This window comes from Paraburkholderia sp. 35.1, from assembly GCF_050436525.1.
GTDB classification, from domain to species: Bacteria; Pseudomonadota; Gammaproteobacteria; order Burkholderiales; family Burkholderiaceae; genus Paraburkholderia; species Paraburkholderia tuberum.
In genome coordinates this window covers 225,922-283,040 of sequence record NZ_JBNDMJ010000001.1, presented here as the reverse complement: position 1 = coordinate 283,040, position 57,119 = coordinate 225,922, and the positions used below count along the sequence as shown (strand labels likewise).

The 57,119-nt window shown below is 56.7% G+C and carries 54 protein-coding genes and 5 pseudogenes (1 of these 59 running past the window's edge); 43 read left to right on the top strand and 16 right to left on the bottom strand.

Annotated features, from left to right (window positions below):
* Window positions 1–179 precede the first annotated feature (179 nt).
* From OKW27_RS01530 to tnpB (OKW27_RS01470), 13 genes and pseudogenes are all read left to right on the top strand, one after another.
* Entirely contained in the window at window positions 180–1,580 is a 1,401-nt protein-coding gene (locus OKW27_RS01530; RefSeq protein WP_429332318.1) for an MmgE/PrpD family protein, read from the top strand.
* Between the two features lie 1,109 nt (window positions 1,581–2,689).
* A complete protein-coding gene (locus OKW27_RS01525) occupies window positions 2,690–3,466 on the top strand; it encodes an ABC transporter ATP-binding protein (RefSeq protein ID WP_429332824.1) in 777 nt (258 codons plus the stop codon).
* 74 nt (window positions 3,467–3,540) lie between these two features.
* Window positions 3,541–4,392: a transporter substrate-binding domain-containing protein gene (locus tag OKW27_RS01520; protein WP_184010321.1), complete on the top strand. Its 852-nt coding sequence runs from the start codon at window positions 3,541–3,543 to the stop codon at window positions 4,390–4,392.
* 49 nt (window positions 4,393–4,441) lie between these two features.
* Entirely contained in the window at window positions 4,442–5,158 is a 717-nt protein-coding gene (locus OKW27_RS01515) for an ABC transporter permease (RefSeq protein ID WP_429332317.1), read from the top strand.
* Window positions 5,158–5,883 (top strand): ABC transporter permease, encoded by a 726-nt coding sequence (locus OKW27_RS01510; protein WP_429332316.1) that lies wholly within the window; start codon window positions 5,158–5,160, stop codon window positions 5,881–5,883. The genes OKW27_RS01515 and OKW27_RS01510 overlap by 1 nt, the downstream gene beginning before the upstream one ends.
* Before the next feature lie 312 nt (window positions 5,884–6,195).
* Window positions 6,196–7,566, top strand: a complete 1,371-nt coding sequence (locus OKW27_RS01505; RefSeq protein ID WP_429332315.1) for an MmgE/PrpD family protein — start codon at window positions 6,196–6,198, stop codon at window positions 7,564–7,566.
* A gap of 463 nt (window positions 7,567–8,029) precedes the next feature.
* The gene (locus tag OKW27_RS01500) at window positions 8,030–8,962 is read left to right on the top strand and encodes a LysR substrate-binding domain-containing protein (RefSeq protein WP_090811254.1); all 933 of its coding nucleotides are present in this window, start codon (window positions 8,030–8,032) and stop codon (window positions 8,960–8,962) included.
* A 1,006-nt stretch (window positions 8,963–9,968) separates the two neighbouring features.
* Window positions 9,969–11,111, top strand: a complete 1,143-nt coding sequence (locus tag OKW27_RS01495) for an NAD(P)/FAD-dependent oxidoreductase (RefSeq protein WP_429332314.1) — start codon at window positions 9,969–9,971, stop codon at window positions 11,109–11,111.
* Window positions 11,092–11,448 carry a (2Fe-2S)-binding protein gene (locus tag OKW27_RS01490; RefSeq protein WP_429332313.1) on the top strand — a complete coding sequence of 119 codons (357 nt, stop codon included), beginning with the start codon at window positions 11,092–11,094 and terminating at the stop codon, window positions 11,446–11,448. The genes OKW27_RS01495 and OKW27_RS01490 overlap by 20 nt, the downstream gene beginning before the upstream one ends.
* Complete coding sequence (locus OKW27_RS01485; RefSeq protein ID WP_429332312.1) at window positions 11,448–12,869, top strand: FAD-dependent oxidoreductase; 1,422 nt, start codon at window positions 11,448–11,450, stop codon at window positions 12,867–12,869. Before OKW27_RS01490 ends, OKW27_RS01485 begins: the two co-directional genes overlap by 1 nt.
* A gap of 128 nt (window positions 12,870–12,997) precedes the next feature.
* Window positions 12,998–13,242 (top strand): annotated as a pseudogene (locus OKW27_RS01480) (dihydrolipoyl dehydrogenase); the annotation flags it as partial.
* Window positions 13,243–13,633: 391 nt separating this feature from the next.
* Window positions 13,634–14,044, top strand: coding sequence for an IS66-like element accessory protein TnpA (gene tnpA / locus OKW27_RS01475; protein ID WP_429332311.1), 411 nt, complete (start codon window positions 13,634–13,636; stop codon window positions 14,042–14,044).
* Window positions 14,041–14,208, top strand: coding sequence for an IS66 family insertion sequence element accessory protein TnpB (gene tnpB / locus OKW27_RS01470; protein ID WP_429332310.1), 168 nt, complete (start codon window positions 14,041–14,043; stop codon window positions 14,206–14,208). Before tnpA ends, tnpB (OKW27_RS01470) begins: the two co-directional genes overlap by 4 nt.
* 12 nt (window positions 14,209–14,220) lie before the next feature.
* Here tnpB (OKW27_RS01470) and OKW27_RS01465 read toward each other — a convergent pair whose 3' ends face one another.
* On the bottom strand, window positions 14,221–16,314 hold the full coding sequence (locus tag OKW27_RS01465; RefSeq protein WP_429332309.1) for a recombinase family protein: 2,094 nt from the start codon (window positions 16,312–16,314) through the stop codon (window positions 14,221–14,223).
* Window positions 16,292–16,489, bottom strand: a complete 198-nt coding sequence (locus tag OKW27_RS01460; protein WP_429332308.1) for a hypothetical protein — start codon at window positions 16,487–16,489, stop codon at window positions 16,292–16,294. Before OKW27_RS01460 ends, OKW27_RS01465 begins: the two co-directional genes overlap by 23 nt.
* Before the next feature lie 300 nt (window positions 16,490–16,789).
* Here OKW27_RS01460 and tnpB (OKW27_RS01455) point away from each other — a divergent pair, with 300 nt between their 5' ends.
* The 3 genes and pseudogenes from tnpB (OKW27_RS01455) to OKW27_RS01445 all read left to right on the top strand — a co-directional run bounded on the left by tnpB (OKW27_RS01455) (window position 16,790) and on the right by OKW27_RS01445 (window position 19,186).
* Window positions 16,790–17,008: an IS66 family insertion sequence element accessory protein TnpB gene (gene tnpB, locus OKW27_RS01455; protein WP_429332307.1), complete on the top strand. Its 219-nt coding sequence runs from the start codon at window positions 16,790–16,792 to the stop codon at window positions 17,006–17,008.
* A gap of 41 nt (window positions 17,009–17,049) precedes the next feature.
* Window positions 17,050–18,590 (top strand): annotated as a pseudogene (tnpC, locus tag OKW27_RS01450) (IS66 family transposase).
* 2 nt (window positions 18,591–18,592) lie between these two features.
* Complete coding sequence (locus OKW27_RS01445; protein ID WP_429332306.1) at window positions 18,593–19,186, top strand: plasmid pRiA4b ORF-3 family protein; 594 nt, start codon at window positions 18,593–18,595, stop codon at window positions 19,184–19,186.
* Window positions 19,187–19,262: 76 nt separating this feature from the next.
* Here the strand turns inward: OKW27_RS01445 and OKW27_RS01440 are convergent, their stop codons facing one another.
* The gene (locus OKW27_RS01440; RefSeq protein WP_429332823.1) at window positions 19,263–19,979 is read right to left on the bottom strand and encodes an IS6 family transposase; all 717 of its coding nucleotides are present in this window, start codon (window positions 19,977–19,979) and stop codon (window positions 19,263–19,265) included.
* Window positions 19,980–20,388: 409 nt separating this feature from the next.
* Here OKW27_RS01440 and OKW27_RS01435 point away from each other — a divergent pair, with 409 nt between their 5' ends.
* The 3 genes from OKW27_RS01435 to OKW27_RS01425 all read left to right on the top strand — a co-directional run bounded on the left by OKW27_RS01435 (window position 20,389) and on the right by OKW27_RS01425 (window position 21,600).
* A complete protein-coding gene (locus tag OKW27_RS01435; RefSeq protein ID WP_429332305.1) occupies window positions 20,389–20,856 on the top strand; it encodes a hypothetical protein in 468 nt (155 codons plus the stop codon).
* Window positions 20,857–20,870: 14 nt separating this feature from the next.
* The gene (locus tag OKW27_RS01430; RefSeq protein WP_429332304.1) at window positions 20,871–21,059 is read left to right on the top strand and encodes a hypothetical protein; all 189 of its coding nucleotides are present in this window, start codon (window positions 20,871–20,873) and stop codon (window positions 21,057–21,059) included.
* A gap of 292 nt (window positions 21,060–21,351) precedes the next feature.
* Window positions 21,352–21,600, top strand: coding sequence for a hypothetical protein (locus tag OKW27_RS01425; protein ID WP_429332303.1), 249 nt, complete (start codon window positions 21,352–21,354; stop codon window positions 21,598–21,600).
* Between the two features lie 196 nt (window positions 21,601–21,796).
* Here the strand turns inward: OKW27_RS01425 and OKW27_RS01420 are convergent, their stop codons facing one another.
* Both OKW27_RS01420 and OKW27_RS01415 read right to left on the bottom strand, forming a co-directional pair.
* On the bottom strand, window positions 21,797–22,162 hold the full coding sequence (locus tag OKW27_RS01420; RefSeq protein ID WP_429332302.1) for a bacteriohemerythrin: 366 nt from the start codon (window positions 22,160–22,162) through the stop codon (window positions 21,797–21,799).
* 35 nt (window positions 22,163–22,197) lie between these two features.
* A pseudogene (locus tag OKW27_RS01415) lies at window positions 22,198–22,928 on the bottom strand (IS6 family transposase).
* A gap of 43 nt (window positions 22,929–22,971) precedes the next feature.
* On the opposite strand from OKW27_RS01415, the pseudogene OKW27_RS01410 reads away from it, so the two are divergent.
* The 3 genes and pseudogenes from OKW27_RS01410 to OKW27_RS01400 form a co-directional block, all read left to right on the top strand.
* Window positions 22,972–23,133, top strand: a pseudogene (locus OKW27_RS01410) (ABC transporter substrate-binding protein); the annotation flags it as partial.
* Between the two features lie 676 nt (window positions 23,134–23,809).
* The gene (locus tag OKW27_RS01405; protein WP_429332301.1) at window positions 23,810–24,016 is read left to right on the top strand and encodes a hypothetical protein; all 207 of its coding nucleotides are present in this window, start codon (window positions 23,810–23,812) and stop codon (window positions 24,014–24,016) included.
* Between the two features lie 37 nt (window positions 24,017–24,053).
* On the top strand, window positions 24,054–24,584 hold the full coding sequence (locus OKW27_RS01400) for a hypothetical protein (RefSeq protein WP_429332300.1): 531 nt from the start codon (window positions 24,054–24,056) through the stop codon (window positions 24,582–24,584).
* Window positions 24,585–24,994: 410 nt separating this feature from the next.
* Here the strand turns inward: OKW27_RS01400 and OKW27_RS01395 are convergent.
* A pseudogene (locus OKW27_RS01395) lies at window positions 24,995–25,216 on the bottom strand (DDE-type integrase/transposase/recombinase); the annotation flags it as partial.
* Between the two features lie 1,177 nt (window positions 25,217–26,393).
* Here OKW27_RS01395 and OKW27_RS01390 point away from each other — a divergent pair.
* From OKW27_RS01390 to OKW27_RS01375, 4 genes are all read left to right on the top strand, one after another.
* A complete protein-coding gene (locus OKW27_RS01390) occupies window positions 26,394–27,581 on the top strand; it encodes a porin (RefSeq protein ID WP_429332299.1) in 1,188 nt (395 codons plus the stop codon).
* A 454-nt stretch (window positions 27,582–28,035) separates the two neighbouring features.
* Window positions 28,036–28,575 (top strand): MarR family winged helix-turn-helix transcriptional regulator, encoded by a 540-nt coding sequence (locus OKW27_RS01385; protein WP_429332298.1) that lies wholly within the window; start codon window positions 28,036–28,038, stop codon window positions 28,573–28,575.
* Window positions 28,576–28,963: 388 nt separating this feature from the next.
* Window positions 28,964–30,529 carry a methyl-accepting chemotaxis protein gene (locus tag OKW27_RS01380; protein WP_429332297.1) on the top strand — a complete coding sequence of 522 codons (1,566 nt, stop codon included), beginning with the start codon at window positions 28,964–28,966 and terminating at the stop codon, window positions 30,527–30,529.
* Between the two features lie 525 nt (window positions 30,530–31,054).
* Window positions 31,055–31,270, top strand: a complete 216-nt coding sequence (locus OKW27_RS01375) for a hypothetical protein (protein WP_429332296.1) — start codon at window positions 31,055–31,057, stop codon at window positions 31,268–31,270.
* 184 nt (window positions 31,271–31,454) lie between these two features.
* Here the strand turns inward: OKW27_RS01375 and OKW27_RS01370 are convergent, their stop codons facing one another.
* The 10 genes from OKW27_RS01370 to OKW27_RS01325 form a co-directional block, all read right to left on the bottom strand.
* Window positions 31,455–32,126 (bottom strand): GntR family transcriptional regulator, encoded by a 672-nt coding sequence (locus OKW27_RS01370; RefSeq protein WP_429332295.1) that lies wholly within the window; start codon window positions 32,124–32,126, stop codon window positions 31,455–31,457.
* 143 nt (window positions 32,127–32,269) lie between these two features.
* Window positions 32,270–32,968 carry a GntR family transcriptional regulator gene (locus OKW27_RS01365; RefSeq protein ID WP_184062844.1) on the bottom strand — a complete coding sequence of 233 codons (699 nt, stop codon included), beginning with the start codon at window positions 32,966–32,968 and terminating at the stop codon, window positions 32,270–32,272.
* 1,057 nt (window positions 32,969–34,025) lie between these two features.
* Window positions 34,026–34,571: a tripartite tricarboxylate transporter substrate-binding protein gene (locus tag OKW27_RS01360; RefSeq protein WP_429332294.1), complete on the bottom strand. Its 546-nt coding sequence runs from the start codon at window positions 34,569–34,571 to the stop codon at window positions 34,026–34,028.
* Window positions 34,572–34,704: 133 nt separating this feature from the next.
* Window positions 34,705–35,250 (bottom strand): flavin reductase family protein, encoded by a 546-nt coding sequence (locus OKW27_RS01355; protein WP_429332293.1) that lies wholly within the window; start codon window positions 35,248–35,250, stop codon window positions 34,705–34,707.
* Between the two features lie 94 nt (window positions 35,251–35,344).
* Entirely contained in the window at window positions 35,345–36,016 is a 672-nt protein-coding gene (locus tag OKW27_RS01350) for a 4-carboxy-4-hydroxy-2-oxoadipate aldolase/oxaloacetate decarboxylase (RefSeq protein ID WP_429332292.1), read from the bottom strand.
* The gene (locus OKW27_RS01345; RefSeq protein WP_429332291.1) at window positions 36,013–36,690 is read right to left on the bottom strand and encodes an RraA family protein; all 678 of its coding nucleotides are present in this window, start codon (window positions 36,688–36,690) and stop codon (window positions 36,013–36,015) included. The genes OKW27_RS01350 and OKW27_RS01345 overlap by 4 nt, the downstream gene beginning before the upstream one ends.
* A gap of 2 nt (window positions 36,691–36,692) precedes the next feature.
* The gene (locus tag OKW27_RS01340; RefSeq protein ID WP_429332290.1) at window positions 36,693–37,355 is read right to left on the bottom strand and encodes an RraA family protein; all 663 of its coding nucleotides are present in this window, start codon (window positions 37,353–37,355) and stop codon (window positions 36,693–36,695) included.
* 15 nt (window positions 37,356–37,370) lie between these two features.
* A complete protein-coding gene (locus tag OKW27_RS01335; protein WP_429332289.1) occupies window positions 37,371–38,372 on the bottom strand; it encodes a protocatechuate 3,4-dioxygenase in 1,002 nt (333 codons plus the stop codon).
* A 26-nt stretch (window positions 38,373–38,398) separates the two neighbouring features.
* Window positions 38,399–39,412, bottom strand: a complete 1,014-nt coding sequence (locus OKW27_RS01330; protein ID WP_429332288.1) for an amidohydrolase family protein — start codon at window positions 39,410–39,412, stop codon at window positions 38,399–38,401.
* 56 nt (window positions 39,413–39,468) lie between these two features.
* Window positions 39,469–40,425 carry a PDR/VanB family oxidoreductase gene (locus tag OKW27_RS01325; RefSeq protein WP_429332287.1) on the bottom strand — a complete coding sequence of 319 codons (957 nt, stop codon included), beginning with the start codon at window positions 40,423–40,425 and terminating at the stop codon, window positions 39,469–39,471.
* Window positions 40,426–40,773: 348 nt separating this feature from the next.
* Between OKW27_RS01325 and OKW27_RS01320 the strand changes: the two genes are divergently transcribed.
* The 17 genes from OKW27_RS01320 to OKW27_RS01240 all read left to right on the top strand — a co-directional run.
* Window positions 40,774–41,784, top strand: coding sequence for a glycosyl hydrolase (locus OKW27_RS01320; RefSeq protein ID WP_429332286.1), 1,011 nt, complete (start codon window positions 40,774–40,776; stop codon window positions 41,782–41,784).
* Between the two features lie 71 nt (window positions 41,785–41,855).
* Window positions 41,856–43,040: an acyl-CoA dehydrogenase family protein gene (locus OKW27_RS01315; RefSeq protein ID WP_429332285.1), complete on the top strand. Its 1,185-nt coding sequence runs from the start codon at window positions 41,856–41,858 to the stop codon at window positions 43,038–43,040.
* A gap of 9 nt (window positions 43,041–43,049) precedes the next feature.
* Window positions 43,050–43,355, top strand: a complete 306-nt coding sequence (locus tag OKW27_RS01310) for a hypothetical protein (protein WP_429332284.1) — start codon at window positions 43,050–43,052, stop codon at window positions 43,353–43,355.
* 65 nt (window positions 43,356–43,420) lie between these two features.
* Window positions 43,421–44,674, top strand: coding sequence for a Rieske 2Fe-2S domain-containing protein (locus tag OKW27_RS01305; protein ID WP_429332283.1), 1,254 nt, complete (start codon window positions 43,421–43,423; stop codon window positions 44,672–44,674).
* 7 nt (window positions 44,675–44,681) lie between these two features.
* Window positions 44,682–45,476, top strand: a complete 795-nt coding sequence (locus OKW27_RS01300; protein WP_429332282.1) for an amidohydrolase family protein — start codon at window positions 44,682–44,684, stop codon at window positions 45,474–45,476.
* Between the two features lie 27 nt (window positions 45,477–45,503).
* Complete coding sequence (locus OKW27_RS01295; protein ID WP_429332281.1) at window positions 45,504–46,607, top strand: zinc-dependent alcohol dehydrogenase; 1,104 nt, start codon at window positions 45,504–45,506, stop codon at window positions 46,605–46,607.
* A gap of 44 nt (window positions 46,608–46,651) precedes the next feature.
* Window positions 46,652–47,497, top strand: coding sequence for an amidohydrolase family protein (locus OKW27_RS01290; RefSeq protein WP_429332280.1), 846 nt, complete (start codon window positions 46,652–46,654; stop codon window positions 47,495–47,497).
* Window positions 47,498–47,734: 237 nt separating this feature from the next.
* Window positions 47,735–48,799, top strand: coding sequence for an aromatic ring-hydroxylating dioxygenase subunit alpha (locus OKW27_RS01285; protein WP_260321311.1), 1,065 nt, complete (start codon window positions 47,735–47,737; stop codon window positions 48,797–48,799).
* Window positions 48,800–48,849: 50 nt separating this feature from the next.
* On the top strand, window positions 48,850–50,415 hold the full coding sequence (locus tag OKW27_RS01280) for an FAD-dependent oxidoreductase (protein WP_429332822.1): 1,566 nt from the start codon (window positions 48,850–48,852) through the stop codon (window positions 50,413–50,415).
* Window positions 50,416–50,446: 31 nt separating this feature from the next.
* On the top strand, window positions 50,447–51,784 hold the full coding sequence (locus OKW27_RS01275; RefSeq protein ID WP_184062809.1) for an MFS transporter: 1,338 nt from the start codon (window positions 50,447–50,449) through the stop codon (window positions 51,782–51,784).
* A 66-nt stretch (window positions 51,785–51,850) separates the two neighbouring features.
* Window positions 51,851–53,023, top strand: a complete 1,173-nt coding sequence (locus OKW27_RS01270) for a mandelate racemase/muconate lactonizing enzyme family protein (protein WP_429332279.1) — start codon at window positions 51,851–51,853, stop codon at window positions 53,021–53,023.
* Window positions 53,024–53,094: 71 nt separating this feature from the next.
* Complete coding sequence (locus OKW27_RS01265; RefSeq protein WP_429332278.1) at window positions 53,095–53,607, top strand: hypothetical protein; 513 nt, start codon at window positions 53,095–53,097, stop codon at window positions 53,605–53,607.
* A 307-nt stretch (window positions 53,608–53,914) separates the two neighbouring features.
* Window positions 53,915–54,433: a hypothetical protein gene (locus OKW27_RS01260; protein WP_429332277.1), complete on the top strand. Its 519-nt coding sequence runs from the start codon at window positions 53,915–53,917 to the stop codon at window positions 54,431–54,433.
* Window positions 54,434–54,444: 11 nt separating this feature from the next.
* Window positions 54,445–54,636, top strand: a complete 192-nt coding sequence (locus OKW27_RS01255) for a hypothetical protein (protein ID WP_429332276.1) — start codon at window positions 54,445–54,447, stop codon at window positions 54,634–54,636.
* Window positions 54,637–54,850: 214 nt separating this feature from the next.
* Window positions 54,851–55,321 carry a hypothetical protein gene (locus tag OKW27_RS01250; protein WP_429332275.1) on the top strand — a complete coding sequence of 157 codons (471 nt, stop codon included), beginning with the start codon at window positions 54,851–54,853 and terminating at the stop codon, window positions 55,319–55,321.
* Between the two features lie 240 nt (window positions 55,322–55,561).
* On the top strand, window positions 55,562–56,623 hold the full coding sequence (gene dctP / locus OKW27_RS01245) for a TRAP transporter substrate-binding protein DctP (RefSeq protein WP_429332274.1): 1,062 nt from the start codon (window positions 55,562–55,564) through the stop codon (window positions 56,621–56,623).
* Between the two features lie 89 nt (window positions 56,624–56,712).
* Window positions 56,713–57,119 carry the beginning of an MFS transporter gene (locus tag OKW27_RS01240; protein ID WP_429332273.1) on the top strand. 949 nt of this gene lie beyond the right edge of the window, so the window shows 407 of its 1,356 coding nt (coding positions 1–407); its start codon is at window positions 56,713–56,715; the stop codon falls past the right edge of the window.

Genomic DNA, 57,119 nt, shown 5'->3' with positions numbered 1-57,119 from the left:
GCATGCTCATTGACAAAGCTTCGAGTCCCCTTGGAGACGTTACGACCCGTCCGTCGTATCCGTGGCGACGACCAAGGGCTTCCATCGGATCCCTGGGCGGTCGCACGCCGGTGCAATCATTTTGAACATAGATTTGTGCGTTACGCACATTTGGTCGGGTCACATAATTCTGGAACGTCATGAACAATCCTCCGCCTGATGACGAGCTTTCTCTGCAGCAAAGCACGATTCATCGTATTGCATCTTATGTCGTCGAAGCTCGCGGTAGGCGGGTGTCCGGGGTTGCCAGGGAATCTGCGCTAAAACGCATCCTCGACCTCTTATGCGCGGTGGGGGCAGGGGCTAGCGAACCAGGTGCTGTCGCGATTCGCGCGACAGCATGTAAATATCTGGGATCGGGCGATATACCGATGTGGTTCACGGGAACGGGCAGTTCGGTCGTCGGTGCTGCGTGGGCGAATAGCGCGGCTGCGTCGATGCTGGATCTCGACGACGGGCATCGACGCGCGCGCGGGCACCCAGGCGCGGCGGTCATTCCGGTGGCCTTTGCGGTTGCGGCTGAAATGGGAGCCGGGCTGGAAGATTTGATTGCGTCAATCGTCATCGGTTATGAAGTCGGCGTATCGATCGCTGCGGCCCGTACAACATACGGTACGACAGGTACGTGGTCATCCTACGCAGTTGTCGCAACAGCCGCGGCATTGAGGTGTGCCTCGTGTAGTGTAGTCGAGCATGCGTTGGCTATCGCAGGCGAAAGCGCGCCCAATTCGTTGTTCATGAGCGCGCCACCGCTCTCCTTTCCAACACCGGAGAGCAGCGACATTAAGGAGGGCATACCATGGTCCGTAGTGACCGGGATGCTCGCGCTCGATCTCGCAGAAGGCGGGTTCACCGGTCCCCGGAACATACTTGACAGCGGTCTGCTCTATAGGTTTGCCGACGTATCGCCCCTCGGGGAGTCTCTGCATATCTGCAATGCCTACTACAAGCTCTATTGCTGCTGTCGGCACGTTCACCCGCCCTTGGAAGCCACCCTGAAGCTGATCGAGCAATATCAACTCGATGCGAAGGCGATTGAGGCGATCGACATCGAGACGTACGGCGGGGCGCTGCGCATCGCGAATCAGACCTGCCCAGCTACCCTTGTTGACGTTCAGTACAGCATCCCTTATTGCGTGGCCCTCGCCGCCCTCGCGGGTCGAGAGTCGCTTTTGCCCCTCACGATAGACTGCTTAACTTACGAGGGAGTGAGCGCACTCGCCAACAAGGTCTCGCTAACGGTCGACGCCGAAATTGATAAACAATTCCCTGCCAGAACACTCGCGCGAGTCACAATCGTGTGTGGGGGACGTCGGTATGTATCGGAGGTTACCGAGCCACGCGGCGAAGCCGGTGACTCCCTCTCTTGGGAAGAACTCAAGGCAAAATACGTTGCGGCGACGCGGTTTCACGCCACTGGTGCGCAGCAAAAGCAACTGCTCGCCGCGGTTGAAGAACTGCGCTCAAAAGCTGACCTGGAGCCGTTAAAGGCCTGTATGAGTACTTCGTTCGAAAAGAGTATTGCGCGTCCGAATGCCTAAGAAGCTCTAATAATACGATTTTTGGGGGGATAACTTCAAGGATTGAGGTTAGCCTCATCACCGTTTCGGTGATGAAATGCGTGCGAATCGGCGAGGACATCCAGGAGAAGCTCGACTACGCACCGGGTGTATTTACGTTAGAGGGACATATCGGGGACAAGTGGTATGCCGCCTCGGCTACAGCCGTGTGAGCTTCGTGCGCTTTGCCGCCGGCGAAGACGCGCGTATCGGCCGGTGGCTTACTACGCTTCGCGCAACTCAATAGGCAAGACCCGCACGCAATCTCAAGGACATCCTCACCCGCCTGCCCACGAGGGCCAAGCCCATCGTCGCATTATTGCCGCATCGCTGGCAGCCCGAGGCAAGCCAGCGCCTACCTCGCCCTTCAAGAGATCATTGGTCGCTGATGACATTGGTAGTCAAATTGCGGGCGCTCTGCCGATCGGCCGAAGGCAAACGAAAACCTTGGAACAATTTCGACCCTCAAACGAGCGTTAAATTGGATCGAAGAGTAAAAGGGGCTCAATCACGGGAGGTTCTGTGATGGGTTGGCTCCTGGAGATGGCCATTTTCCGAGGCGTGCGGCGGTCTCCTTGACATCAGAATGCTCGCATTGCGTACGTGGTGCAAATCGTACCAAATCCAGAACGGGCACGCGACCGAAGTCTTGGGACGCAACCTCAACATGCGCTCGTGCGACCCGCAAACGTGCCCGATGTAACGCAAGGTAGGTATAACCCGCAGGAATACCATCGTGTCTCAACTCGACTTTGACACCCAATTTGGGCATACGTATTCTGAGCTTATCCGCAATCGCTCGGCGCTGAGACGGGCGTAAATCGAGCGAACGACCGGCGGCCGCCTTTTTTCGTCCGTCGAGTGTGCTTGGCGCTTCCACCGCGTTCATTGCAGGTCCGACAGCGCAAGGCAGTACAACGTTTAATTAATATCTATAACGATAATCCTTCTCAGGTTGACGTAAATGTCAAACCTGAGATGTTCAGTCATGAGGAGATGAGATGAAGGTGGTTAATGCACTTCGATCGGCGTACCAATCTGCGAGTTACGCCTTGTCAATGACCCCAGAGGCGGGCGGGACCACGATCGGCATGGTGGGCCATAAAACACCGGCTCTCGTAGCCGATGGCATATACAAAAGTTACGGCGTTCACGAAGTGCTCAAAGGGGTCTCGCTTCAGGCTGAGCGGGGCGACGTGATCTCGTTAATTGGTAGTTCTGGGTCGGGAAAAAGTACGTTTTTGCGATGCATGAATCTCCTTGAGGTCCCTACCAAAGGCCGCATCGCGGTGGGGCAGCGCGAGATCAGCGTGGAAACCGACGCAACCGGTCGCGTCGTCGGGATGGATCGCAAGAAAGTTGACCAGATGCGCACGCAACTCGGTATGGTCTTCCAGGGCTTCAATTTGTGGTCCCATATGACCGTGCTGCAAAATGTGATGGAAGGGCCAGTCCATGTGCTGAAGCTGCCAAAGAACGAAGCGCGCGATAGGGCAATGGATTTCCTTGGGAAAGTTGGCGTTGCGGACAAGCACGCGTGTTACCCATCCGAGTTGTCTGGTGGGCAGCAGCAACGGGTAAGCATCGCGCGTGCGCTCGCGATGCAACCGGCTGCGCTCCTTTTCGACGAGCCGACCTCCGCACTCGATCCCGAATTAGTGGGAGAAGTGCTGAAAGTCATCAGGAAGTTGGCGGAAGAGGGGCGCACTATGATAGTCGTTACTCATGAGATGGGTTTTGCTCGTGATGTCTCCAACAAGATGATCTTTCTTGAAAGGGGACGCATTGAGGAAGAAGGGACGCCAGAAGAGGTTTTCAAAAATCCAGCATCGCCGAGATGTCGTGAATTTCTCTCGCGTGTACTTTGACTGACTTAAAACGCGATATTGAAATTCCGAGAATCGTAAAACGAAGAAGATAGGACATAGTCCAGGAGATGCTCATGAAGTTCCTGAAAATCGGTGCGCTTATTGGAATGCTGTCTGCTGCATTGATGCTCTGCGACCCTGTTATGGCCAAGGAGTACAAGAGAATCACGATTGGTACCGAAGCTTCGTATGCTCCGTATGCCTTCAAGGACAAGAGCGGCAAGATGGTTGGCTTTGAGATCGATGTAGCTAGCGACTTGTGCCGACGGATGGGATTGCAGTGCGAAATCGTCGATCAGGCCTATGACAGCCTAATTCCCTCTCTCTTGTCCGGTCGGTTTGATTCAATTATGGCTGCAATAGGGATCACACCCGCCCGAGAAAAAGTTATCTCATTTTCCAGGCCGTACGTAACCACTCCGATGGTTTTCGTCACCACATCGGCGAGCGATCTAACCGCTCTCAAAATATCGCCATCAAATCTGAATTTGGACAAATTTGATGCTGATGAGGAGTCAGCGATAAAAAAAATCACCTCCGCTCTCAAGGGAAAAACCGTTGGGGTACAGGTGGGCAGCAACTTCGAGACATTCATGAAGAAGTTCATGCCGACCGTGAGAGTTTCGACATATGACACCACGGATAACATGATGCTCGACTTGACGGCTGGGAGAATTGATGCGGGAATGGTTTCGTTCAATTTCCTCAAGCCGTTGATGGACAAGCCCGACGGCAAAAACCTGCGGACATTTGGCCCCAGTATGACGAACGGGCCGTTCGGCAGCCGAGTGGCCGCTGGATTTCGCAAAAATGACGATCAGCTACGTGCGATGTTCGACAAGGCGATCGGGGAAGCAATTTCGGATGGCAGCCTGCGCAGACTTGCCATCAAGTGGTTCGGCTTCGACAATTCGCCGAAGGAATAGGTAAGTGAATACGGTCGTTTATGCATAGCCGAACTCAATTTGATGGGGAATGAATGTGAATATTTCAGTGCTCGCATGGGGAAGCACAGCGTGGGTTGATGAATTTGCGCGTGGCACCCTTATGACCGTTGCCGTCGCGGTATGTTCATTTCCCGTCGGCATTTTGCTCGGCTCGGTTTTTGCCGCGGCAAAACTCTCTCGCTTCAGTTTGCTGCGTTTTCTAGCTGACGTCTATACGACGGTCATACGCGGAATTCCCGAGCTGCTGATAATTTTTCTGGTGTTCTTTGGTGGGGATACGTTGCTCCGCTATGTCGCGAACGCTGTTTTCGGCTTCGAAGGTTATATAGAACTGCCCGTCTTCGCAGTCGGTGTGCTCTGCATCGGCATCAGTGCCGGCGCCTATGCGACAGAGGTCATACGGGCGGCGGTCATAGCCATTCCAACAGGACAAATTGAAGCGGCAGTGGCAATGGGATTGGAGCGGACAGTGCTACTTCGTCGGATTCTTATTCCACAGGCCGCGAGATTCGCCTTGCCCGGTCTGGGGAATGTCTGGCAACTGGCGTTAAAGGATACCTCGCTCATTTCCGTTGTTGGGTTGGTTGAAATCATGCGCACAGCTGCCATCGGAGCTGGATCTTTCAAAGAACCGTTTACGTTTTATCTGGTCGCCTTCGTGATTTTCCTTTTGCTTTCTTCGATTTCTAACCAGGGATTTCTGAGAGCAGAGAAGTGGGCTAACCGCGGCGTAAGGAGTCGGTGATGGATTTTCAGCTGATATATGAGTCGTTTCCCAAGCTTCTTGCGGCGGTTCCCGCGACCGTCGCATTGGCTTCCGTGTCGCTTTTTGTTGGTTTCCTGCTTGCGGTCCCAGTTGCATTGGCTCGGCTTTCACACAGTAGACTTTTGGCTTCTCTCGGTTATGGTTACGTATATGTAGTGCGGTCCACGCCGCTTCTGGTGCAAATGTTCCTGATTTATTACGGATCGGGGCAGTTTAGAATTGTCTTGGAACACCTCGGCCTGTGGGCGCTATTTCGCGATGCGTGGTTTTGTGCGATTTTAGCTCTGTCGCTGAACACTGCGGCATACACCAGCGAAATCATTCGTGGTGGTGTTCAGTCAGTACCATGGGAACAAATTGAGGCGGCGCGGTCAATTGGCATGTCGAGCGTCCTTTTATTTCGCAGAATTGTCTTCCCGATCGCAATGCGGCAAGCACTCCCAGCTTATGGAAGCGAACTTATGATTATGATCAAGTCAACGTCACTTGCGTCGACAATCACCATAGTCGAAGTGACAGGAGTGGCTAAGCAAATCATCTCTGAGAGCTACCGCCCCCTAGAGGTATTTCTGATAGCTGGCTGCATATATCTCAGCATGAACTTTCTTATCAGCAGAGTTATATTCATGATCGAAAGGCGGATTAGTCCGAAGAGACGCGATCGCGGCACGTTCGGATCTTCTGCTGCAGCGGCCATGCATTAAGCACTTCGGTACGGTGTCCGTCGCCCATGAACGCATCAACAGTTCGACGACGTAGAAGTGGCCTGACGGCACGAACCAACATTGTCCCGTTACGGGCGGCTCCGTCCGGGTACACGAGGGTAGTTGGCCCTTGTGTACAGCTTTTTTCTCATGGCCGACGGCTTGATGTTTGAAGAGTGCCCCGGCTGCGTCGATTATGGCAGGCCGACAGCAAAACGGGATCGTGGGTGGACATCGCGGTGTTGCGCATTAAAGTGTCACTTGCAGCCAACTATCAAGTTCGAAATGTTCAATTGATGTTATCGAGGCACCATGACGACTAATGTAATCGAGGACGAGCGTTATCCCCAAGGCGGGATCGTCCAAAAATTTTCCGCTTATATCGTGGAGGCGCGGGAAAATCGAGCTCCAGAAGAGTCGCTGGAATTTGCGCTCAAATGTATCCTGGATCTGCTCAGTGCTGTTGGCGCTGGAGTTGGGCAGGCGGGGGCCCTTGCGATCCGAAAGACGGCTCACGAAACGCGACCTCCTGGCGACATTCCTATTTGGTTTACGGGAGAGACCAGTTCCGTCATTGGAGCTGCTTGGGCAAACAGTGCCGCCGGCTCTGCGCTAGACCTCGACGATGACACGCCGGCATCTCGGGGCCATCCTGGAGCCGCCGTTATTCCAACAGCCATTGCCGTTGCGAAAGAGACGAAAGCCACCTTGGGAGAGCTATTAAATGCGATTGTCATCGGTTATGAAGTTGGTACGGCGATTAGCGCTGCGCGCGCCTACGGAAGTAGTGGTACTTGGGCTCCTTATGCAGTCGTCGCTACGGCTGCGGCGCTTCGCCGGTCCTCCCGCGAGGTGATTGAACACGCTTTGGCGATTGCTGGGGAAAGTGCACCCAATCAGTCGTTGGCGAGCGCTCCCGCTCCCCGAAAACCGCATCCCGAGCCAAACCATGTCAAGGAAGGCGTCACGTGGGCTGTCGTGACCGGCTTGGAGTCGCTTGCATCAGCGCAGAACGGATTTCACGGCGCCCGCAATATCTTGGACGCAATGCGTTACTACAATTTTCCGAACGATCTAGACCTCGGTTCTTACCAGTACATTCGCACGACGGGCTTTAAGCCGTATTGCTGTTGCAGGCATCTACACGGTGCGCTTGATGCATTAATCGAGCTGATCAAAGAACATCGGTTAGTGGGTCGAAGTATCGACAGGATTGAGGTCGAAACATACGGGCCGGCCTTACGCATTTCGAACTGGAAAGAACCTAGAGATATAATGGATGTTCAGTATAGTCATCCATATTGTCTCGCGTTGGTCGCGCACTACGGTCACGAGGCTCTGTTGCCACTGACTGGCGATGTCCTAAACAATCCCTCTGTCACTGCGCTTTCACACAAGGTGGAGCTTTCGCTAAGTCCGGAGCTGGACAAGATCTATGCGGAAAGCGGCATGCTGCCAGCCCGTGTCACGGTCACATGCGGGGATCAGCGCTTTGTTTCACCTGTAACCTTCCCGAAGGACAACGGTCTTCCGTGGGATAAACTCGAGGATAAGTTTCGACAGGCCACGCGTTTCGTTGCCACTCCCGAGCAGCAGAACATTGTGGTCAGGGCCATTTCGGACGCCAGACGAGGCGACATGCGTGGTTTGACGGAAAGCTTGTCGGAGATCCAGTTCGTTTAAGAACGGTATTTGTGTAGCCCGCGTAGTTCGGAAACTCATCGGTCATCGATGTAAGAAATGACAAAAATGTCTCCGCTTGTTGAGGATCGTCCGCAAGCTGTGGCTACCGGTGCATACAGCGAGCGAGTTGCGTTGTCTACCCGGCATCCAAGGAGCTGAAAATGGGTTGCATATGGAAGTGACTGCTAGCAGGGACGCTCAGCGGTGCCGGGTAAACGCTGCGACCGTCAGAACAAGCGTTCTTCACAGCTTCAAAAGGACAGATCGGCGACGCGGGCTACATCGGCGTAGACAAGCGCGAGGAAACCAAGAGGCTCGTTTACGAGCCGAATTCCCCGAAATGAGCGCCGATTCGATTCGTTATCCGGAAATTTCGACGCCTGTTCTTCTGCATGCCGAACGGGCCGCACATTAATCAGCATTTTCCTAGTCTAGGAATGACATTAGAAAAAGCAGCCGGCATATGAAAAGACAAATTCAACTACGGCAGATAGAGGCATTTAAAGCTCTCATCGAGCAAGGCACGGTGAGTCGAGCAGCCGAGGTTCTTCACGTGACCCAACCTGCCGTGAGCAAACTGCTAGTCCACCTTGAGGAGGAGACAGGTCTTCTACTGTTCGAACGAGTTAAAGGCCGACTAACTGCGACGGCACAAGGCATGCGCTTGTACGGTGAAGTCGATCGAGTATTTGCGGGTCTAAGACAAATTGAAGAGGCGATCGCAATCATCCGGCGGAAGGACATGAGTCACTTTGCTATCGGAGTGCTTCCAGAATTATCCGGATCATTCATCAGGCGGGCGACGATGATGTTCCTCTCTCGGTGTCCAGACGTTCGTCCGACGATCCATATGCGAGCGTCCAACATTGTGTCGGATCGCGTCGCCACGCGTCAGATGGACGTTGGATTCACAACGAGCTTGATGAGCAGCCCAAATTCGGTGGTGACGCCTATCATGGAGAGCCCGTTAGTTTGCATCATGCCAAAAGGACACCCGCTGAGCCAACTTGAATTTATCACCCCCGAGCATATTGAGGGAATCCCTTTTATCGGATATGCGGCAGACAACCGGACGACCAGTGCTTTCAATGACGCTATCCGTTCTTACGGCGTCGACCTCAACGTCGTGTTAGAAAGCGAAACTACGCCCACTCTGTGTGAATTCGTCTCGGCGGGACTGGGGATTTCCTTGGTACATCCCCTATCTGTCATCGACATGAGCTGTCGCTTAGATATCAGGCGGTTCAAGCCCGATATTCCCGAGTATTTTCATTTCTGTCATGCGAGATTGGCGAAAAACATCGAGCGTGTTCAGGAGTATGAACGATGCGCTAAACAGGTTGCGGAAGAGGCGTGGACGGAGATATTCGGTGAGTCGGCGACAAAGCAAACCTAGCAGAACGCTGAAATTGATCATCGTACTGATGAGTGCACTAAATAGTGCGGGATGCCTTATGCGGGCATGAAGACGAAGCGTTCGCGAGAAGACGGATTGAGGGCGCTCAGACCTGGCAAACATGACTGCCGGCCGGGCAGTGGCTGATTGAATCATGACCTTGCCCCTGTTTGGCGAATCCCATAGCTGAGAGATTTGCGCGGCTCGCCCCTCTTGGGCGGCGAACCAGTTTTTCTCGAACGTCATGGGGCTGACGTAGTCGAGCGTCGAGTGTGGTCGGCGCGAATTATACAACGCCGTACGCTTGCATTCGACTTTGGGGTATCTATCGCCCGTTGCCTACGAGGCGAAACCGACAGTGAAAGAACCTATCTGCCTGTCCGAAATAACTTGGCCACTACAGAACGGCCTTGATTCCGCGTCGGTTTCAGTTGTCATTTGCCACTACTGCATGCTGACCTGTGTTTGGGATAGCATGTACACGGGATCGTAGGGGCTTACGTTGAGCGCGCGAACATCCCGTCACCTTCTTCAGCGTGCGTACCGTTGCTTGCCGAATGCTCCCGCGATGCTCACCAACCAAAGCCTTGCTCGATTGAGTTGCCTTTTTTTCTGCGGGATGGCGTAACCCAACTGGGGCGTTTGTCTCGACCACAGCCGAACGCCGCCACAGAAGTTTCGTTGGCTGACTAAATTCGCGGTCAGCTACGGCCGCCTAACACGGTCCATTGATCGTATCGCCTTGGCAATGAAGTTATGCGTTGGGACCAATCATGGAGTGTGGCGTCTCGTTGCTGGGTTTGGGGCTTTTGCGAGCGCCCGTGCTGCCGAGATTGTTGTCGCGATGGAAGCGGTCGTCCATGGGCACGCGAGCTCTATCGCCTACCGGGGGCGCCCGCGTTTTGGACCATAACCGCTGAGAATACCTCGTACCTGAAATTCGACTTTGACGCCTTGCTGCGACGATCATAGAGTTAACCAAAATCATTCAGGAAAAGAGGCGGGCTTGATACGCGAAAACCATGACGTCGTCATAGTTGGCGGCGGTGTTGTCGGCTGCGCATTGGCGCACGGGATGCTAGGGCGAGGGAAGCGTGCGCTTGTGCTCGACGGGGGTGATTGCGACCCGCGCGCGTCGAAAGCGAATTTCGGTCTTGTCGGCGCATACGGGAAGGGATATGGCGCGCCCCGCTACCAGCAGCTGTCACGCGAGAGCGTCGCACTTTGGTCCGTTTTCGCAACAGCGCTGCACGATGAAACTGGCATTGATGTCGAGTATGAAAACGATGGCTGCTTGCGCTTTTGTCTAGGCGAAGCGGATTTTGAAGAGGAAGCCGAATTCCTCGCGAGCTGGAATGCGCAAAGCCCGAAAATCGACCCGTGTTCGCGCATGATCGATCGATCGGTATTAGAAAGGCTGCTGCCTGGTACACGGCTCGGGCGGGAAGTGGTGGGGGCTGGAATTGGCGTTGCCGATGGCCATTGCAATCCGCTTAAGCTGTTGCGGGCGCTGCAGCAAGCCATTGAGTTACGTGGCGGCACTCTAGCTGGCAATCACACGGTGTCGAAGATTGAGCCATGTCCTGACGGTAGTTTTCGTGTTCATGTGCAAACCTCGACAGGTCCGCGTTGTTTCGAAACGGGACAGTTGATCATTGCGGCCGGGCTTGGTTCCACAGCTCTGGGGGCAATGGTGGCGCTCGACGTCCCGTTGCGTCCCCTGCGTGGCCAGTTGCTGGTCACTGAACGGCTCGAGCCAATTCTGCGCCTCCCCGCTAGCGGCATTCGCCAGACTCGCGACGGTACAGTAATGATAGGTGTAAGTCATGAGGAAGTCGGTATGGATCTCGGTACTACTACCTTCACCGCTGCCAAGATGACAAAGCGAGCCCTACGAATTTTGCCGGACCTTGCTATGGCTCGCCTTGTTAGGCATTGGGCATGTCTGCGCATCATCACCCCGGACGAGCATCCGGTATACGCACAATCTTCAACGTACCCTGGTGCTTGGATCGCTCTCTGTCATTCCGGCATCACCCTCGCGGCGGTTCATGCTGGACCAGTTGCGGATGCTCTCGCGCGCAACGTACTGCCAGAAAACTTCGAGTTCTTCCATCATAGGCGCTTTGATGTTTCGCAAGTTATCTAATCCCGCCGAGGACGCCGTGGTCACGGTATCGATCGACGGCAGGCGTGTGAACGCCGAGCGAGGCGAATCCGTGGCGGCAGTCCTCGTGCGCGAGGACAACCCCGTCGCTCGCACCACGCCGCGAAGCGGCAGTCCACGCGGACCTTTTTGCATGATGGGTGTGTGCTTCGAATGTCTTGCTGTCGTTGACGGTGTAGCGTCCACGCAGACCTGTCTGACGATCGTGCGCGACGGGATGCGCATCCAACGCCAACACGGTCGCCGCAATCTCAGTCAGGCGATCGCTGAGTCAGAAGACGGTAGTGGCGATCTTCGGAGTGGTGAGGTGCATTCGTGATGCGAACGTTCGATATTCTGATTGTAGGTGCAGGACCTGCCGGCATGAGTGCCGCAATACGTTCTGCTCGTCTTGGAATGACCACGATCCTCGTAGACGAACAGCAGGCACCTGGCGGTCAGATATGGCGCGCCATCGAAGAAAACGTCCGACGCGGTGTTCATCAAGGGTTAGGCGCTGCGTACAGCGCAGGCGCGGCAGTGGTACAGAACTTTCGCGAATGCGGTGCGCACTACCTGCCGGAGACCCGTGTATGGCAGATCGAGCGAGCGCCTAGCCCAGGGAAACCGGCCGGTTCCGGGGAGTGGATTGTCTTTTTGAGCCGCGCGGATGGCGCCGAAAGTATTCGCGCGCGCCATGTGTTACTAGCGACGGGCGCACAGGAACGGCCCATGCCTTTCCCAGGTTGGACGCTTCCGGGTGTAATGACAGTCGGCGCCGCGCAGATTCTGCATAAAAGCGCTCACCAGATACCCGATCAACCCGTCTGGATAGCCGGTAGTGGTCCATTGCCACTGCTCTACATGACCCAGCTGCTCGACGCCGGCGGTAGGATTGCAGGTTGGCTTGACACGACTCCCCGCGGCGCCCTCCGTCGGGGCCTTCCGACTCTACGTGGTGCAGTTGACGGCTGGCATGATCTCCTTAAGGGGCTACTGTGGTCGGCAAGATTGCGCGGGAGGGGGTTCCTCATTGTTCGAAACGTCAGTAGCCTTCGCGCTTTCGGTATCGGCCGTCTTGAACAGATTGTCTATCGCACCGAGAACGGGCTGTCGGGCGATGTGGCTGCCGACATTCTTCTGGTTCATGAAGGCGTCGTGCCGTCTATCCACTTCACTCAGGCGATGGGATGCAGCCATCGATGGAACGAAGCACAACTTTGCTTTGAGCCCGAAGTTGATACGTGGGGTGAAACCAGCATGACTGGTCTCTATGTCGCAGGCGACGGCGCCGGCATCGGCGGCGCGAAAGCCGCGTGCACACGCGGTGAACTTGCTGCTACCGGCGTCGCGCTTTCCTCGGGCGCACTCTCAGTCGAGCGCGCAAGCGAGCTTGCAGCGCCGCTGCATCGGCGGCTCGGACATGAGCTGGCGATGCGGCCTCTGCTTGATTCGATCTATCGGCCGCGTACGGAGATTTTCACGCCGCCCGATGAGACGATTGTCTGTCGCTGCGAAGAGGTAACCGCTGGCGATGTACGGCTGGCCGCGCAGCTCGGCCAGCCGGGGCCGAACCAGCTAAAAGCGTTCACGCGCGCGGGCATGGGCCCGTGTCAGGGTCGTCAATGCGGCTACACCGTTGCTAATTTGCTTGCATCTGCGCAATGTCGCTCCGTTGCTGCGGTTGGTTTCCAACGCGTGCGGCCCCCACTAAAGCCGATAACGCTCGCGGAGCTCAGTGCACTTGAAGAGTCGTCATGAGGGCGCGTGGGCATGCCTCGGAGCTCACGGCATGGCAATAAGAGAGTGTGGGTGCGGATGTTTCAGGTCCCGGGAAGGTGGAGCGTGTCGCGAGACTAATCGGATTTCCCCCTTTCTGAGAAGCGTGCGCCGCCGATCCTGGCATGAAGATAGTGCTAGTCGAACGATATTCGGCGTTGCGCCGCGTGTGCCTGAACGTTGATGTAGTCGATCGGAGGGCGCCGCTGCACACCGCGCTCGTCGTCGAAGTTGCCGAGGTGTCGCGTGACGCTAACTTGGAAGTCACCTTAAGAAGCTGACGGGCGGGTTCGCCGGGATGGCGAAGGCGCACAAGGTCGAAGTCGTGACGGGCGTCGGCGCGTTCGTCGATCCGTGTATCACATCTGGCACGCCTGTCGGAGCCGGTACCCGTCAGTCGCGATCGATCTCACGGATGAATGGCACACGGAGTTGCTTTACCGCTCGGACTGCGGCTCAGGACGTCCGGTTCAAGTTGCCGCAGAAAATATCGACGTTGCCGTCTGCCGCACTCGTACGCAAGACGACGGCGTAGTCGGGGTATGCACTACGGCGAGAGTCGAAGGACGGTACCTAAGAGAATTTGAACGCCTGAGAACGGAGCATAGCTATGCGGTTTCTATGCTGATGGCACAAAAACGGGTTGTGTCGCGATAAGAGTAAGCGTCATTTGAAGGCCGTATCGACGTCGACGTTGAGAGTGTCCAAAGTGATGCCCATCACTTCGAGTAGTGGGGACCACTTTGATGACAGAGATCGACTGTGCCGGGAGCAAGGGGCGGCCGAATTACGCGCCTCAATTCAGGCGTGAAGTTGCGATGGCAGCGTGCGAGCCGGGCATCTCGGTGGCAAAGCTCGCGCAGTCGCACGGTCTGAATCCGAACATGGTGTTCAAGTGGCGCAGGCAGTACCGTGCTGGTCTGCTGGACAACAGGACGGTGAGCGAGACGGCAGTGTTCGTTCCGGTGGCGATGTCGCCGGATGATTCGATGGCGGTTTCGTCGCTACCGGTGCCGACAGCGCAATTGCCATTGCGCGCACAGGAAGCCGCGACTTCAGGTATCGAGATCGAGCTCAATGGCGCACGCGTGCGAGTGAGCGGGAAGGTAGACCCAGCCCAGCTGCGACTGGTGCTGCATTGCCTGAGGCCGGCATGATCGCGCTGCCGACCGGCACCCGCATCTGGCTCGCCGCAGGCGTCACCGACATGCGCCGTGGCATGGATGGTCTGGCTGCACTGGCGCAGGTGGCCCTTGAGCAAGACCCGTTCTCGGGCCACGTGTTTGCCTTCCGTGGTCGCCGGGGGAGTCTCGTGACATAGTGCATCCTTTGGTTAAAAGCCGGGCAGTTTGAGTGACTTATCTGCTTCCTGTCGGGCCTTGAAGTGAGGTGGGCGCCGTTCCTTGATAGCCCGTACACCTTCCCTGACGGCTTCGGAGTCGAGTGCAGCAACAGGAACCTGCCAGGGCGCCGAGGGCATGAGCTGGGTCGCCGGCAGTATTCCCTCACGTATCAGGCGGTGGATCGAGCTCCCGTAGATTCCCAGTCGTCGTGAGGCCTCTTCCACGCTGATCGTCTCCACATGCGATGCCCTCGGATCGAATGGCGCAATTCCTAGCCGTTCGCGCAGTTCGGTAACACGGACCGTGGTCCAGGTCTTGCCGTCTGGCGATTTGCATCGCATGCGGTTCATGGTCACCGCAAGCTCCCTGTCCGGCCACTGCCCACCGAGCTTGCGCATGACCTCAACAGCACTGAAGTGTTGGCTGGATGGATATCGACCAACATTTACCCGTGCGACGCGCAGCTCAGTGTGCCGACCACCCGTCCAGTGAACGGTTGCGACCGCTTCATTCGTGATGTCGTCCAGATCAATCACGACTTCCTGAATGAGAATACGCGTCAGCCGCTGCTTTGTCCGCATGTCGGTGCCTGGCGCATTCCACGTCGCTGGAAGATCGTGCGCAAGCGTCATCAGCTGTACCTGGTCGATCGCGGGTCGGCCTGCAACTTCGCGGTCCAGAAGCGCTGCGCGCTCCTCAAGGTGGGCGACACGCTCAAGGGCCGCGTTCCAGCGCGCTTCAAGCTCGCGTGCGACCAGCCGCTTCGTCGGATCGACAACCTCATACCGGCGTGCGGCGAGAGATGCATCGTAGCGCGCTTCCTCGAGCTCGCAGGCCAACGCGCGACGCACATCGTCATCTGCGCGCGATGTTTGCTGTGCAGCACGAATGGCCGCTTCCACCGCGTGCTCCGAAACCACTTCGAGAATTGCGGCCGCCACTGCTTTGTCGACACGTACTCCACCGATTCCGATACAGAGAATCGCTCCGACATGTGCCTCGTCGCCGCGGCAATAGTAGCGATGCGCGTGACCGGCTCTCATACCGTAGTTGACTCGCATCATTCGACCGCATCGGCCACATCGCGCAAGGCCAGTCAGCAAGGCCCGCCCGCCGCACGAAGATCGGCGGGAGGCCCGCTTCTTCATGTGTGTGTTCTCGGCAATCATCCTTTGATGTTCCTCGAACTGATCCCACGTGATATACCCGGGGTGATGGTCCCGCAACAGGACGCTCCATTCCTTCATCGGCTTGGAGTGGCCTTCAGTCTTACGAGCCCGTCCGTCGACGACGGCAGTGCGTTGGGTCGTCCTTCCAAACACATAGGCCCCAGCATAGACCGGATGTTCCAGGATCTGGACTACCGTGTGATATGCAGGCCGGCTCCATTCGATCCGGATGCCAGCAGGGCCGTGCCGTGTTACGGGCAGCTTCACGTCGGATTGTATGGCCCATAGCAGCACCTGACGGGCACTGCCGAGTTCGCGAAACTTACGGAATAGCACCCGGATGGACTCGGCAACCCGTTCGTCTGGATCCATCTCTATCTGCCCGAGCTCGTTCCAGCAATAGCCGGGAGGTAGCGCAAAGCGTAATTCCCCACGCCGGGCCTTCGAATCCCGGGCGGCAATGCCGCGCTGCCGCAGCAGACTGAGTTCGTACTCCGACATCGTTCCTTTGAGTCCGAGCAGGAGTCGATCGTTGACCAGCCTGGGATCATAAATACCGTCGTGATCAACCACGACCGTGCCGACCAGTGCGCAAAGATCAATGAGATGGTGCCAATCGCGGCCGTTGCGTGCAAGTCGTGAAGCCTCGAGACAGAACACGGCGCCGACGGATCCTGCGCACACTGACGCGACCAGCTTCTGGAAACCAGGCCGCTCGACACTGCCGGACCCCGAACGTCCAAGATCATCGTCGATGGTTGTTACTGGAGCAAAGCCCATGGCTCGCGCAGATTCGGCGAGCGCGTACTGACGATTCTGGCTCTCCGTGTGCTCCACCACCTGGCTCATGGTTGACTGCCGGACATAAACGACTGCACCGCGGCAAAGATGCTCAGCGGAAATCTTCTGGCTCATCGCGATCTCCTGGGTCGTTTGTGCTTACCGGTCTGCCCAGCGCTTCCAGCAGAAGTGCTGCGAGCGCTTCGATCACTTCCTCCCGTCGATTCCCCACGATGGCTGCGTTGAAGGTTGGATCCAGGTGCAGTTCCAGCGGAAGTTGTACGCCCGGTTCTCTTTGCGGTCGTTTCATCAGAATTGCCCTCCGTTGACAGAGGTTTCGATGATCCTCCTGTGGCGGAGTGACGCCTTCGATCAGACAGGATGCTGCACAGGAGCGCGAGCGCTTCTGCGCTCACTTGCGGCTTGCCGAGCGACATTGCCGAGCATATCGACGCATCGAGCATCCACGCTGGCAATTCGCGTGAGATCTGTTGCGGAACGTCGAGGTGGAGCATCTGATTTCCGCGGCGCCCCGTACGACGGACCAGCCGATATTCCTGGGCATAGGCCGGGTGCCAGCGGTATGCGATCACAACGATTTGCGATCGGTATGTTGAATGTCGTGCGGCTTGGCGATCTGGTGAAACTGCTGTGGTGGAGTGGCGATGGAATGAACCTGTACGTCAAGCGCCTGGAGCGAGGCCGTTTTATCTGGCCGCAGGCCGACGCGGGATGCATCCATCTGTCGGCGGCACAACTGTCGATGCTGCTCGAAGGCATCGACTGGCGACGCCCCGAACGGACGTGGAAGCCCACATGCGCCGCGTAAATTTGCCCCCACTTCTGAACGTGCCTGGTAAACTCCCAGACATGCCAGTCAACCGACTCCCCGACGACATCGACACACTCAAGCGCATGCTTGTTTCGCGCGAAGAAACCATCGCGCGCCTGCTCGCCGAGATCTCGCGTCTGAAGCGCTGGCAGTACGGGCGCTCGTCGGAACGCATGGCAGAACTGACGGGACAATTGCAGCTCGCACTGGGTGACGGGACACTGCCGCAACAAGGTGCCGTGCCCGCATCGGCGCCAGAAGCGGCGTCGGATGAACCCGTAGACACGGCAGCGCCGGTGGTTCCACTGCGCCGCCGCTCGCGCGAATTCCCTGCGCACCTGCCACGCGAGGTGGTGGAGCACCGGCCACAGGGCTGCGACTGCCCCGAATGCGGTGGCCGGCTGCGCAAGCTGGGTGAAGACGCCTCCGAGATGCTGGACTACGTGCCGGGGTACTTCCGGGTGATCCGCCACGTGCGCCCCCGCTGAGCTGCAGCCGTTGTGCGAAGGTCGTCCAGGAAGCGGCGCCGTCGCGCCCGATCGCACGTGGCATGGCCGGTGCGGGTCTGCTGGCACAGGTGATGGTCGCCAAGTACGCTGACCATATGCCGTTATACCGGCAGGTAGGAATCTATCGCCGTGCCGGCATTGAACTCGATCGTGCCACGCTGGCCTCGTGGGTTCGCGAGTGCGCCGCACTGCTGCAGCCGCTGGCGGATGCCGTTGGCCGGTATGTGCGTGAGGCGCAGAAAATCCATACGGATGACACGCCCGTCCCGGTGCTGGAACCCGGACGCGGCAAGACACGTACGGCACGCTTGTGGACGTATGTACGCGATGACCGGCCGGCGGGCAGCCGGGCACCCCCGGCAGTCTGGTACCAGTACTCGCCCGACCGCAAGGGAGAGCGACCTCGTACGCATCTGCAGGGCTGGTCGGGCATCCTGCAGGCAGATGCCTTTAGTGGCTACGATGCGCTGTACCGCGATGGCACGATCATCGAGGCAGCATGCTGGGCGCATGTGCGGCGCAAGTTCTACGACCTGTACGAACTGGAGCGTTCGCCAGTGGCGCAGGAGGCACTCAGCCGTATCGCGGCCCTGTATGCCATCGAGCGCGAGGTGCGCGGCCGCAAGCCGGAGGTCCGGCAGTCCGTGCGCATGGCGCGGGCATTGCCGCTCGCAGGCACACTGAAGGACTGGCTGGAACATACGTTCGCGCAGGTCTCGGCGAAGTCGGGCCTTGGCAAGGCCATCCGGTATGCGCTGGGGAACTGGCACGCGCTGGTGCGCTACTGTGAAGACGGGCGCATCGAGATAGATAACAACACCGCGGAGCGATCGATCAGGCCGCTGGTTCTCGGCAGGCGCAACTATCTGTTCGCAGGTTCTGATGGCGGTGGACAGAGTGCGGCGGTCATCTACAGCCTGATCGGAACGGCACGCCTGAATGGCATCGAACCGTATGCGTATCTGCGTATGGTGTTCGAGCGCATCGCCGATCATCCCATCAGCCGGATCGACGCGTTGCTGCCGTGGCATTTGATGCCGGTGGAGCAGCCGGTCCGTCAGGCTGCATGACGATGGCATCGACTCGCAAACCCGCGTTACGCGCGGTCAATTCACAGGTACCGGTCTACCAGCTGCGCATCGAGCTGAAGTATCTGAAGCCGGCGGTCTGGAGACGGGTACTGGTCCCTGCCTCGATCAGGCTGCCGAAGCTGCACGTCGTGCTGCTGTGGGCGATGGGCTGGGATGGCGGCCACCTGCACGAATTCGTGTTCGGCGACATCAACTACGGGGTGCCCGATCCGGACTTCCCGAGTGACCCACCGATGCTCAACGAAGCGCGGGTGAGCCTGGGCAAGGCGCTCGGTGCACTGAAGTCATTCACCTACATCTACGATTACGGTGACAACTGGCAGCATCGTGTGAAGGTCGAGAAGGTCTTGCCACCTGACCCTCAGCTGCGCTCGCCCCTCTGCCTGGACGGCCGCAATGCCTGTCCACCGGAAGATGTTGGCGGCGTACCCGGCTACATCGAGTTCCTCGACGCGATCATCGATCCGGCTCATGACGAACACCAGCGGTTGCTCGACTGGTGCGGCGGTAGTTTCGATCCTGTTGCCTTTGACCTCCAGAGCGTCAACGAACGCCTCTTCGAAATCAAATTCTGATCGTCAAGGCGGCCTTCAAATGTCGCTTACCGATAAGATTGGCAAGGCAAGAAAGTTCCGCAATGACAAGGAGTCCTTACGCCACCAGCGAATAGAACTGATCGGCGGCGGTTCGGGCGACGCCGCTGTCCTTCATCTGGCCTTTCCTGATCATATGCATCGTCTCAATGCCTGACAGGATGATGCGGGCACACCGGAAATCCTTGAAGCCCATCATGGGCCTGGTTCGTCGTTTGATCGCCCGATGATCCTGCTCGACGATGTTGTTCAGATATTTGACCTGCCGGACCTTGATCGGCGTTTCCCGCTCGGCGTTGATGGCCTGGAGGGCGGCCAGATTCGCCCCGCTTTTATCCATGGTCACGGTCTCGGGCGTCCCGTTCCGATCGATGGCTTTCTCGAAGTAACGGCGCGCGGCAGCTTTGTCGCGATACGCCCGCAACAGGAAATCCACCGTATTACCGGCCTTGTCCACCGCGTGATACAAGTACTTCCACTGGCCGCCCACCTTGACGTAGGTCTCATCCATCCTCCAGCTCTTGCCGACCGGACGTTTGTGCTTGCGAAAGGCCTTCTCGAACAACGGTACGAGTTTGATCACCCAGCGATGCACGCTCGAATGGTCGACCTCGAAACCCCTTTCGGCCATCATTTCCTCGAGATTTCGCAAGCTCAGCGAGTAGGCCACATACCACCGCACACACAGCAGGATCACGTCCAGCGGATAGTGCAGGCGTTTGAGTACATTCGCTACGCCGGCAGGCAGGGCTTTTCTCGCAGTCGCATTCTTCATATCACGCTTCACTTCAGGAAAATGTCCGCCTGAATTTTACTCCCGCATCCTTAGCGCGACACAACCAACCCTCACCCAAAGCGTGACGTTGAACATCCGGCCTCCGGTCGTTCAGACGCCGTATGAGTTGAAGCACGTTCTCGAACCATCTCGGGTATACCCGCCAATCGCAACCCTTGTATCTCATGGTCATGCGGCATAATATAGTGAATACACTATTGCATAATATGTAGCAGTTTTTACAGTCAACCGATGGCGCAGTTTGCGTCACACCGCGCGCTAGACTAGCGCTGGCTGTCACGGTAAATGCAAATGCTGTGGCTGGATGGTCGTGCAAATCGATCACGAGCATTGAGATTAGGAAACTTGAATGAATTGCGCCAACGCATCATCCTGAAAGTACGTCGTCATGTGGTTGCGACTCTACTTCGGAGCTCATCTTTTCTACTCGGGGATTCGATACATCCTGAGCGGTTACGTGCCGGAAATCCCCGATATTAGCGGAGCTTACGTTGCGGCGGCCACAACGATTCATATGTATCCAGCGGTCAAGTATATGGAGTTCTTTTACGGCCTAATGCTCTTGACAAACCGGGGCGTACTGCTCGCGCTAATCCTCGAGATGCCAATCACCGCAACGATCTTCTGGCTCAACACGTTCATTGTCGCCACGCCGCGCCAGCTCTTTACCGGGCCGCAGGAATTGTTTATGAACGGCGTGCTCGTGCTGGCCTACAGCGGATACATGGCGGCGGTGTTTCGACTCAAACTCGAACCGATGTGGCTTTGGGACGGCTGGAAAAGGTGTCTCCAGAACGAAACCAACAGTTCAACAGCGAAACATGCGCTGTCATCCCCACATCAAGGCAACGCATAACCCTGGAGGCTGATATGAAGAAGGATACCTGGATAGCAGTAGGAATCTGTTTGTTGATCACCGTGGCGGCGTGTATTGGCTCGACGGGTTTGGGGTATGCCGATTACCGTCCGCTGCGCAATTTCGACTACTTCGGGTTGGGTGTGGCTTGGCTGGTCTTTGTTGCAAACCTCATCCGTGACCAGCGATCGGTAAGCGCGTAGAGGTATGACCCGGGGCTGATGCAGGAGCAGGCGGCTCAAGGTGATGCGGCACCGACACGATACGGTTTGCCGACGACGTGGATCCGGGTCTTTGGGTTGGTCGCTCGACACGATTACCTTGACGGGCGATCATCCGCCTTTCCGTCCGTCAATTCTTGCGGTTCACAGAATGTGGAAATAGCACGCTTGTCGATGGTTTGCGCTGGAGCACTGGCATACGCATCGCACGGGCACCCAACATCCGCACAGTGCGTCGACAGGCGCCTTTTCGCGGGACAGAGAGGATAAAGTGATGAAGACCGGAGAGCAATCTTTACGTTTCGTAGTTGAAAAGTGGCTCGGGTTGCAACCTCCAGAGAGCGCAAGGGTGACGGCACTGGGCCGTCCGCGCTCGGGCAAAGGGCGTTTCGTGTGCGTCGAGACTGTACACGGCAGCGAAAGACTCGCGCTGTTCTTCTTTCGGCACGACGACGGATGCTGGAAGGTCTTTCCTCCTGCTCCGGCGTTGCCAGAGATGGCTTTGGAGCGTCTGTTTGCGTAGCCTAAATCGGGCCTGTCAGTAATTTCGTGTCGAGGCATACAACCCTCCGTACAAGCAGGAAATTATCAAAATTCCTGCTGTACGCATAATCGAGGCAGGGCCAGTCGTCGCGGACCGTAATACATCGGCCGCGAAGTAGTGCTTTTCCGGGTTCCCGCGTCCGTGCGCAGACGGGCTCGAGAGCGGGGACGACAGTTCAGTTCGAACTTCTGAACACGACCGGCTTGCCGCCCATCGTCCGCTTCGTCATCCATGCCGCCAGCGCCGAGTCCAGGTAGTCCGCATGACCGGGAAACCACTCGAACAGATGCAGGCCGAGGTCGTGCGCCAGTTCGGCGCCGGCCCGTCCTTCCGCGACCGCGGCCTTCACCTCGCCGACCGACTTCAGCACTGCCGCATGTTCGTCGATGTGGCAGTCTCGCGGCGGAAAGTTCGTGGTGCGCATCCATTCGTCTGCCTGATCGAAATGACTGACCGCGTGTTGCTCGAATGCCTCGACGGCCGCCACGGCGGTGGTATCGTTGCAGGTCACGAGTTTGAACGGCTCTGTCAACTTGGGCACAGACTACCTGTGTCGCTCAAGAGTAGTTATCCTTATCAAATAATTTTCTCGACTGCGGCAGAGACAGTCCAAGCATGCCATGCGGCGAAGCGTTCTCTGAGTACGGCACGATGACAGGCCGCGGTCATCCGATGTCTGGGCAACGCGAAGTGCTGCCGGATCGGGCCGAAGGATGAGAGAAACGCCTGCGTGCGACGCGGATCGCGAAAGCCGCACATCTGGCGTTCGCGCCTGCGGGTCGGCTGGTGGCTGTTCTCGGCGCGGTTGTTCACGCGTGCAGCTGCTTTGACGAAAACGTGCTTCACATGAGCGAGCTCGGGAATCTCGGCCTTCCGCCGGATAGCTGCGAAGCTGGTCGGTAACGATCCGGCGCGGCACCGGGTTTGAGCGCAGCAGGCGCTTGAAGAAGCGCTTTGCCGCGGCCTTGTTGCGCCGCTTTTGCACCAGCACATCGAGATCGGCGCCATGCTCGTCCACTGCACGCCACAACAAATACGGCTCGCCGCGCAGCGTCACGAACAGCTCGTCCAGATGCCAGGTGCTGCCCGGCTTGCGCCGCGCCGCTTTCGCGCACTGGGCGAATCGAGCGCCGAACTTGTCGCACCAGCAACGGATCGTTTCGTACGTGACCACGACACCACGCTCGAGCATCAACTCCTCGATGTCGCGCAAACTCAGGCTGGAACCGGAAATACCAGCGAACCGCGCAACTGATGATGACCGCAGGGAAGCGGTGGCCGTGATAAGGCGATTTCGTTTCTTTCATCACTTCATTCTACCGCCGCCTCCCCACCAACCTGACAGTGCCCTTCATGGTCATCCGGCAGGCGATGGGTGTCGCCAGGAGTCGGCGCGAAATGGCTGCGAAGATGTTGCGTGAGTTCGTTGAGGACATGAAACGAAACGGTTTCGTCGCGCAAGCGCTTGAACGCCACCGTATTGCAGGTGCCTCCGTCGCGCCGCTCGAGTAAATAGCAGGGAAGGGTGTAGAAGCGCGGTCCGCCGGATGACCGTTGCGTGACGCCACTGCGGCTCGGGTGACCGTAGACGGTCACGGCTGAAGGTGAGCTGCCGTCGGCCGTCGGCCGTCGCCGTCACGTTGCCATTCGAGATGGTTACTTTCCTTTTTGGGGTGCCGCCTCTTACCACGGGCAATCAGTGTCGAAGATGAATCGAACACTTCCGACCGCATCGCCTACATGCGCGAAGCTACGTGTTGCTTGTCAAAAGGTTCTAAATAAGGATTACGTTCCGAACGCAACAGAATCCGCAGCTATGGCATTGGTAGACCACGTAGTGATTGAAGCTCCGCAGACTTTCCAGATTATTTACGCGGTAACTAAGTTTAATTTGAGCGGGTGTGCTGTGCGTTGGTACTGCTCAATCGGTTCGGAACGGGCTTGAGGTAGGAGGCCGATGCGTGATGGCATGCAGTTACCGACGATTCGTAACCATGCCCGGGCGCGGTTCTCCGACTTTGATCGTGTAAGGAAGATCGCTTAGGGTCATTGCTCGAGCGGCGTCAACTGGCCGAGCGCGCTGCGGTCAATAAGCTGTTCGGCGTACACCGTGGATGCGCGTCGCGCATCTCCCGCGTTTGCGAATGAATGCTTCTCCGTTACATGAAACGGCGCGCAGCACGATCCGGTGCTGTCGGATGCACGCTTCGATGGTATCGCCGACTTTTTCGGCGAGCGGCGGCAGTACTCCATAGTCGAAGCGCAAGCGCAATTGCCTCTGCCTGTACCCAAGAGCGACGCCGTATACGCGTCGCTGGTCAAGCGGGCGGTGAAGCTCGCAAAGAGAGCAGAACTGCGCTCGGGGTTCCAGGGTTACCTCGGCCCGGCCGACTGACACGCGCTCGCATGGCATGCATCGGCACCTCTGGCCTATGCTTCCGCTGCTCGCGCTCGCGATGGCCATGCAGGACGAGACAATCGCGAGCTTCGGCGGCCAGTCTATCTGGACGATCGACGTCATCGCCAACATCGTCAAATGCGCGGACGCGATGATAGCGATCATCTGGGTGGGGAAGGCGGACGGGCAGCGGACGGCCTTTTGCTACGATCCCGACGTGGGCCAGGCAGCACGACTTTCATGCACGTCGACCGGACACGCATGGCTCATGACGATGACCGATGAACAGGCGGCCGCGCTGGTCTTGAAACAGGGCTTCGGACAGCCGAATGAATTCGGACCCAATGCGCCGACGACGCTCAGGGCGCTGCTCGGTTTTCTGCACGCTGCACAGGTCCGTGGCTATGCGATGATCGACGAGGTGTTCGCGCCGCGCATGTCGGCGGTTACCACGCCCGTGCGGCTCGCGCTGCGTTGGCGTCATCAGCCCGGCCGGTCCGAGAGGACGGCTGACCGTGGGAAAAATACACGAGTATTCGGTACTGCTGGGCGAGGCGGCCAATGAGCTAGTCCAGTTGAGCAACCTGGCGGGGTTCCCAAGTCGGCCGCCGCTCGGCAAGGGATGAGAAAATCGGGGCTTACGCCGTCCAGCCGACGGGGCTTGCGCCCTTTGGTCGAACCGCTATCTCCGGCACGCCGTGACCGGAGTCGCGTGACACATCAGAAGCCGGGACTTTAATCGGCAAGCGCCTTCGCGCGGAAGCCGACCACTACGCAGGTCGCTGGCTTTACTGGGGAGCTTGCGGAATGTGTACCGAGAGTGACCACCCGCCTCATATCGGAATGATCCGTTGCAGCTTGAGGCAGTCAAACTGCCAGACAAACGCATCGAATGTGCTCTGGTAATCGAGGAGGATCTGGTGCAAATAGGTAGTGGATAGTGGGTCCGTTATGCCTTGAGATATGGATGCCTTATCAATTGAAAATGACGGCATTCCAGACGGAGGGGGCAGTGATGTCCTCAAGCGCAAGAGCGGACAGGTCACACTGCCCCTTGCCAATGCGATGCATCAACTCGATGCCTGAAATCGTAGTCTGAGCATTTCTGAACCTCTTGAGCCCGCGCATCACATTCGTCCTGGACTTGATGTGACGATGGTCTTGCTCGATCAGGTTATTGAGGTACTTCGAGGAGCGCAACTTCGTATCCTTGGAAGCAGGCCATAGGACTTCATCTCACGCCCAGCCCGGTGCGACGCTGCATACCCATATGGCGTGGCCGTCTCCCGTGGTCGCCCTGATGCTTGATTGCCTTGGTGAAAAAGGCCTCAGCTGCTGCGACATCGCGCGGCATCACAGCACAAGGTCGTGATACGTGCGCAAGGTTATAACGCGCAACTCAATAGTCGCGAACCGCCACCATTGAATGGCAAATTGCGCCAGTTGGGGAAGCCAAGGGTTTTCACCAGAATATGGCTCATTGACATTGTAGGCCGCTATAAATACTATTTTGACTGAGGACAACGAATTCTATTGTGCCTGCTTTTAGGTGCGCGCTTCCAGTGGAAGACGTTGGCATGCGCGCCCTGCTTTCCGCCACGTATCTTCGTGACACGCGGCTCTTCGCGGTCCGCGGGGTCACGGCTGCGAGCGCGCTTCTTTCTTCTTCTTCTTCTGTCACCGGGTCATGGTGGCGGGGCAATTACGACGGCCGAAAACGTGGCTTTGATCGCGAGGATGATACTGAAAGGCATTTCGATCGCAGGCATACAGCTTGGCGAATATCCTCTGTCGACCCATATCTATCCAACACGTTCCGGGGATCCGGTGTGGGATAAATGGTGACTCTCTCCCATGTCGGTGCGATTAGCGCGGTATCGACCGCCGGATTGGCAATTAAGACGTCGGTTGCTGCTTACGTTTCCGTCGGGGCGGCGGTTGCGATCGGCATTATTGGTGCGCATTAGGTGGTATCAGGATGCATTAGAAAAGCGTTATCGAGATCATGCGAATCCGAAGTCGAACATGGTGCTGAAGGCTGATCCGCAGGCCCTCACGGAGTGAAGGATTAGAAGACTGATGGCCGTGGGGAGTCGGAAGATTGTGTGGGCAAGCTCATGGCTACTAGGGGTGGTCGACAACTGAGCCGACGCCGGCCCCTTTCTCTATTTGGTCGGTGCCTACGGGCAACTGGCACCGCCCCAGGCGCTCGCCATTCAAGAATTGCTTCGGGCGTCCCGTCGGGTCCCGACGCCGCATTGGATGCTGCACATCTCCGTGAGGGCAACGGACCAGCGTAATAAATTGACCTACTCGCGTTTCTAATTCAATAGCAGTCGGTTTCAAAGACCACATATAACAATCAGGAGAATGTATGAATCATCAGGGGACGTGGAGGAAACACCGGTGGGCCGCGGTGCCGCTTGCATGTGCATCAGTTTGCATGAGCGTTACGGCCGCTCATGCGCAAAGTAGCGTCATGCTTGGAGGATTTCTTGACGAAGGTGTCGCCACCTATCGTGATTCAGGTGGGGCCCGTTTGTATCAAATGCAGGATTCCGCCATCTTTCCCACCAAGTTTTTCTTCCGCGGGAGCGAGGACATGGGAGGGGGCCTGCGCGCAAACTTCAGCCTCGACTCGATGATCAGCCTGAGCACAGGGGGACTTGATCCGCAGTCGCGCGGCGCGATGTTCGAGAACTCGTCGTGGGTCGGACTCAGCCAAGCAGGGATTGGCAGCTTCCGCCTCGGGCGCCAGAACGACTTCGCCTTCGACTACTACCTGATCGGTGGTATCGATCCGGCAACGGGCATCGCTGGCGGTATGCTCAACTTCCGGACCGGTAGCTTCGGTGCCGACCTGCTCGGCGTTTCAGGGCCGGCGCAGATTGCTGGCGCCGTCTCGGGCGGCCAGTTCGCGCCTATCACGACGAACGGCCAAATTTCTGGATTAGCGGCCATCAACTGGGATCGTGTCGGCGGCAAGCGGATGGCGAATGCCATCAAGGTTGTGTCGGAGGAATATGCCGGGCTGTCGGCTGGCGTCATGTATAGCTTCGGCGGCACAGCGGGCGACTTCAACAACGGGGCCGGAAAAAGCGCGGCGATCAGCTTCCGGAATGGTGAAACGCGTGCTGCTGTTGTTTACACCGAGCAGAACTATGCGCCGGTCAACAATGGACATAGTGGCATCGCCAACCTGCTCGCCGGAGCAAGGACGAAGTTCGGCCATTTCACTGTCTCAGGGATGTATAGCGACGCGCGCAACACCCATACGGGGGCCAAGATTTACGCCCTAGCTGGTGGCGTCGGATATGACTTCTCACCGGCTTGGAACCTCGGCGGCGCTTATACCTACGAAAATGGTAACGCGTTGCTGAAGAACGTGGTGATCAACCAGGCCGCGTTGCAGTTGACGTACACGTTGTCGAGACGCACCGCGGTCTATGCCGCCGGCGTATATCAACGCACCAACGGCGCATACGCTGCAGAAATCGGGAACATCGTGGCAAGCGGCAATATCCAGACTGTTTTCCAGCTTGGCATAATGCATCGATTCTGATGCTTCATTGAGGAACGGCAGCGATGATCATGTTTTCGTCATCGCTGTCGTGGCCTTCTTGGGTTATGCACCGGGGGCCGCAGATACTGCCATCCGTCCGTTCCAAGCGGTCGCCAAGGTTAGCGAGGCGCAATTCGAACTCAGTGCCAGCGTGCCTCGATTGATCAGTTTTGCCTTTCCGCTGCGATTTGGGTAGGAAAGTCCGCCCCGTCAAGCTCAGAAAGTGCCCCAATTTTCCCTCGTCCGAAGTAATGATAATATTCACATTTGAATGCTATAATAAAGTCGAACGTCTTCGGAAACGTTCGACCCGCGGATGAGAGCAATTCGGTGCGCCGGGCAAGCAGTAGCAGCGCAGGAGCGAATGATCAACCATAGTACGAGGTGGTGTTAGGACGTATAGAGCACGCCCAACCACTGGTTCCGACCACCTTTGCAGGAAAAGCAGCAAGAAATGAAGAGCGAGGAGGGGCTACACCTAAGTTATGAGGCGAAAGTCCCGGCTTTAAGTTGGCTCACCCGTATTGTTGAGATTGACAAAGCGATCTCCGAGTCTGCTGATCAACATTTGAAGTCATCGCTTGGGATTTCGTTTGCACAGGCGAAGGTCGTCGCATGCCTGGCTGGGCACCAATTCATGACGCAGGTTCAACTCGCGCGCCGGCTGCATTTCGATATAGGGGCGCTATCCAGAATCATTCCGCGTCTCATGGATGCTGGAGTTGTAATGAGGTCTCGGCATCCAAACGACTGTCGCTGCTGGTGTGTTCAGCTTACGGGAAGCGGAGTTGCGATGGCTGCGAACATTACAGCCATTCTCGGCGCAGCTGACAATAAATTGATTGGCCTCTTAACTGAGGATGAAGCCGATATTTTTATTGCGTTGCTTAAGCGCCTGCTTGCTAGTTCCCCAGCCCACGGCTCAATCGATGTCTCGAGATTTGCCGTGACGGGCAGTCCGAGACCCTCCAGCGTCGTTGGCGCACCGGCGTGAACGGCAACCTCCCTTCTCCGCCCTAAAACGTGGCCAGCGGATGATCTAATCCAGCGCGTCTTTGCGTTGGCCTTTATCCACGACGTCTTCTCGCGCGCGTGTCCGGTGATCGTCGCGGCCGCGAGCAACGGGCTGAACAAACGCCAGCACTGCGCGCCATGCACGGCTTTCGCCCAGTCGACGCGACTGTCCGGATGCCGCATGCGCGGCACGCTGGTCTTACTCGAGTTCAGAGTTTCCAGTGCGCACGCGTACAGGGCGGTTATCGATCTTGCGGGGCGCGGCTATAACGCATCAGGCCAGATTACACAATTAACGTTGTCACCTATCCATACTCATAGGGCTCATGCCGAAATACAAAGTATACAATTAATATAGGCAATAAAACATGCTCCTGCTTCTTCGCAATCTCAAAATACGCAACCGGCTGTTTGTAAGTTTCGCAATCGTTATCGTGCTGCTATGCAGTGCCGCGGGATTTGCGCTCTTCCAGGCGCATCAGATTCAATCACATCTAATGGACATCAAACAGAATTGGATGGAGTCAGTCAAAACGATTGCGGATCTTCGTCTGGCGCTCAGTACAGATCGTCGTTCCACGCTGGGTCTTGTCTTGTCTGATACCAAGAATGCCAAAGATACCAATGCTGCGATTCGAGCCGAAGCCTTGAATCAGCTGAGAAAGAGTGTCGATCGCTATGAGAAACACGCGCGCCCGGGCGAGGATCGTCAGTATTTCGAGAACGATAAGAAAGCAATCGCTGCGTACGCGATGATCAACAAAGAACTCTACACGCTTGCAATGTCTGATAATCCGGATCTTGCTACCGAGCGTGTGCTCGCCAACACCAAGATCTTTGCTGTTTTCAAATCCACGGAGGAGACGCTCACCGCCCATATGGACTTCATTCAGAAGCAGGCAGATCAGGCTGCGGAAAAGGCCATTCATGACTATGATGTGGCCTTGATGCTGACGTTCACCGTAATATGTATCGCTATCGTTGCTACGGTATATGTCTGCAACACGGTTGCGACGTCGATCGTCTTCCCGTTGAATGACGCCGTAAAGATTGCTGAGGCAGTTGCGTCAGGGGATTTGACGTCAGAAGTCAGGGTACATTCCGATACTGAACTTGGCCAATTGATGCGCGCGCTTCGCAGCATGAATGAGAGTCTCGTGGATATCGTAAAGCAGGTCCGGTCCGGCAGTGAGGCGGTATTGACCGGCGCGTCCGAAATCGCCGCGGGGAACGAGAATCTGAGCCAGCGCACCGAGGAACAGGCGGCGTCTCTCGAGCAGACGGTAGCTTCGATCCAGCAGTTGACGGCGACGGTGCAGAACAACGCGGCGAATGCCAAACAAGGCCTCAAACTCGCACAGACTACGTCCGATCTGGCAAACAGCGGTGGAGAGGTCATGAAACACGTTGTGACCACCATGGGCGGCATTGCCGATCAATCGAGAAAAGTCGCCGACATCATTGCGACTATCGAGGGCATCGCTTTTCAGACCAATATCCTAGCCCTTAACGCGGCGGTCGAAGCCGCACGTGCTGGCAACGAAGGCCGTGGCTTCGCCGTCGTGGCCCAGGAAGTCCGCACGCTGGCTCAACGCTCGGCAACGGCGGCCAAAGAGATCAAGGAATTGGTCAGCAATTCGGTCACCCGCGTTGACCAAGGATCTCAACTGGTGAACGATGCCGGGTCCAAAATCAACGACGTGGTGAGTGAGTTCACCCGGGTCTCGACTCTGATGGAGGAGATCACCCACGCATCCGATGACGGCCACCGCGGCATCATGGAGATAAATAAGGCGATCGGCGAAATCGATACAGTGACCCAGCACAACGCAGCCTTGGTCGAAGAGGCCGCTGCTGCAGCCCGTGGCGTTCATGCAGAAGCAGAGCGCCTACAGACACTGGTTACTAACTTCAAGATCGCACGCGCCATCTAAATCAGAGTCTCCAGGCACAAAAAAGCCATCGATGAGGGATGGTTTCCTTGATATCGACGAAGACTGCGGTACTGCGGACAACTTATTGCAACAGAACCGAGAAAAAGCCTTCGATGTTAATTAACTGCATCCCAAAAGTTCGACACGGATCCAATTTTTGGGGTGTCTTTCATGGCGAAGTACGATAAGCGGTTCAAACTGAAGTTAAGCAACACGCATTTGCGCGGGGGGAGTTGGGCGGCCAGTATTGGCAGCCCGCCACGAGATCGGCTACTCGATGTTGCGTCGCTGGGTTGATGCCTATCGTTTGCACGGCGACGCAACGCTATGCCCTAAGCGCAGCCGATACGACGTTCACTTCGCGGGCCGAAGGTGCTCAGGCTCACGTCGCGTGAGGGGCTTTCCCTGCGCGAAGTCACGGCTCTGTAGGACATCCACGATCCTGCCAGGGTCTCGCAATGGGTGCGCCTATATGATGAGGGCGCTGCAGATGCTCTGATGCCCCGCCGACGATGGCGTCAAAAAATGCCCAAGACCCGGCGTGACCTGCCTGTTGAAGAGAAAGCTGCCGATACGCGATCACGCGAAGAACAACTCAGGGAACTCGTGTATCTGCGGACGGAGGCGGCGTATCTGAAAAAGCTCGATGCGCTGTCTAGGGAAAAAAACCAAACAGCACAAAAGAAAAACACGCAAATCGTGAAGGGCTGCGGACTCGGCATCCGCTTGCCGCACTACTGAAAATCGTGGGACTGGGCGGTGAGCGCGTATCACCGCACGGATGGTGCTGACAACGCCATGAATGCCACCATGAATGCCAACATCGTGTCCAGCGGCAAGGTACCGTGGGGCCGAACACCTCCTGTACACGACGTTCCGATCAAATGAGCGTAAGGGGGCACAGATTGCGGCCCTCCTTTCGTTTTTAGGCCCCTCTAGCGGCCAGCACCCTCACCAGTCCTTCCAAAACCACTGAACGCCCTTGATCATAGGCTGCAAGCAGATGAACTCTGTCCCGACTTTCCAGTGCCTGCACCAATCGCGCTTCGATATCTGCCCGGCGATGTTCCGGACTTGCCGAGACATCCGCGGCCAGCGCACGATAGCGATCCGACAAACGCATCAAACGCAGGATTTCTAGCTTGATCACCTTGTGTGGAGACAGTTCGAAAATCGTGTCGTGGAAAGCACGGTGCTTTTCGATCCAGCCATCGCGATTACCCGCCGCCAGCAACTCCGTGAGATCTGTAAGCATTCGCTTGAGCAGCGTCAGCTGCTCGGGCGTAGGCCACTCGATCGTGCTCAGCAGTTCTGCCTCAAGCAGTTGACGCATCCGATATAGTTGTCGGGCCTCATCACTTGACAACTGTGCGACAAAGAATCCACGATTCGGATCGTGCTCAATGATGCCTTCTGCCGCCAAGAGCTTCAGTGCTTCCCGGATCGGAACGCGGCTGATCCCGAATCGATCAGCAAGTTCCGACTGCCGCACTTGGAGGCCCGGTGCTAACACCCCTCGATTAATCAGCTTGCGCGTCTCTGCGGCCACGTGAGCCGGAAAATCAACGGTGTCCGTTTCGCGAAGTGCGGTGACCATCTACTCCCCACCAAAACGAAATACATTTTGGTATTATATATCAAGATTTGAACTTCCGGGTATCTCTCGTTGGCAAAATGAAGAAAAGCCCTTTTCTGTTCAGGATTCCGACAGCAGATCACTCACGGTGCCGTTTTTTTCGTTTATTCCCGGGCCGCAAGCACTATCATCAACCCGTCAAGAACCACCGTTCGCCCTTTCTCATAAGTTGAGAGCAGCAATTCCCGGTCTTTGCTTTCCAAAGCGTTCACGAGTTTTGCTTCGATATTAGCGTTACGATTTTGCGGATGCGCTGAAATATCAGCAGCCAGCGCCCGATAACGATCGGTGAGTCGCAACAATCGTAGGACTTCCCGTTTAATCACTTTATTAGGCGAGAGGTTGAAAATCTTATCGTGAAGTGTGCGGTGTAATTCGATCCACCCCTCACGATTACCGGCTTGAATCAATTCTTCAAGCCGGGACAGTAAGCCCTTGAATTCCCTGATCTGCGCGGATGTGGGCCATTCAACCGTCATGAGCAACTCTGCTTCGAGGAGTTGGCGCATCCAATATAACTGTCGGGCCTCACCGCTCGACAACTGAGCGACGAAAAATCCACGATTCGGATCGTGTTCGATGATGCCTTCCGCCGCCAGTAGTTTCAATGCCTCACGCACCGGCACACGGCTGATGCCGAAACGTTCCGCGAGGTCCGACTGTCGTAGTTGAAAGCCGGGCGCGAGCGTTCCCCTATTGATCAGTTTTCGCGTCTCTGACGCCACCTGAGCTGGAAAGTCAATGCCATCCACTTCCGGGACGGTAGCGATAGGAGTTCGGCCTGGTGTCGGAATCGCATTCATTTTAGTATTATATCTGAAAATCTTCGCCTGACAACGTTGTCAGGCGATTCGGTGATCGACCGTTAGAAGGTCTTATAAACTCCCGGCCAGGAAAAACGCAGAGCCTGGCCAACGGAGATAATCGGATGAGGACTGGTACTTCTGCGCGCCGTATAGCTGACGTTGATGAACGAGAACGCGCCACAGCGTCGCTATGCCCCGCGCGAGATGTTCAACTCCTTGCTGGGTTGTGGGCTGGTGCATCGTGACGCTTGTTGCTTGCCCAATGACTTTCGAGCGTGGGAGTCGTCGAACAGCAGACGCAGCGCTGGGTTGAGGAGGCTGTCTCGATGCCATAGACAATGACCTGTGTTCGATCGTCCGGGTCGCGCAGGAGCGCAGTGGTAAATCGAGCGCGGTCTTTGTGGACGGTCGACCTCCGAGAGAGCGCCACGTGCGGGTCACGACGGCTACAAACGAAAATGCGGCGGCGAGGTCCACGCGAACGCAGCTTTGCTGGCTCAACTGCGTCCGCCGGCTGAGCCAGACGCGCAGTCATTTATACCCCAGAATTGGCTTGCGCAAAAAACCTGGTTACCACCGCCCGCAAACTCGCCACGCTGCACTGTCAATGTGGAGAAGCGTGAAAAACTTTATGTCCGCATAGATGAGAGTACGTCTGTTCAGAGACGTTTCGGCCAGTGCCAGATGTAGCAGTCGAGGCCGCAAACAGAAACTTCCCCGTTCGTCCTGCACCACCGATCCGGTGCTTCGTAGGCTGCAAATGTATCGGTAGGCTGGTACTGCGCGACATGTTCAAGTGTGTCGAAATCTCCTGCCGGCGAAGTGCGAAACATTCTTCCACGGCACCGGTGGCGCATGCGTGATCCGAATGCCAAACGCCGCCAAGAGCACGCTTTCACTGCAACCTGGTCACGCAAAAGCCAGCTCATTACGACCTTGGGTTTAAGCGTCTTATCCTGCTTCGCCATGAAAAACCCCAAGAATCGGATTTGTCTCCAACTCTTGGGGTTCAGCGCAACGATAGGGGTTTTCTATGTTGCACCGTGGTTTCAGATCAGTACACGAAGCCGGGCATCACTTCGCTCGCAGTGGGAACATCCTTGATCTCGGGGATACGCGCCGAACCAAAGACCACCAGGGGACGCATCTGACCTTTCTTGATGTACGGGGCTGCGACATCGTACGGAACCGGGATCACCTGCACCTTCGCTTTCATCAAACCGTCGATTTCCTCTGCGGTATCCTTGTAGGATAACTTGACCATGCGAACACCGTTACGCTTTTGCAATGTGGTCATCGCGGTCAGGTCGCGCGCACCGTCAGCCGTCGTACCGAAGGTGTAGCAATCCGGATTATCCTTCAGACGACTAATCAGATCCGCGTAGTCCTTGATGTCGGTTCCGGACACGCCTTTGCCGATTTCAGCGACCAGAACAACACCCGTGGGCGCGCCAACCGGGGCTGCCGCTGCCGGCTTAGCCGCAGGTGCAGCAATAGGTGCAGGTGCCGGTTTGGCAGGTGTACTCGCGAGGGCGACGCCCGAGATCAGTGCGCCCGCTGAGAGGACTGCCGAGAGGAAGAGTTTCCGGTTCAGTTTCAAGATCAATTGTCTCCAAGTATTCTAAAGGATGCCTGAAAGGCGGCTAACGACAATGCATTTTGTGATTAACAAAATCGCATCATATCTTGCGTGCGGAATAATGCTGGCCGTACCTCCGTCTGAAATTTTTGGATTAGTCGGACCCCCAGTTGGAGATCCACAGTAAATCATGGAAATCGACGGCTCTATTCGCCTGAAATTCGCCGTAAGAGCCGTGGGAATACAGCAGCGGCGTCGTTGCGTCGCCATTAATGGCAGTGCCTTCGACATGCCCAAAAATCACGGCGTGGGTACCAATCTCAATGATGCGTTCGACGCTGCAATCGAAATTGACCATAGTATTGGCCAAAGCCGGAGCACCCGTCTTAATACGATTCCACGTCCCTGCCTGAAACTTTTCTTGCGGCGAAATGGGTCGCGAGAACCGCTGCGCCAATTCCTGCTCACTGCGCGCCAGAACGTTGACGACGAAGTTGCCAGTGGCCTGCACGTGCGCCAGAGACGAGTTTGCACGATTGATACAGACCAGCAGAATAGGAGGCGCTGCACTAACAGACGTCACAGCGGTTGCGGTCATGCCGGCAAGCGGTCCGTCCGTGTCCGAACCGGTAGTGATCAAACATACGTGCCCGGTCAAACAGCGCATGGCGCGTTTGAATTCGGATTCTTCTATGCTCACCTCACCCTCCAATCAAAAAACCAGACGGAGAAAATGGAGGGGTGGCGTTTTTTCGGGGCGCCACCCCATGCTATAGACGCGAGTCTCAGCCGGTTTATTGATCCCAACCGAAGATACTGAGCGTGCTCTCGCCCGCTTCCAGTCGCTTCATCTGCTGTGCTTCTGCTGCTTCGCGTGCTTCGGTTGCAATGATCACCTCGGCGATTCGCTCACGCGGGATGCACACGACGCCGTCTTCGTCACCAACGATCAGGTCACCTGCATTTATAGTGACATCGTCGAATCGAATCGGGGCGTTGATCCAACCTCTGGCGCCGAAATCTTTTCCTGTGCCACGGATACAAAGACCGCGAGCGAAAACGGGAAACCCAATCTCGGACAGCAGTCGCTGATCACGAACACAGCCGTTAATGACGAGACCGGCAAGCCCCCGAACCTTTGCGGCCGTTGACATGATCTCGCCCCAGTACCCGTGTTCATATGCTTCGCTTACGGAGACGACCAGGACATCACCTGCTTGTGCTGCGTAAATCGCACGGTGAAGCCAAAGGTTATCGCCACCGGGCGAATGGACGGTCACGGCTGGGCCGCAAATCTTGAAGCCGGGCGCGACAGGCTTAATTTCATAAGGCAGGACGCCGATCTTTCCGGCAGCCTCGTGAAGCGTTGCTGCCGGCAATTTCGCGGCGGCGTCAAGCAAATTGACGTCCGGTCGCTCAATAGCGAGACGCGTGGTCTCATGACGATTGAAAACCGGGCCCGTCATGCCTCTTCTCCAGTCCGACGCGTTTGCAGTTGATGGTACTTGAACTGTTTGCGAGCCTCGTCTAGCCGCATACCCGTTGCCACAGACCGTCGGATTGCATTTTCCGCGGCATCGATTTCTTCAGCAGCAGCAAGCACGCGTTCTTCGTGTTCCTTCGGAATCGAGATCACGCCGTCCGCGTCACCGCGCAGCAGATCGCCCGGAGCAACGCGCACGTTACCGATATTCACCGGAACGTTGGTGGCTTCGACCTGCACGCGATCCTTGCCCGTGCGCATCCAGTTATCCTTGGAGAAAACCGGGTAACCGAGCGACAGGCACAGGTGTACGTCACGATTTATGCCGTCGATCACGGTACCAGCGATACCACGGCGATGAGCGATCTCGGTCAGGATGTCGCCCCATACCGTTGCGTCTTCGCGACCACCGTTGTCGAGGACGATGACCGAGCCCGGCGGAACGTCGTCGATGAAGTCACCCACGGTGCCTGCGGGCGAAGCGGCGGGGCCGTAGAGAATCGTGAATGCCCGACCGGCCATTCGGAACGACGAATCACGCGGCTTGATCTTGTAGCACTGACCGTTCAGGCCCAATCGGTCCAGTGCGTCGCTCAGGGTCGCCGTTTCGACTTTCGCTGCGCGGGCAACATTCTTGTCTTGTTCGATTTCGGACATGGTTAATCCTTAAGCATAAGTTCGTAGTTGCCACCCATGACTTCATGGATCGGCGTGCGCGCCAGTAGTGCCTTCGCCATCAAGGCTTCGCGTGCGACGATCGATTCAGCAGTCTCGACCACCCTGGCGATGTTTGCCTTGCTGATGAAAATCACGGCGCTGCTGTCGGCGATCACGTAGTCGCCGGCTTCCACTGCGGCCCCGAAGACTTCAATGGGGACGTTCACGCCCTTTTCGACGATACGACCACGAGCGGTGAGCGCCGTGAACTTGTTTGTGAACACCGGCAGGCCCATCTCGCGGGATTCATCGATGTCGCGAACCGGACCGTCAGCGATCACGCCCGCGATACCGCGAACCTTGGCACCCAGCGACAGGATGCCGCCCCACGAACCGGCTTCAATACCGGTGCGCTGCTCGACAACGATCACATCGTCGGAGTTACCGAGTTCGATCGCGGTGGTGCCCAGATGACGCGGCGGGCCGGGAGGCGGATCACCAACACCGAGTTTCATCGTGATAACGCGACCTGCGATGCGCTTCGTGCCTGAGGCTTGGGCGACGCCGCTCACGACGCCGGACAAGCCGAGTTTATCGAGTGCGTCCGAGACTGCGCAGCAGTCCAGCCGACGAAGGCGGTGGACCAATTCGTCTTTGGTTGCCATATATTTGATGTTTCCTTATTCGGACTGCGGCTTCCAGTACACAAAGCCCATGGCGTTGCCGGTACCGGCTTCGCTGCGATAGCAGGGCACATAGTCGACCACCGTCATGTCGAAGCCGAGTTCATCCATCATGCCGGCGACGGGAATCCAGTTCTTGATTTCCGATGTACCCGCCTGGAAGATTTCTTCGCCCAACGCGAATACCGGCGTGAGGTCGTGGTTCTTCATCGCGTCGAGAATCAGATTGTCGACGCGCTCGTCAATGACGAAGTGCGTCAGACCACCGGAAGCGATGACAGCTACACGTGCGTCCGAATCCCACGATTCGATGGCGCGAGCAATCGATGCACCGAAAGCGTGGCAGCGTGCGACTGTCGGTTGATTCGGCGGATAGAACGTATTGACAAACACCGGCACGGTCGGAACGACCTGGTCTTTCATCAGCTGGCGGAACACGAAGCCGTATGCATGCGGCGTTTCCGTTTCTGACAAGCGGCCAAGAGCGGCCACGTCAAAGTTGTCGGCGATCGCGTTCTTGATAATGTGCTTTGCAAGCTCTGGAACGCCTTCATGCGTGGCAGTTTCCGGCTTGTAACCCGGCATCGAATGGCGCACCCCCGGAGGCATTTGCATCAATTTATCGTGACTGATCATGTTGTTCACGATCGTCGGGCCGTGCATGACGCCGAATGCGGGAATGCAATCAGTGGTGAAAATTTCCATCTGATCGTTGCCGACAATGACAACGACGTCAGCTTTGGCCTCAGCCAGCACCCGCGCCATTTCCTCGATAGCCGCCCGGCACTGGGCATGGCGCTCCTTCCACTTCTCCGGCGTGATCTGATCCGCGAGGTTCTCGCTACGGCGATATTCGACGAGTTCATCGAAGGCCCATTCGCGGCCTTCGAAATCATGCTTGCTCAGTCGATCATCGGGTACGCGAGCGCCCCAGGTCTCCGGTGGCGTGATGAGCATGGGGCCATGCGAAGTTCCCATTCCCAATACGATTTTTGCCATGATTTCGAGTCCTGTGGGCGTCGGGATTATTCGTAATCCGCGAGGTTGAGCTTAAAGAAGTCGCGAGCGTTCCCGAAGAAGATTGCATCCTTCTCTGCTTTCGACAGCCAGTCGAAGCTTTCGATATACGGCTTGATGTCGTCGAAAGTGCGGCCGGTGTCCGGGTTGATAGCCGAACCCACGCCCGGGCACTCAGCGCCGAACATGCAGCGATCAGCGCCAACCGTCTTGATCAGTAGACGCAGCGATTCTTCGGAGTAGAGCACGGTGTCGTAGTACAGATTTCGCATGCCCTCGAGGAAGTTGTGGCCGGCACGCGAGGCGCCCGACTGGAAACGGCCGATCTGGTAGGGGATCGAACCGCCTCCGTGCGACACCATGATCTTCAGATTCGGGAAGTCCTTGAAGACGTTCGAATTGACGAGGTTGAACACCGCGATCGTTTCTTCGTTAATGAAGTGAACGGTGTACGGCGAACGTGCCGACTGCGAGCCGGTAGCGTGGATGTGCGCCGGTACGTCGAGTTCGCACAGTTTCTCGTACAGCGGGTACCAGTAACGATCACCGAGACCGGGGGCTTCGACGCCGCTGTTTTCGAATGGGTCGGGATTCAGCAGTACGCCCTTGAAGCCGAGTTCCTTGACGCAGCGCTCCAGTTCCGGCAGCACGACCTCGATCGGGTCGCCCGACACTTGCGGCAGGCCGCCGACTCCGATGAAACGCTTCGGCAGCAGCTTGACAGTGCGCGAGATGATGTTGTTGGTTTCTTCCGTGAACCAGTGCACGAGCTTGCCCGGCTTCTGGCTGTGCATCATCTGGAACGGACGCGGCGACATCAGCTGGACGGTCGTGCCTACGCGGTCGAGCATGTCGAGGTGGCCGACCGGTGCCATTTCCTTCTTGTTGGCGTAGTGCAGGATTTCTTCGTCGGTCACTTCGGGCATCTTGCGACCGTGTTCGCCGCGATGCGACAGAATGTGTGCCTTGTAGACCCACAATTCCGCGGGTGCGCTGACGTGACCGTGGCAATCGATAATCACTTACTTGTCTCCTGAATTAACGTGATGGTGGGTGCCCGTAGGCACACGGGTGTTTGTTACAGATCGAGGACGAGACGATCGCCCTTGCAGCCAGAACAGCAGATAATCATCGTCTTGTTCGAAGCCTTTTCGGGCTCCGACAGAATGGCGTCGCGGTGATCCGGCTCACCTTCCAGCACGCGGACTTCACATGCACCGCATACGCCTTCTTCGCACGAGTACGAGATCGGTACACCGGCTTCGCGCACGACGTTGAGAATCGTCTTGCCTTGAGGGACGGTGAGCGTCTTGCCGCTCTTACGCAGTTCAACTACGTAGTTGCCATCGAGTGCGGCTTCGTGTTTGGCACTGAAGTACTCGACGTGGACTTGTTCCGGGGGCAAAGTCGAGCAAGCCTTTTCGAATGCTTCGAGCATCGGGCCGGGGCCGCAGCAATAGAAATGGGTCGATGCCGGCTCCTGCTTCACCAGGTCTTCGATATTGAGAAATGTGCCGACTTCTGCGTCGACGTGAACGACCGAACCTTCGAACGTCTTCAATTCTTCAGCGTACGCTACGTCGACCCGGTCTCGACACGAATAATATATACGCGGCGATTTTCCGATTTCCTTCAGGCGACGAGCCATACACAGAATAGGCGTGATCCCGATACCACCGGCGACCAGAACCGTGTGCTCAACGTCTTCGTCGAGCGGGAAGTTGTTGCGCGGGGTTTCGACCTGCACGAGGTCACCGACACGCATCGTTTCGTGAATGTAGCGGGAACCTCCTCGCGACCGCGGGTCGAGTTTTACGCCAATCACGTAAGAGCGTTGCGTCAGGCTATCGCTGGATTCGAGCAGGGAGTATTGACGCGTCAATCCGTTCGGCAGGATCAATGCAACGTGCGAACCCGCGTCGGCGGCGGGCAGACGCTCGCCCTCGGGGTCTTCAAACGTCAGAGCCAGCGTGTTGCGCGCTAAATATTGACTCGCGGTCAAGCGCAGAGTCATCACTTCATTAAGTTCAGTCATCTCACCTCCAAAATCGCAGAACGCGCGGAACCCCGCGAATGGGGGGCAGGCATCACACATCACGCTTCCTCAGTTACCCATCATCGAAAGTTTCTCGCTCAGCCGTTTGACTCGTAATTCTTTTTTGCATATTATTTCGTCTGCGCAGGAAAAAGTCAAAGACTCTTCGGAGCGAAACAGGCGACATCACATGGGGTATTCCCCAAGGGAGGAGAAATGATTGCAGTTCTGACCACCAACGGTGGAACCGTTACGCACGGTGATGGCGCGGCAACGACGCTACTGGTTGCTACGATTCGCGGCATGCTCGTATTCCAGCGCGAAGACGCCAGTGCCCCGTGGGAGCTCATGCGCACGACGCTGGAAGATCGCCACGTGAGCGCGTTGCTCTATGTTCCGGGCGCGGGCCTGCTGTTCGCGGGCGCACACGGCCAGGGCAGTCTCGTGGTGTCGAAGGACCTGGGCCTGACGTGGGAACCGGCCAACAATGGCCTGCAGAGCACGCATATCTATACGATGGCGCAGCAGGAGCGTGACGGGAAGACCGTCCTGTTCCTGGGCACTGAGCCGTCCGCGCTTTATCGCAGCGACGATCTGGGTGCTTCGTGGGTCGAAATTCCCGAAATGATGACGGTGCCGGACCAGGACAGGTGGACGTTTCCGCCGCCCCCGCATATTGCACACGTCAAGAACATTTCGTTTCACCCAGCCGAACCCGAAACGCTTTATGTCTGTATTGAACAGGGCGCGCTTCTCAAGACTACCGACGACGGCAAGACGTGGAACGAGCCGCGGTCGTATGAATCGGAAAACGACAAGTTCTACCACGACAACCACCGCGTGCTGATCCGCCCGTCGAATCCGAAACAGATCTTCATGTGCGGCGGCGAAGGCCTGCACTACAGCGCAGACGCTGGCGAGACCTGGGTTCACCTGATGACGCGTCAAGACCTTATCGGTTATCCCGACGCCATGTTTATCGACCCGCGCAACGAAAACATTCTGTATCTCGGTGGACCGGGTAACGCACCGCGCGATTGGGGCGCCCGTAAGTCGGCGAACGCAACTGTTCTCAAGAGCACCGATGGTGGTGTTACCTGGAAACATATGCGTAACGGTCTGCCCGAGGAAATTATCGGCAACATCGAGGGTATGGGTATGTACCGTTGGGATGACAAGATCATGCTCATCGCCGGTACGGCAACGGGCGAAATCTATGCGACGGAAAACGATGGGGAAAGCTGGTACATCGTCTCCGAAGACGTTCCACCGATCTCGAAGGGCGGTCACTATCGCTGGTTCCTCGACTCCAAGGAGCGTATGACCGTCGAAGATCGTTACGGTCGCAACGAACACTGAGCGATATTTAAGCAAAACTATTCTGCACGCCGGCCACGTTCCGGCGCACCAGGTCCTCCCAGGAGAATGTCTTGAGCCGTATTAACAGCCGCGAGGAAGCCCTCGATATTGCCCGTGATTTGCATGATGCGATTCGTTCACGCGTCAAACAGACCGAAAGCGACCGCGTGGTGCCCAAAGAAACGATCGATGCACTGCGCCACACGGGTCTTTTCAACATCATCACACCGAAGACGTTTGGCGGTTCCGAACTAGGTTTCACTACGCTCGTCGAAGTTACGGCAGAAATCGCATCGGCCTGTGGCTCGACGGGTTGGGTTTTCGGCGTTCTGGCGGGTCATAGCTGGATGTTGAACCTGTTCCCGTTGCAAGCACAGCAAGACGTGCTTGGCAAAGGCCACGTATTGACGGCAACCGTGTTCCGCTTGGGCGGCACGATTACCGAAGTCGACGGCGGCTACAAACTCGTGAACGGCGACGGTCGCTTCTGTTCGGGTATCGACCACGTGCAATGGGTCATCATCGGAAACGCCGTGCAGCGTCCCGATGGGCCGCCTGAACCGCGCTTTTTCGTGATCCCGCGTTCGGATATCGAAATTGTCGATGACTGGCACACGGCTGGCCTGCGTGGCACCGGTAGCCGCACGATCAAGGTCGCGGAAGCGTTCATCCCGAAACATCGTTCGGTGTCGGTCAAAGACATGATGACGGGCAACGTCGAAGGCGCTGACGCAATGCGTGCCCCGATCTACCGGATGCCTTTCCAGAACGTCACGCCGTTCTCGCTCATCGGCGCGCCGCTGGGCATGGCACGCGCAGCACTCCGTTCGTTCGCTGAGGGTTTGGCGCCGCGTCTTCAGGCAATGCCGGCCGCTCAAATGGCGGAACAGTCGGCTACGATCGAACGCCTGGCACACGCGACGGCAGATCTCGACGCGGCCTACGCATTGATTCTCGAAGACACGCGCCGCGTCGATACGGCAGAAAGTGCGGAGTCACTGACGGCGCTCGAATGGTCGCGTATACCGCGCGACTGGGCGTATTCCGCTCAAACCGCTCGTCGCGCGGCCAACAGTGTCTTCGAAGCTGCCGGCGGCACCAGCATTTACAACGCTTCGGAGCTCCAACGTATCTGGCGCGACGTCAATTCCGCCGCCCAGCACTTCGCTTTCACGTGGGATTCGGCGCTGACGGCATTTGGTCGCCATGCGCTCGGCCTCCCACCTTCGCAGTTCGGTCCAGGTCCCAAGAAATAAGGATGAGCCATGAACGTGAATGATATTCACTCGATCGAAGATTACTCACCAGAAACGCTGCGTGAACTGATCGGGCGCGTGGAGAAGTCGAGTACGTTCGAGCACATGATTTACCGCGAATCCGAGCTCGATGAAGTCTGGCGGCTGCTCGATAACGATATCGTCGCTGCTGCACGGCAGGGCTCGAATGTGCGGGAAGTGCAGAACCTTGCTGCTCTGCGCAACCTGATTGTCGAAGCGCACGATTTCATTGGCAACGACAGCAACACCGTAGACGCGCGTGATCGATTGCTGAAGGCCGTCGAACTCGTTTAACGCTAGTGGGAGAGCACCTATCTCCCGCGCATATTCACAGATAAAACAAAATCTAGGAGCAAACCATGCTTTCCCGCGAAGATAACGACGTTCTGACCCAGGTTGGTAAAGGCACGCCGAACGGCGACATGATCCGTCAATTCTGGATTCCGATGATGCTGGCGTCGGAAATCAGCGAGCCGGGCGGCAAGCCCGTGCGTGTGCGTCTGTTGGGCGAAGACCTTGTGGCGTTCCGCGATAGCGACGGCAAGGTTGGTCTGCTCGAAGAACAGTGCCCGCACCGTCGTGCGTCGCTCGCGCTGGGCGACAACTCGGAAGGCGGCCTGCGTTGTCTGTATCACGGTTGGAAGTTCCGTGTCGATGGTCAGTGCATGGACACCCCGACGGAGCCGGAAGATTCGAAGCTGTGCTCGCGTATCAAGGCAGTGGCGTATCCGGTTCGAGAAGTCGCTGGCGTGATCTGGACGTATATGGGCGATCCCGCGAAGGTTCCGCAATTCCCCGACTTCGACTTCCTTTCGTACCCCGCAGAAAAGGTTGCTGCGTTCAAGGTACTCGAAGACTGCAACTACGCCCAAGCCGTCGAAGGTACGATCGACTCTGCACACGCAGGCGTCCTGCACCGTGAACAACCGTGGGCCGCGCCGGCCAAGTACGAACACGAACGCGATCTGCGTCCGAAGATCGAAGTCGAGTACACGCAGTACGGCCTGCGCTATGCAGGCGTGCGCAATTTCCGTGAAGAAGGCAAGTTGCACGCCCGGGTCACGCAAGTGATTCTGCCGTTTTTCACTCTGATTCCGCCCGATGGATTCGGCGTGCGCAAGAACCGTCGCATGGCAAATGCATTTGTTCCGCGCGATGACGAATCGACGTGGCATATCCAGTGGTTCTTCGACGAAACGCAGCCTGTCGATATCGAATATCGTATTCAGGAAGGCGGTCACTGGCTCGATGAAAACTTCCGCAAGGAGCTCAACATCGACAACTGGTACAAGCAGGATCGCGAGGCGATGAAGACGACGTCGATGTCGGGCATCAAGGGCATCCTGACGCAGGACCACGCAGTCAGCGAAACTCAGGGCCGTATCCTCGACCGCACGAAGGAACACCTCGGCACATCGGATGTCGCGGTCGTTGCATGGCGTCGTCAGATGATCCGTGCGGCTCGTGCTTACTCGGAAAGCGGCGAATTGCCCAGCGTGCTGACGACCACGATTCCGTGGAATGAGATTCACGCTTCGACGGTGATTTTCCCGAACGATCGTACGTGGAAAGAAGAGGTACCCCTCAATCCGGAAGTCGCTCTGAAGGCCTGAGGTCCACATGATCGTCGATAGTCACGCGCATGTTTCGCCTCATTGGTATGAGCCTGTCGAGACGTTGCTCGATCAAATGATTGAACATGGCATTCATCTGGCCATCCTCACTCAGATGATCGGACAGACGGATAACCGATATCAGCAAGACTGCGTCAAGCGATATCCGGGCCGTCTGTCGAGCGTGGCTTGGGTTGATGTCGAAGCCCCGGACGTTGCAATGACGATCGAAAACCTCGCAGCCGATGGCGTGTCGGGTATTCGGCTTCGCCCCTCCTCGTGTCTTCCGGATGGTCGTCTTCCGGAAGCATGGCGTGCAGTCCAGGAAACTGGATTACCCGTCAGTTGCGTGGGGTCGGCGGAAGCATTCAACGCGCCGGGGTTTATCGAACTGGTTGCGAGGTTGGCAGGGACGACCATCGTCCTCGAACATCTGGGTGGCACCAGCACGCCCGTCACGACAGATGAGCAGTTAGCTATTCGTCGCCAGGTGTTCAAGCTCGCCGCCTTTCCGAATGTCATGCTCAAGGTTCCGGGGCTCGGCGAATTGATGCCTCGCGACCCGAAAACCTGGCATCTGGGCCGTCCCTTCGGGGACGCGACGTCGCCACTTGTCCACGAGGCGGTAGCCGCATTCGGCGCGAATCGCCTGATGTGGGGTTCCGATTTCCCAGTCGTGAGTTCTCGCGAAGGCTACGGGAATGCATTGGATCTCACCCGTATTGCACTCAATGGATTACCTGATGAGGATCTCAACGCGATCTTCGGTGCTAACGCACTTCGCGTATTTGGGAAACTCTGAGCTCGAAAACGAGCAGGAGACAAACACATGACGAAGAAGGTACTTGCAGCGGTCAAGACGGATGTCGAAACCACGGAAATCCGTGAATTCGATTATCCGACTGTCAAGCCTGAAACCGGAATCCTGCGCATCGAAGCCAGTGGCGTAGGTGGCAGCGATCCCGAGCTCTATCGCAAGGCCGGCCACTTTCCGGTCATCATGGGCCACGAAAACGTCGGAACCATCGAAGAAGTCGGTGAAGTCGCGGCCAAGCGTTGGGGCGTGAAGCCCGGCGATCGCGTTGCTCTGCACGAATATCTTCCGTGCTGGCACTGCGAATGGTGCATGAAGGGAGATTTCCGTCTGTGTATGGAAGTCGATTTCTTCAATGTGAAGGATCGCCTCAATACCGATCGGTTCGGCATGTCCACCGCCAACAAGGCACCCCACCTGTGGGGTGGCTACGCGCAGTACATGCATCTGCCGCTCAACACGGTGTTGCACAAAATTCCGCAAGACATGCCGGCCACGCACGCAACACTGGCAGTGCCGTTCGGTAACGGCGTGCAGTGGGCGTGTCTCGACGGCGGCGCAGGTCCCGCTAAGGTCATACTCGTGTGGGGACCGGGCCAGCAGGGCTTGGGCTGCGTGCTGGCGGCAAAGGCCGCAGGCTCATATACGGTGATTCTGGCCGGCATGACGCGCGATCAAAGTCGTCTCGATCTGTCGCTGCGCCTGGGCGCCGACTATGCAATCAACATCGAAACGCAAGACCTCGAAGCCGAAGTGATGCGTATCACCAAGGGACGGGGCGTGGACGTCGTGGTTGATACGACCGGCGACCCCAAGGGCGAGATCGTCAAGCAGTCGATCGCACTGGCGGCAAAAGGCGCCTATCTGAGCCTGAACGGCCTTGAGCAGAACGTACCGATCGGCGAGATCAAGAAGCGCTATCTGACGGTTCGTGCACCGCGTGGCCGTAGCTACGCAGCGGTCGAATTGGCACTGCGCTATGTAGGCTCAGGCCGCTATCCGATCGATGAAGTGTGCTCGCACACGTTCAACCTGTCGCAGGTGCACGACGCAATTCTGGCCACCGCAGGTCGGGGCATTCAAGGTGCGATCCACGTGTGCGTGGACCCGTGGAAATAATGCCGCAGATCATTGGTTAAATTGAATTTAATAGAGGTAACGTCATGATTGACAGCCACGCACACCTTATTTCGACCGACCGCGAGAAATATCCGCCGTCGCCGCTGAGCGGCGTTCTGGAAGAAAACGCATTCGACAATCCGGTAACGGCTGAGCGCTTGATCGACTTGCTCGACACATTCGGTATCGATAAGGCGCTCGCGGTCCAACGCGCGCACCTCTACGGCTTCCACAACGACTACGTCGTGGATTCCGCACAGAAATATCCGGATCGTCTGCGTTCGCTGTGCATGCTCGACGCACTGGCACCGAACGTCGAAGAAACGGTGAAATACTGGGTCGGCGAGCGCGGCTCGGTCGGCATCCGTCTGACGGAACCGAAGAAAGGTGCAGACAGCAGCTGGTTCGCTTCGACGCAAGCGCGTCGTGCATGGGCAGCAGTGACGGATCTCGGCGGCAGCGTGCGTCTGCACTTCTACCGCTGGAATCGTTTGGCAGCACTCGAAGCGCTTCAAGACGTGGTGAGGGAGTTCCCTGATACGCCGGTTATTCTTGACCACTTTTCAAATATTATCGGCGAGGGCCCGGGACCGGATTACGGCGTGGATGAAGCACTGCTGAAATTCGTCGACAGTCCGAACGTCTTCTTGCTTTATTCCATGATCAACCTCGGCAAGTTGAAAGCGCTCGAGCTGCCGTCCGCGCCGGTTGTCGAGCGTGTGGTGCGCTCGTTCGGTGCCGATCGTGTGATGTGGGGTTCCGACATCGCTCAATCGAAGGGCGACTACAAGGACATGGTCCAGCTGGCGAAGGACTCCGTCTCCACCCTGTCGGCTGAAGATCAGCGCAAGGTGCTGCATACGACGGCTGAGCGCGTCTACTTCAGCTAATGAAGTTGCAAACATAAACGGCGTTCTGACTGGAACGCCGTTTACGTGCATTTCAGGGTTATCCCGAGTCATGTCGCGCGAAGCAACGCGATAAGATGCCATGAATACTGAATTGAATACTATTTAGGATGTCAGTCCGGTTGAGTCACAGAGGTCGCATGCGCAAACTGGCAGGTCTATTGTGTCGCACTTTGTTCCGATTTATCCGTTCTCGATTCCTTTCTCAGGAGACTGACAATGAAATTCCTCCGGAACTGCTGGTATATGGTTGGATGGTCGAGCGAGTTTTCGGCCACTGATATCGTCCCGTTCACGGTGATGAACGAGGCACTGGCGCTCTACCGCAAGGAAGACGGCACGCTCGTAGCACTCGAAGATCTGTGTCCGCACCGCCTGGTTCCGCTGTCGGTCGGCCGTAAGGAGGGTGATGAACTGCGCTGTATGTACCATGGTCTGAAATTCTCCGCCGACGGACGCTGCACCGAAATCCCGGGCACCGATCGTATCTCGTCGAAGGTCTGCGTTCGTAGCTACCCGATCGAAGAAAAACATGGTGCTGCATGGGTTTGGATGGGTGACGCTGCAAAGGCTGATCCCGCGCTGATTCCGCCGATCGAAGGTCCGGACAGCGCTGTCTTCGCGATGAAATGCTCGAAGAAGGTATGGAAGGGGAACGCGGAAATTGTCGCTGACAACTTGCTCGACCTTTCGCACGCACCGTATGTTCACGAAGCGACGTTCGGTGCCAACAACAAAGTGTCGCTCAAGATTCAGAAAGATGGTGAAGCAAAGCGCGGCATCGATACGGTCGAGCGTGGCGTCGTTGCTGACCGCTGGCACCTGGGACGTCAGTCGAATCCATACTTCGGTGAAATCCCTTCCGACGACAACGTCGTCAGCACGTTCCTCGTGCCGGGCGTCTTCATCCTCAAGATCCATTCGTACGCCCCGGGCGTTCAGGATCGTCTCGTCGATGGCAGGCCCACAGAAGAGCCGATCTTCCGCCGTTGCACATGCCAGATGATCACGCCGATCAACGATACGGAATCGATGTTCTTCTACAACTTCGGTCCTGATCACGAGCATGCCGATCTGGCAGATCACGCTTTCGCGATCGCCGAAGCCGCATTCGCTGAAGACAAGGCAATCATCGAGACGCAGCAGGCAACGATCTCGAAAACGCCGGGGCGCAAGATGATCATGTTGGTGATGGATCAACCGGTGCTGCGTTACAACGAAATCTACAACGGTCTTCGCTCGGCGGAAGAGGCTGAGCGAGCCGCTGCTGCCCCCGCAGCCTAGGTAGATCGAACCGCGCTGGTATGTTTTCTGAGACACGAGGAATAACGAAAATGGAATTGAATTGGACCGAGCCCCGATGGGATGACCAGGCCGATATGGTTGTTGTCGGCTACGGCGGCGCCGGCGCGGTGTTTGCGCTTGAAGCTGCTGAGCAGGGCGCCGACGTGCTCATTCTCGAAAAGGGTGCGCAGGGCGGCGGCAACTCGGTCTGCGTCGCGGGCGGTCTGATCATGACCTCTGTCGACGAAGAAGAGTCGTTCAAATATCTGAATTGGCTGTGTGGAGGCCAAACTGATGAAAGCGTTCTTCGCCATTTCGTGTCGAGCCTCAAGAACATACCCGCCTGGCAGCACAAACTCGAATTGCCGCTCAAGGACAACCCGCAGCCGTTCTCGGCACCGGGATTTTTTCCCGAATTCCCGGGGGCTCCCGGCGGGGAAAGCATCAAAGGTATGAGCGTCGTCGCCGCACCGGGCGGAGCTGGCCTCTGGAATGCGATCTCCGCACAAGCGGAGAAGGCGGGTGGCCGCGTCCAGTGCAACACTCGCGTCACCAGGTTGGTTCAGCACCCGGCCACGAAACGGATTCTCGGTGTTGAAGCCGAACATGACGGCAAGACGATCGCGGTGCGTGCTCGCAAGGCAGTCGTGTTGGCCAGTGGGGGCTTCGAGGCGAACGACGCCATGTGCAAACAATTCCTGACTGCTTGCCCGATCTACTTCCTTGGTAGCCCGAATCTGACCGGCGACGGCATTCGAATGGCGCAGGAGGTTGGCGCGCAACTCTGGCACATGAACGCCGTAGCGGGCCCCCTGAACATGGGCATCAAGACGAAGGAAGGCTACGTCTATGTGACTTACGACCTGAACAAGGTCGCGGGCTTCGGCTATAAAAGCGGCGCCTTCAAGGACGGCGGCAGTCTGTTGTGGGTCAACCGCCAGGCGAAGCGCTTCCATAACGAAACGGTGGACACGTCGGTTGTCCAACATGGATTGGCCAATCGCGATACCTGGTTGGCAACGACGCCGGGCACCCCGGAATTCACGAACGTGCCGGCATTCCACATTTTCGATGAAAAGGTGCGTGCGGGCGGTGCGGCAATGACGACGCTGAATTCGCGTGTGCCGCCGTGGTCGCAAGACAACCTCAAGGAAATCGAAGAAGGCCTCGTCATCAAGGCCGATACGCTTGAAGAACTGGCGTTGAAGTGCCAGTGGCCGGAGATCCAGGGTGTGTGCAAGGCCGGCCGCCTCGATCCGGCCGCACTTCGCGAGACGGTTGAGCGTTACAACGATCAGTGCCGCAACAACCTTGATCGCGATTGCGGGCGCGAAACGTTCCTCGTGCCGCTCAACGATGAAGGCCCGTACTACGCGATCGGGCCAATGCTCCCGACCTATTTAAACACGCACGGCGGTCCGAAACACGACGCAGGTCAGCGTGTTCTCGATCATCAGAACAAGCCGATTGCCGGTCTTTATGCAATCGGAGAATGCGGATCGCTATGGGGACCGTATTACAACTCGATGGGCGATATCGCCGAGTTCATCGTATCTGGCGTGACGGCGGCAAAGACCGCACTCGCCGATAGTGGGCGGGAGAAGGGCGCTAAATAGTTGTACGGATAATTAGCAAGGAGACACCGTAGTGAGTGAGATCGCAGATGTACAAACGAAGTTGGCCCCCGCCGACAACGTGGAAGATTCAAAGACGACCAAAGGTGCATGGTGGATGCTTATCGTTTTGACGTCCACCTACGTCATCTCGTTTATCGATCGGGGCGCGCTTGCTCTCGTTGTCGGACCGATTAAGGAAGACCTCGGAATTTCCGATCTTCAGGTCAGTTTGTTGCTTGGCCTTTCCTTTATGTTGCTGTATAGCATGCTCAGTATTCCGATGGGCATTCTGGTCGACAAATACCAACGGAAGACGCTCCTCGGCGGCGCGATCATGGCATGGTCGGTGGTTCAGATGCTTTGTGGTCTGAGTACGACCTATCTCCAGTTGTTCTTCACACGTGTTGGTCTCGGTGTTGGTGAATCGGCGCTGGCACCCGGATCGCAGTCGATGATTCGTGACGCATTTCCGCCGCATCGTCGCAGTATTGCTTTCGGTATCTACAATATCGGTCCGATGTTGGGTACTGGTTTGTCCATGGCTCTCGGTGCCGTCCTGTTGAAGGCAGCTTCTGCAGGCGCATTCGATACACTACCTGTCGTCGGCGGCATGAAGCCCTGGCACTTTGTACTGCTGGTGCCGGGCATCATTGGGGTTCCGTTCGCGATTCTGCTTTGGCTGCTGCGTGAGCCGCCCCGTCGTTTCCAGACCGATATTTCCGATGTGACGTACAAGCAGACCATGTGCTTCGTCTGGAAGAATCGTGGCGTGTATGTTCAACTCTGGGCTGCGATTTGCCTATACGGTATTGCCATTGGTTCCCAGATGGCATGGCTTCCGGAAATCATCGCTCGCACGCTACATGTTGCCCGTCCGGAAATCGGTAAGGCGATAGGCGGCGTTGCACTGCTCGCTTCCCCACTCGGTCTCCTGATTTGCGGCGGAATCGCGGACCGGTTGCGCAAGCGCGGCATGGTCGATGCGCCTGTTCGGGTAGCGGCAGTCACAACGGCAATCGCCGCAGTCGTTACGGCATGCTTCCCGCTCGTCCATACGATGAGCGCGGGTATCGTCCTCTACTTCGTCCAAATGTTCATGTTTGCGATGTTCGCGGTGGCAGGCGGTGCAACGAATGCCGAGTTCACGCCGGGTAACATGATGGGCAAGATCACCGCCCTCTATTACTTGATCACGAATCTCGTCGGGTTGGCACTCGGCCCTACCGTGGTGGCGCTCGTTGCTAAATTCTTCGACGGTGCGAATGCACTTGGCGCCTCGTTCGTCATCTGCTACGTGGTCTCCGTGGCATTGGCAGTGATTCTGCTGATCCGTGTCAGCGGTGCATTGCGTCGGCCAGTTGTGCAATAACTCGTCGTCGCGTCGGGGCGTCATTTCTGACGTCCCTTCCCACGAATATCTATAGGTTTAAATCAAGTGAAGATAACCCGCGTTGAGTGCATTCCGATTTCGATGCCGCTGAAGAAGCCGATTAAGCTTCCGAATGTCACAATCACATGCCTGAATACGCTTTTCTTGGCTATTACAGCCGACAACGGTCTCGTCGGCTATGCGGAGTCGGGGGACACTTCATCGTGGTATCGCGGTGAAAGCCAAGCGTCGATGACGGCGATGATTTCCGATATTTTCGCGCCACGAATTTTGCTTGGTGAAGATGCGAGCAATATCGAAAAGATCGTCGGCATGATGGATCAACTCGCACGCGACAACAATCAGGCGAAGGCGTTGGTCGACTGTGCTCTGCATGATCTGAAGGGCAAATCTTTGGGCGTGCCAGTCTACAGCCTGTTGGGTGGCCGCACTCGCGAGAAGATTCCGCTCGGTTGGGTATTGTCCGCGGGTGAGCCCGAAAAGGTGGCCGAGCTCGCGATCCAGGTCCGCGAAAATGGCTTCTCGGCGTTCAAGCTCAAAGTCGGCCGTCATACGTTCAATAACGACGTGGCTACGGTCCGCGAAGTGCGAGCCGCGCTCGGTCCGGATGCCAAGATCATCCTGGACGCGAATGGCTCATGGAACTACGAGCAGGCGTTGGCGACGATGAAGCGCCTCGATCAATACAACCTCTCATTCATGGAGCAGCCACTGGCGCATCAATACCGCGACAGCCTGTCGAAACTGCGCGAGCGTATCACCACACCGATATACGCAGACGAGGGAGCGCAAGAGTTGGGCGATCTCCGCGAAATCGCCGAACGCCGTTCGGCCGATGGCGTCGTTCTCAAGATTCAGAAGGTCGGCGGGCTGGTCAAGGCACAGCGATTCCTGGCCGCATGTCGCATGTACGACATTCCTGTCTTTTGCAGCACGCTGATCGGATCGGGTGTCGAATCCGGGCCGAGCACGCATCTCATGGTCGCAAACGAGTGGGCATGCCAGTTCATGAGCGAAAGCATGGGCCCTCTCGCGATCCACGCAGCATGGAACAGTGGTGATATCCCCGTCGATCAGGACTTGGCTATCGGCGGCCAGCGCTTTAGCGGCGGCTTTGCGTATCCGAGTGAAGGCGTCGGATTCGGATTTGCATTGAATCAGGAATTACTGGCCAAGATTCATACGCCGGGACAGCAGCATCGGGTTGTCGAAGCGTAATAGCGGAACACAAGGCGGCGGGCTCGATTCCGGCGCGTTGCATAACCATAATCCAATATAGGAGATATTCGATGCACGGACTTAATTCGCCACCGTGGAAATATGCTGTACTTTGGCTCCGGGTTTATTTCGGCGCCGATCTTTTGTGGTCGGGTTTCCGCTATCTTTCGACAGGCTGGGTTCCGTTTATTCCAGGCATCGGAGGCCAATACGTGCAGGCGCTCGATGCCATTCACATGTTTTATGCCGTTAAAGCAGTGGAAATGCTGGCCGGCATCCTGTTGCTGACGAACCGATACGTGTTGCTCGGCGCAATTCTCGAGTTCCCGACATCTATCTCGATTTTCTGGATTAATACCTTTATCGTTGCGACTCCACGTCAATTGTTCTCGGGTCCGAATCAACTGCTAATAAATGGCCTCATTCTGGTGGCGTATGGCGGCTATATGGCAAGTGTGTTTAAGCCAAACAAGCCGCTCGCGCTATGGGAGGGCTTCAAGGTCGACGTCTGGAAAGAGCATTTGAGGCTGAGTAAAGGCGCCGAATCGACGTCCACTATTAAGAAATCAAGCGATTTCGCATAAGGGAGATCGAAGATGAAAAGTAACCGGAATCTTTATATTGGCCTTGCATGCTGCGTCATCATGACGTGCTGGGTATTCTTCGGATCCACAGGACTGGGCTATACAGAATATCGAGAATTGCGCGCACGCGATATGTTTGGCCTGGCAATTCCATGGATCTGCGTCATCACCGTCTTAATTCGGGATCGACGCAAAGGCATCATTTAACGGGCTCTCAGGCGGGGGTCTAGACCACCGCCTTTGGGGTATGCCTGCCGCAGGCATATTTCGTCGCTGTACTGCACTAACTTTTCGGAAATATTTCCCTATGCAAAGCGCTAATTCTTTCCCGTGGAAGTACGTCATTACGTGGCTTCGGCTGTATTTCGGCGCACACCTTTTCTTCTCAGGCATTCGATTCGTGATCGACGGTTACGTACCGATGGTTCCTGGTCTTGCCGGTCAGTATTTGGCCGGTGCCGATGCAATCGGTATGTATCATTGGGTCAAGTATATGGAGGCGATTTACGGCTTCCTGCTTCTGACGAACCGTTTTGTCTTACTGACGCTGATTCTCGAAATGCCGACGACGGTTACGATTTTCTGGCTGAATACGTTCATTTCCGCAACGCCGCGTCAATTGTTCTCGGGCCCGCAAGAACTGCTGATGAACGGTTTGCTGCTGCTTGCGTATAGCGGTTATATGGCTGCATGCTTCCGCCCGACCCTGAACCCTATGTGGCTGTGGGACGGTTGGAATGGCTTCAACCTGAAGGGTAAAGGTGGTCTATTGCAAACCGACCCGACTTTGGTCGGTGTGTCTGTCGAAGAAAAAGTATCGGCTTAAGGAGCACTCGCATGAAAAAAAATACCTGGATCGCAATCGCCATCTGTATCGCGCTGACGCTGCTGGCCATCGACGGCTCAACGGGTTGGGGTTGGGCGGACTACCGTCCGCTGCGTAACTTCGATTACTTCGGTCTCGGCATCTCCTGGCTGCTTTTTATCGGCGTGCTCATCCGCGACAAGATCAAAGGTGCCTGTACATGATGGTGTGGCACACCAGGTACTGCTTCCTGATGGTGATGTTCAAGCCGGTGATCGGCCGTATCGTCGACTGGAAGGCGTTGTCGAGCATTTGCTGGCCGGACGTCGCGTAAGTCTGTAAATCGGATATACGAAATTGCAACTGATTACCCCAAGTGAGGGTTGGCTGCCTCGCATAGGTGACGTAGTCTTTTTATCTGTATCAAAGGAAAGTACGATGAAGATGGCACATGAATCACCGTGGAAATACCTAGTCATGTGGGGGAGGTTGTATTTCGCGTTCCACTATCTTGAGTCAGGACTTTATTACGTAATTTTTAGATACGTGCCGGATTTCAGCCACGCGGGCAAAGTTGGTGCGTATATCGGTGCGATGGCGGACGTCGGGTTCTATCAAATGATCAAGTATGTTGAGGTCATACTCGGTACGTCGCTGCTACTCGATATAGGGGTGCCGCTTGCGCTGGTCGTCATGGCGGGTATCAGTACGACGATCGTCTTTCTGAATCTCTTCGTCTCGCCTGATCCGCGTGAATTGTTCACTGGCCTTCAGGAGTTGTTCCTGAACGGCGCACTCTTGCTGGCATACGGTGGATACTACGCAAATTTTTGCCGTCTAAAGGCGCAGCCGTTTTGGTTTTGGGACGGGATGAAACGCGAAGGACTTGAGCCGAGGGGTGAGTCGTGAAGAGGGATTTCGCCGTTGTTTTTATGGTTGTAGTGGCGGTCACGCTGATTGTAATTTCCACTTCGACAATTTTCTTCGTGCGTCATCTACGTCTTTATGATTATGGTCCGCCCCTGGGCGCCGGGATCATTGTTTTGGCGATGATGGTCCGGGCCGCGGTATCAAAGCGATAGAAAGATTGACGCGCCGTCCACCGCGCACCCATACCTTCACTTCACCGTCTTGAAGGACGCTGGAAACATGACGAAGCGATTTACACGTTTCAAGTCGATATGGTCGATAAATCATATTTGCAATCACATTACCGGGGCGCTGCTCGGAACGCTTTTGATTGCACAGCCGATATGGGTACATGCACAGCGGCTGCAAACGCTTACGATCATGGATTATCGGTCGCCCCTGAATTCGGATCAACCGACAGTGCGCGGCATGATCCGGTTCGCGGAACTCGTCAACGAAGAGTCCAACGGACGCCTGGCAGTGACAGTAAGTCGAGCGACGGTTCCTGGATCGCCCGAAGACCAGATCAAGGCGTTGCAAAAGGGGGGACCTGGTGCTCCCGATATGATGCTGCTGGTTACGCCGGCGCTGCGTCATCTCGAACGCGAATTCGAAATCATGGACCTTCCGTTCGTGGTCAACAGCGATCGCCAGGCGCATGAACTGCTGGACGGTCCCTTTGGCCGGGAATTGCTGTCGCGTCTCCAAGGCCATGGACTGACGGGTCTCGCTTGGTGGGAAAACGGATTCCGGCAGATCACGACGTCGGGGCGGCCGTTCAAACACGCTAATGATCTGACTGACCGTCCGGTTCGTGTGATTCCGGAACCGGCGTTTGTGGAGACGTTTAAGGCCTTAGGTGCCAAGGTCGTTGGTCTTCCGTATCCCGATCTATATCCGGCTCTGAAGTCGGGACGAGTGGAGGCCGAAGACAACTTTTACTCCCAAATCGTGGTTGGCCATCTGTATGATGTTCAGTCGAGCGTGACGGTGACGAATCATTCCTATAGCGCGATTGCAGTCGTTGCTAACTCCGCAATATGGCAAAAGTTGTCGGTTGGGGACCGGAATGTTCTGCAACACGCAGCGGTGGAAGCAGGGCGCTATGAACGCGACCTGATTCGAGAACAGGCCGAGGCAGATAGAGCCACACTTGCAGATCATGGAATGATCGTTCAGAGCCTCTCGCCAAAGGAAATTGCAAGGATGGAATCTATGACGGAGTCCGTCAGAGAGCAATTCTTCCGGAACTACGATCCCATAATTCTCGATACCTACCGGCGTCAGATAGCAAAGCGTTAGATAATTCGGTGAGTGACGAAAATATAATCCTCGGGGCAAAGCAGGACGCCAAAGCGGCGTCGCCCTCTCGGCAGACGCGACTGATTCCTATGATCGTCGCTGTGCCGATGTTTTTGCAGGCAATCGATACGTCGATATTGGGCACGGCACTTCAATCGATTGCTACGTCGTTGAACGTCGAGATACTTCACCTCAACTTCGCCATCACCGCGTATCTTTTAAGTTTGGCGCTGTTTCTGCCCGCGAGCGGTTGGCTCACGGATCGCTTCGGTACCCGCCGTGTCTTCTGTTCGGCAGTTGCGATATTCTCGGTAGCGTCGGCACTGTGCGGAGCCGCAACTTCTATCACTCAAATAGTTCTGTTCCGGGTATTGCAGGGCCTTGGCGGCGCAATGATGGTGCCAGTCGGCCGGTTGATTCTCTTGCGCAGCATTCCGCCTGCACATTTGGTAATGGCGATGGTCTGGTTTACCGTGCCTGGGACCATCGGTCGTGT

What these genes read in the sequence shown, in the direction of transcription:
- OKW27_RS01530 (WP_429332318.1), top strand. Translation starts at nt 180, where the DNA reads ATGAACAATCCTCCGCCTGATGACGAGCTTTCTCTGCAGCAAAGCACG.
- OKW27_RS01525 (WP_429332824.1), top strand. Translation starts at nt 2,690, where the DNA reads ATGGTGGGCCATAAAACACCGGCTCTCGTAGCCGATGGCATATACAAA.
- OKW27_RS01520 (WP_184010321.1), top strand. Translation starts at nt 3,541, where the DNA reads ATGAAGTTCCTGAAAATCGGTGCGCTTATTGGAATGCTGTCTGCTGCA.
- OKW27_RS01515 (WP_429332317.1), top strand. Translation starts at nt 4,442, where the DNA reads ATGAATGTGAATATTTCAGTGCTCGCATGGGGAAGCACAGCGTGGGTT.
- OKW27_RS01510 (WP_429332316.1), top strand. Translation starts at nt 5,158, where the DNA reads ATGGATTTTCAGCTGATATATGAGTCGTTTCCCAAGCTTCTTGCGGCG.
- OKW27_RS01505 (WP_429332315.1), top strand. Translation starts at nt 6,196, where the DNA reads ATGACGACTAATGTAATCGAGGACGAGCGTTATCCCCAAGGCGGGATC.
- OKW27_RS01500 (WP_090811254.1), top strand. Translation starts at nt 8,030, where the DNA reads ATGAAAAGACAAATTCAACTACGGCAGATAGAGGCATTTAAAGCTCTC.
- OKW27_RS01490 (WP_429332313.1), top strand. Translation starts at nt 11,092, where the DNA reads ATGTTTCGCAAGTTATCTAATCCCGCCGAGGACGCCGTGGTCACGGTA.
- OKW27_RS01485 (WP_429332312.1), top strand. Translation starts at nt 11,448, where the DNA reads ATGCGAACGTTCGATATTCTGATTGTAGGTGCAGGACCTGCCGGCATG.
- tnpA (WP_429332311.1), top strand. Translation starts at nt 13,634, where the DNA reads ATGACAGAGATCGACTGTGCCGGGAGCAAGGGGCGGCCGAATTACGCG.
- tnpB (WP_429332310.1), top strand. Translation starts at nt 14,041, where the DNA reads ATGATCGCGCTGCCGACCGGCACCCGCATCTGGCTCGCCGCAGGCGTC.
- OKW27_RS01465 (WP_429332309.1), bottom strand. Translation starts at nt 16,314, where the DNA reads ATGAGCCAGAAGATTTCCGCTGAGCATCTTTGCCGCGGTGCAGTCGTT.
- OKW27_RS01460 (WP_429332308.1), bottom strand. Translation starts at nt 16,489, where the DNA reads ATGAAACGACCGCAAAGAGAACCGGGCGTACAACTTCCGCTGGAACTG.
- tnpB (WP_429332307.1), top strand. Translation starts at nt 16,790, where the DNA reads ATGTTGAATGTCGTGCGGCTTGGCGATCTGGTGAAACTGCTGTGGTGG.
- OKW27_RS01445 (WP_429332306.1), top strand. Translation starts at nt 18,593, where the DNA reads ATGGCATCGACTCGCAAACCCGCGTTACGCGCGGTCAATTCACAGGTA.
- OKW27_RS01440 (WP_429332823.1), bottom strand. Translation starts at nt 19,979, where the DNA reads ATGAAGAATGCGACTGCGAGAAAAGCCCTGCCTGCCGGCGTAGCGAAT.
- OKW27_RS01435 (WP_429332305.1), top strand. Translation starts at nt 20,389, where the DNA reads ATGTGGTTGCGACTCTACTTCGGAGCTCATCTTTTCTACTCGGGGATT.
- OKW27_RS01430 (WP_429332304.1), top strand. Translation starts at nt 20,871, where the DNA reads ATGAAGAAGGATACCTGGATAGCAGTAGGAATCTGTTTGTTGATCACC.
- OKW27_RS01425 (WP_429332303.1), top strand. Translation starts at nt 21,352, where the DNA reads ATGAAGACCGGAGAGCAATCTTTACGTTTCGTAGTTGAAAAGTGGCTC.
- OKW27_RS01400 (WP_429332300.1), top strand. Translation starts at nt 24,054, where the DNA reads ATGCTTCCGCTGCTCGCGCTCGCGATGGCCATGCAGGACGAGACAATC.
- OKW27_RS01390 (WP_429332299.1), top strand. Translation starts at nt 26,394, where the DNA reads ATGAATCATCAGGGGACGTGGAGGAAACACCGGTGGGCCGCGGTGCCG.
- OKW27_RS01385 (WP_429332298.1), top strand. Translation starts at nt 28,036, where the DNA reads ATGAAGAGCGAGGAGGGGCTACACCTAAGTTATGAGGCGAAAGTCCCG.
- OKW27_RS01380 (WP_429332297.1), top strand. Translation starts at nt 28,964, where the DNA reads ATGCTCCTGCTTCTTCGCAATCTCAAAATACGCAACCGGCTGTTTGTA.
- OKW27_RS01375 (WP_429332296.1), top strand. Translation starts at nt 31,055, where the DNA reads ATGCCCAAGACCCGGCGTGACCTGCCTGTTGAAGAGAAAGCTGCCGAT.
- OKW27_RS01370 (WP_429332295.1), bottom strand. Translation starts at nt 32,126, where the DNA reads ATGGTCACCGCACTTCGCGAAACGGACACCGTTGATTTTCCGGCTCAC.
- OKW27_RS01365 (WP_184062844.1), bottom strand. Translation starts at nt 32,968, where the DNA reads ATGAATGCGATTCCGACACCAGGCCGAACTCCTATCGCTACCGTCCCG.
- OKW27_RS01350 (WP_429332292.1), bottom strand. Translation starts at nt 36,016, where the DNA reads ATGACGGGCCCGGTTTTCAATCGTCATGAGACCACGCGTCTCGCTATT.
- OKW27_RS01345 (WP_429332291.1), bottom strand. Translation starts at nt 36,690, where the DNA reads ATGTCCGAAATCGAACAAGACAAGAATGTTGCCCGCGCAGCGAAAGTC.
- OKW27_RS01340 (WP_429332290.1), bottom strand. Translation starts at nt 37,355, where the DNA reads ATGGCAACCAAAGACGAATTGGTCCACCGCCTTCGTCGGCTGGACTGC.
- OKW27_RS01335 (WP_429332289.1), bottom strand. Translation starts at nt 38,372, where the DNA reads ATGGCAAAAATCGTATTGGGAATGGGAACTTCGCATGGCCCCATGCTC.
- OKW27_RS01325 (WP_429332287.1), bottom strand. Translation starts at nt 40,425, where the DNA reads ATGACTGAACTTAATGAAGTGATGACTCTGCGCTTGACCGCGAGTCAA.
- OKW27_RS01320 (WP_429332286.1), top strand. Translation starts at nt 40,774, where the DNA reads ATGCGCACGACGCTGGAAGATCGCCACGTGAGCGCGTTGCTCTATGTT.
- OKW27_RS01310 (WP_429332284.1), top strand. Translation starts at nt 43,050, where the DNA reads ATGAACGTGAATGATATTCACTCGATCGAAGATTACTCACCAGAAACG.
- OKW27_RS01305 (WP_429332283.1), top strand. Translation starts at nt 43,421, where the DNA reads ATGCTTTCCCGCGAAGATAACGACGTTCTGACCCAGGTTGGTAAAGGC.
- OKW27_RS01300 (WP_429332282.1), top strand. Translation starts at nt 44,682, where the DNA reads ATGATCGTCGATAGTCACGCGCATGTTTCGCCTCATTGGTATGAGCCT.
- OKW27_RS01295 (WP_429332281.1), top strand. Translation starts at nt 45,504, where the DNA reads ATGACGAAGAAGGTACTTGCAGCGGTCAAGACGGATGTCGAAACCACG.
- OKW27_RS01290 (WP_429332280.1), top strand. Translation starts at nt 46,652, where the DNA reads ATGATTGACAGCCACGCACACCTTATTTCGACCGACCGCGAGAAATAT.
- OKW27_RS01285 (WP_260321311.1), top strand. Translation starts at nt 47,735, where the DNA reads ATGAAATTCCTCCGGAACTGCTGGTATATGGTTGGATGGTCGAGCGAG.
- OKW27_RS01280 (WP_429332822.1), top strand. Translation starts at nt 48,850, where the DNA reads ATGGAATTGAATTGGACCGAGCCCCGATGGGATGACCAGGCCGATATG.
- OKW27_RS01265 (WP_429332278.1), top strand. Translation starts at nt 53,095, where the DNA reads ATGCACGGACTTAATTCGCCACCGTGGAAATATGCTGTACTTTGGCTC.
- OKW27_RS01260 (WP_429332277.1), top strand. Translation starts at nt 53,915, where the DNA reads ATGCAAAGCGCTAATTCTTTCCCGTGGAAGTACGTCATTACGTGGCTT.
- OKW27_RS01255 (WP_429332276.1), top strand. Translation starts at nt 54,445, where the DNA reads ATGAAAAAAAATACCTGGATCGCAATCGCCATCTGTATCGCGCTGACG.
- OKW27_RS01250 (WP_429332275.1), top strand. Translation starts at nt 54,851, where the DNA reads ATGAAGATGGCACATGAATCACCGTGGAAATACCTAGTCATGTGGGGG.
- dctP (WP_429332274.1), top strand. Translation starts at nt 55,562, where the DNA reads ATGACGAAGCGATTTACACGTTTCAAGTCGATATGGTCGATAAATCAT.